General features: G+C 42.4%; 53 protein-coding genes, 2 tRNA genes and 4 pseudogenes (2 of these 59 cut by a window edge). 41 read left to right on the top strand and 18 right to left on the bottom strand.

Annotation, left to right across the window (positions count from 1 at the left end):
* The 4 genes from gcvP to ACDG22_RS12125 all read right to left on the bottom strand — a co-directional run.
* Positions 1–185 carry the start of an aminomethyl-transferring glycine dehydrogenase gene (gene gcvP, locus ACDG22_RS12140; protein ID WP_270243205.1) on the bottom strand. Its footprint begins 2,665 nt before the window's first position, so the window shows 185 of its 2,850 coding nt (coding positions 1–185); it begins with the start codon at positions 183–185; its stop codon lies beyond the left edge, outside the window.
* 102 nt (positions 186–287) lie between these two features.
* A complete protein-coding gene (locus ACDG22_RS12135; RefSeq protein ID WP_007570463.1) occupies positions 288–926 on the bottom strand; it encodes an MBL fold metallo-hydrolase in 639 nt (212 codons plus the stop codon).
* 17 nt (positions 927–943) lie between these two features.
* Complete coding sequence (gene rsmG / locus ACDG22_RS12130) at positions 944–1,570, bottom strand: 16S rRNA (guanine(527)-N(7))-methyltransferase RsmG (protein ID WP_007570461.1); 627 nt, start codon at positions 1,568–1,570, stop codon at positions 944–946.
* A gap of 12 nt (positions 1,571–1,582) precedes the next feature.
* Positions 1,583–2,431 (bottom strand): DUF3298 and DUF4163 domain-containing protein, encoded by an 849-nt coding sequence (locus ACDG22_RS12125; protein ID WP_022125674.1) that lies wholly within the window; start codon positions 2,429–2,431, stop codon positions 1,583–1,585.
* A 169-nt stretch (positions 2,432–2,600) separates the two neighbouring features.
* Between ACDG22_RS12125 and lipB the strand changes: the two genes are divergently transcribed.
* Positions 2,601–3,296 carry a lipoyl(octanoyl) transferase LipB gene (gene lipB / locus ACDG22_RS12120; protein ID WP_007570457.1) on the top strand — a complete coding sequence of 232 codons (696 nt, stop codon included), beginning with the start codon at positions 2,601–2,603 and terminating at the stop codon, positions 3,294–3,296.
* Between the two features lie 349 nt (positions 3,297–3,645).
* Positions 3,646–3,933, top strand: a pseudogene (locus tag ACDG22_RS12115) (site-specific integrase); the annotation flags it as partial.
* Between the two features lie 708 nt (positions 3,934–4,641).
* On the opposite strand, the gene ACDG22_RS12110 reads toward ACDG22_RS12115, so the two are convergent.
* From ACDG22_RS12110 to ACDG22_RS12095, 4 genes are read right to left on the bottom strand one after another with little or no spacing between them, the layout of a single operon-like run.
* A complete protein-coding gene (locus ACDG22_RS12110) occupies positions 4,642–5,202 on the bottom strand; it encodes a hypothetical protein (RefSeq protein WP_227994610.1) in 561 nt (186 codons plus the stop codon).
* A 46-nt stretch (positions 5,203–5,248) separates the two neighbouring features.
* Positions 5,249–5,836, bottom strand: a complete 588-nt coding sequence (locus ACDG22_RS12105; RefSeq protein ID WP_177591882.1) for a hypothetical protein — start codon at positions 5,834–5,836, stop codon at positions 5,249–5,251.
* A gap of 26 nt (positions 5,837–5,862) precedes the next feature.
* Entirely contained in the window at positions 5,863–6,426 is a 564-nt protein-coding gene (locus ACDG22_RS12100; protein ID WP_148315594.1) for a hypothetical protein, read from the bottom strand.
* Between the two features lie 48 nt (positions 6,427–6,474).
* Positions 6,475–6,657, bottom strand: a complete 183-nt coding sequence (locus ACDG22_RS12095; RefSeq protein WP_260401338.1) for a hypothetical protein — start codon at positions 6,655–6,657, stop codon at positions 6,475–6,477.
* An 86-nt stretch (positions 6,658–6,743) separates the two neighbouring features.
* On the opposite strand from ACDG22_RS12095, the gene ACDG22_RS12090 reads away from it, so the two are divergent.
* Together ACDG22_RS12090 and ACDG22_RS12085 are read left to right on the top strand one after the other, a co-directional pair.
* Complete coding sequence (locus ACDG22_RS12090; RefSeq protein WP_007570445.1) at positions 6,744–7,028, top strand: hypothetical protein; 285 nt, start codon at positions 6,744–6,746, stop codon at positions 7,026–7,028.
* A gap of 1,040 nt (positions 7,029–8,068) precedes the next feature.
* Positions 8,069–8,425 (top strand): hypothetical protein, encoded by a 357-nt coding sequence (locus ACDG22_RS12085; protein ID WP_370858893.1) that lies wholly within the window; start codon positions 8,069–8,071, stop codon positions 8,423–8,425.
* A 4-nt stretch (positions 8,426–8,429) separates the two neighbouring features.
* On the opposite strand, the gene ACDG22_RS12080 is transcribed toward ACDG22_RS12085, so the two are convergent.
* Together ACDG22_RS12080 and ACDG22_RS12075 are read right to left on the bottom strand one after the other, a co-directional pair.
* A complete protein-coding gene (locus ACDG22_RS12080) occupies positions 8,430–9,422 on the bottom strand; it encodes an ISAon1 family transposase (RefSeq protein ID WP_155162804.1) in 993 nt (330 codons plus the stop codon).
* Positions 9,388–9,774 carry an ISAon1 family transposase N-terminal region protein gene (locus ACDG22_RS12075; RefSeq protein WP_007565224.1) on the bottom strand — a complete coding sequence of 129 codons (387 nt, stop codon included), beginning with the start codon at positions 9,772–9,774 and terminating at the stop codon, positions 9,388–9,390. The genes ACDG22_RS12080 and ACDG22_RS12075 overlap by 35 nt, the downstream gene beginning before the upstream one ends.
* Positions 9,775–9,870: 96 nt before the next feature.
* Between ACDG22_RS12075 and ACDG22_RS12070 the strand changes: the two genes are divergently transcribed.
* The 18 genes from ACDG22_RS12070 (at position 9,871) to ACDG22_RS11985 (ending at position 27,822) form a co-directional block, all read left to right on the top strand.
* The gene (locus ACDG22_RS12070) at positions 9,871–11,508 is read left to right on the top strand and encodes an energy transducer TonB (RefSeq protein ID WP_370858892.1); all 1,638 of its coding nucleotides are present in this window, start codon (positions 9,871–9,873) and stop codon (positions 11,506–11,508) included.
* Positions 11,509–11,533: 25 nt separating this feature from the next.
* Positions 11,534–13,120, top strand: coding sequence for an energy transducer TonB (locus ACDG22_RS12065; protein WP_007570438.1), 1,587 nt, complete (start codon positions 11,534–11,536; stop codon positions 13,118–13,120).
* Between the two features lie 8 nt (positions 13,121–13,128).
* Positions 13,129–13,779 (top strand): hypothetical protein, encoded by a 651-nt coding sequence (locus tag ACDG22_RS12060; RefSeq protein ID WP_370858891.1) that lies wholly within the window; start codon positions 13,129–13,131, stop codon positions 13,777–13,779.
* Positions 13,776–15,026 (top strand): TPM domain-containing protein, encoded by a 1,251-nt coding sequence (locus ACDG22_RS12055; RefSeq protein ID WP_007570436.1) that lies wholly within the window; start codon positions 13,776–13,778, stop codon positions 15,024–15,026. The genes ACDG22_RS12060 and ACDG22_RS12055 overlap by 4 nt, the downstream gene beginning before the upstream one ends.
* 35 nt (positions 15,027–15,061) lie before the next feature.
* Positions 15,062–15,205 (top strand): hypothetical protein, encoded by a 144-nt coding sequence (locus tag ACDG22_RS12050; protein WP_227994609.1) that lies wholly within the window; start codon positions 15,062–15,064, stop codon positions 15,203–15,205.
* 12 nt (positions 15,206–15,217) lie between these two features.
* The gene (locus ACDG22_RS12045) at positions 15,218–16,087 is read left to right on the top strand and encodes a helix-turn-helix domain-containing protein (protein WP_007570434.1); all 870 of its coding nucleotides are present in this window, start codon (positions 15,218–15,220) and stop codon (positions 16,085–16,087) included.
* A 24-nt stretch (positions 16,088–16,111) separates the two neighbouring features.
* Positions 16,112–17,173, top strand: coding sequence for a hypothetical protein (locus tag ACDG22_RS12040; protein ID WP_007570433.1), 1,062 nt, complete (start codon positions 16,112–16,114; stop codon positions 17,171–17,173).
* Between the two features lie 84 nt (positions 17,174–17,257).
* On the top strand, positions 17,258–17,956 hold the full coding sequence (locus ACDG22_RS12035) for a hypothetical protein (RefSeq protein WP_007570431.1): 699 nt from the start codon (positions 17,258–17,260) through the stop codon (positions 17,954–17,956).
* 201 nt (positions 17,957–18,157) lie between these two features.
* Positions 18,158–18,820, top strand: a complete 663-nt coding sequence (locus ACDG22_RS12030; protein ID WP_227994608.1) for a hypothetical protein — start codon at positions 18,158–18,160, stop codon at positions 18,818–18,820.
* Positions 18,817–19,470 (top strand): hypothetical protein, encoded by a 654-nt coding sequence (locus ACDG22_RS12025; RefSeq protein WP_007570426.1) that lies wholly within the window; start codon positions 18,817–18,819, stop codon positions 19,468–19,470. Before ACDG22_RS12030 ends, ACDG22_RS12025 begins: the two co-directional genes overlap by 4 nt.
* 292 nt (positions 19,471–19,762) lie before the next feature.
* On the top strand, positions 19,763–20,704 hold the full coding sequence (locus ACDG22_RS12020; protein WP_227994607.1) for a hypothetical protein: 942 nt from the start codon (positions 19,763–19,765) through the stop codon (positions 20,702–20,704).
* A gap of 71 nt (positions 20,705–20,775) precedes the next feature.
* Positions 20,776–22,350 carry a hypothetical protein gene (locus ACDG22_RS12015; RefSeq protein ID WP_270230611.1) on the top strand — a complete coding sequence of 525 codons (1,575 nt, stop codon included), beginning with the start codon at positions 20,776–20,778 and terminating at the stop codon, positions 22,348–22,350.
* 65 nt (positions 22,351–22,415) lie between these two features.
* A complete protein-coding gene (locus ACDG22_RS12010; protein ID WP_007570420.1) occupies positions 22,416–23,489 on the top strand; it encodes an FmdB family zinc ribbon protein in 1,074 nt (357 codons plus the stop codon).
* 50 nt (positions 23,490–23,539) lie between these two features.
* A complete protein-coding gene (locus ACDG22_RS12005; RefSeq protein ID WP_227994605.1) occupies positions 23,540–24,376 on the top strand; it encodes a DUF7738 domain-containing protein in 837 nt (278 codons plus the stop codon).
* Positions 24,377–24,487: 111 nt separating this feature from the next.
* The gene (locus tag ACDG22_RS12000) at positions 24,488–25,069 is read left to right on the top strand and encodes a hypothetical protein (protein ID WP_007570416.1); all 582 of its coding nucleotides are present in this window, start codon (positions 24,488–24,490) and stop codon (positions 25,067–25,069) included.
* 334 nt (positions 25,070–25,403) lie between these two features.
* Positions 25,404–25,664, top strand: a complete 261-nt coding sequence (locus ACDG22_RS11995) for a hypothetical protein (protein WP_227994603.1) — start codon at positions 25,404–25,406, stop codon at positions 25,662–25,664.
* Between the two features lie 60 nt (positions 25,665–25,724).
* Complete coding sequence (locus ACDG22_RS11990) at positions 25,725–26,702, top strand: hypothetical protein (RefSeq protein WP_270230614.1); 978 nt, start codon at positions 25,725–25,727, stop codon at positions 26,700–26,702.
* Between the two features lie 145 nt (positions 26,703–26,847).
* Positions 26,848–27,822 (top strand): hypothetical protein, encoded by a 975-nt coding sequence (locus ACDG22_RS11985; protein ID WP_270669225.1) that lies wholly within the window; start codon positions 26,848–26,850, stop codon positions 27,820–27,822.
* Between the two features lie 89 nt (positions 27,823–27,911).
* On the opposite strand, the gene ACDG22_RS11980 is transcribed toward ACDG22_RS11985, so the two are convergent.
* A complete protein-coding gene (locus ACDG22_RS11980; protein ID WP_370858825.1) occupies positions 27,912–29,075 on the bottom strand; it encodes an IS4 family transposase in 1,164 nt (387 codons plus the stop codon).
* A 154-nt stretch (positions 29,076–29,229) separates the two neighbouring features.
* On the opposite strand from ACDG22_RS11980, the gene ACDG22_RS11975 reads away from it, so the two are divergent.
* The 8 genes and pseudogenes from ACDG22_RS11975 (at position 29,230) to ACDG22_RS11940 (ending at position 36,479) form a co-directional block, all read left to right on the top strand.
* Complete coding sequence (locus tag ACDG22_RS11975; RefSeq protein ID WP_085960434.1) at positions 29,230–30,066, top strand: DUF7738 domain-containing protein; 837 nt, start codon at positions 29,230–29,232, stop codon at positions 30,064–30,066.
* Positions 30,067–30,109: 43 nt separating this feature from the next.
* On the top strand, positions 30,110–31,060 hold the full coding sequence (locus ACDG22_RS11970) for a hypothetical protein (RefSeq protein WP_007570407.1): 951 nt from the start codon (positions 30,110–30,112) through the stop codon (positions 31,058–31,060).
* A gap of 60 nt (positions 31,061–31,120) precedes the next feature.
* Positions 31,121–31,954, top strand: a complete 834-nt coding sequence (locus ACDG22_RS11965) for a DUF7738 domain-containing protein (protein ID WP_148315593.1) — start codon at positions 31,121–31,123, stop codon at positions 31,952–31,954.
* Positions 31,955–31,966: 12 nt separating this feature from the next.
* Entirely contained in the window at positions 31,967–32,698 is a 732-nt protein-coding gene (locus tag ACDG22_RS11960; protein WP_178269923.1) for a DUF7738 domain-containing protein, read from the top strand.
* 221 nt (positions 32,699–32,919) lie between these two features.
* Positions 32,920–34,485, top strand: a complete 1,566-nt coding sequence (locus ACDG22_RS11955) for an ATP-binding protein (protein WP_007572042.1) — start codon at positions 32,920–32,922, stop codon at positions 34,483–34,485.
* Positions 34,486–34,787: 302 nt separating this feature from the next.
* Positions 34,788–35,657 carry a DUF7738 domain-containing protein gene (locus tag ACDG22_RS11950; RefSeq protein ID WP_007572046.1) on the top strand — a complete coding sequence of 290 codons (870 nt, stop codon included), beginning with the start codon at positions 34,788–34,790 and terminating at the stop codon, positions 35,655–35,657.
* A 349-nt stretch (positions 35,658–36,006) separates the two neighbouring features.
* Positions 36,007–36,177: pseudogene (locus tag ACDG22_RS11945) on the top strand (helix-turn-helix domain-containing protein); the annotation flags it as partial.
* Positions 36,177–36,479 carry a helix-turn-helix domain-containing protein gene (locus ACDG22_RS11940; RefSeq protein WP_007572051.1) on the top strand — a complete coding sequence of 101 codons (303 nt, stop codon included), beginning with the start codon at positions 36,177–36,179 and terminating at the stop codon, positions 36,477–36,479. The pseudogene ACDG22_RS11945 and the gene ACDG22_RS11940, both read left to right, overlap by 1 nt.
* A gap of 154 nt (positions 36,480–36,633) precedes the next feature.
* Here ACDG22_RS11940 and ACDG22_RS11935 read toward each other — a convergent pair.
* A pseudogene (locus tag ACDG22_RS11935) lies at positions 36,634–37,862 on the bottom strand (site-specific integrase).
* Positions 37,863–38,347: 485 nt separating this feature from the next.
* Positions 38,348–39,478: an ISAs1 family transposase gene (locus ACDG22_RS11930; RefSeq protein ID WP_007565353.1), complete on the bottom strand. Its 1,131-nt coding sequence runs from the start codon at positions 39,476–39,478 to the stop codon at positions 38,348–38,350.
* 369 nt (positions 39,479–39,847) lie between these two features.
* Between ACDG22_RS11930 and ndk the strand changes: the two genes are divergently transcribed.
* The 10 genes and pseudogenes from ndk (at position 39,848) to ACDG22_RS11880 (ending at position 51,056) form a co-directional block, all read left to right on the top strand.
* Positions 39,848–40,324, top strand: coding sequence for a nucleoside-diphosphate kinase (gene ndk / locus ACDG22_RS11925; protein ID WP_007572064.1), 477 nt, complete (start codon positions 39,848–39,850; stop codon positions 40,322–40,324).
* 116 nt (positions 40,325–40,440) lie between these two features.
* Positions 40,441–40,513 (top strand) — tRNA-Lys (locus ACDG22_RS11920).
* Positions 40,514–40,558: 45 nt separating this feature from the next.
* Positions 40,559–40,634, top strand: a tRNA-Lys gene (locus ACDG22_RS11915).
* A gap of 237 nt (positions 40,635–40,871) precedes the next feature.
* Positions 40,872–43,144: pseudogene (locus ACDG22_RS11910) on the top strand (TonB-dependent receptor domain-containing protein).
* Positions 43,145–43,383: 239 nt separating this feature from the next.
* Positions 43,384–45,705, top strand: coding sequence for an outer membrane beta-barrel family protein (locus ACDG22_RS11905; protein ID WP_178270135.1), 2,322 nt, complete (start codon positions 43,384–43,386; stop codon positions 45,703–45,705).
* Positions 45,706–45,736: 31 nt separating this feature from the next.
* Positions 45,737–46,243: a DUF4858 domain-containing protein gene (locus ACDG22_RS11900; RefSeq protein WP_178270134.1), complete on the top strand. Its 507-nt coding sequence runs from the start codon at positions 45,737–45,739 to the stop codon at positions 46,241–46,243.
* Positions 46,244–46,389: 146 nt separating this feature from the next.
* Complete coding sequence (locus ACDG22_RS11895; protein ID WP_007569511.1) at positions 46,390–47,217, top strand: hypothetical protein; 828 nt, start codon at positions 46,390–46,392, stop codon at positions 47,215–47,217.
* A gap of 48 nt (positions 47,218–47,265) precedes the next feature.
* Positions 47,266–48,231 carry a hypothetical protein gene (locus tag ACDG22_RS11890; RefSeq protein WP_178270133.1) on the top strand — a complete coding sequence of 322 codons (966 nt, stop codon included), beginning with the start codon at positions 47,266–47,268 and terminating at the stop codon, positions 48,229–48,231.
* A gap of 1 nt (position 48,232) precedes the next feature.
* Entirely contained in the window at positions 48,233–49,456 is a 1,224-nt protein-coding gene (locus ACDG22_RS11885; protein WP_007569513.1) for an acyloxyacyl hydrolase, read from the top strand.
* Between the two features lie 58 nt (positions 49,457–49,514).
* Entirely contained in the window at positions 49,515–51,056 is a 1,542-nt protein-coding gene (locus tag ACDG22_RS11880) for a sulfatase family protein (protein WP_007569514.1), read from the top strand.
* Between the two features lie 247 nt (positions 51,057–51,303).
* On the opposite strand, the gene ACDG22_RS11875 is transcribed toward ACDG22_RS11880, so the two are convergent.
* Both ACDG22_RS11875 and serB read right to left on the bottom strand, forming a co-directional pair.
* Positions 51,304–52,548, bottom strand: a complete 1,245-nt coding sequence (locus tag ACDG22_RS11875; protein ID WP_178270132.1) for a DEAD/DEAH box helicase — start codon at positions 52,546–52,548, stop codon at positions 51,304–51,306.
* 21 nt (positions 52,549–52,569) lie between these two features.
* Positions 52,570–53,805 (bottom strand): phosphoserine phosphatase SerB, encoded by a 1,236-nt coding sequence (serB, locus tag ACDG22_RS11870; RefSeq protein WP_007569522.1) that lies wholly within the window; start codon positions 53,803–53,805, stop codon positions 52,570–52,572.
* A 281-nt stretch (positions 53,806–54,086) separates the two neighbouring features.
* On the opposite strand from serB, the gene ACDG22_RS11865 reads away from it, so the two are divergent.
* On the top strand, positions 54,087–54,581 hold the full coding sequence (locus ACDG22_RS11865) for a thioredoxin family protein (protein WP_007569523.1): 495 nt from the start codon (positions 54,087–54,089) through the stop codon (positions 54,579–54,581).
* Between the two features lie 296 nt (positions 54,582–54,877).
* Here ACDG22_RS11865 and ACDG22_RS11860 read toward each other — a convergent pair whose 3' ends face one another.
* The 3 genes in view from ACDG22_RS11860 to lon are tightly spaced (at most 15 nt apart) and all read right to left on the bottom strand, a layout consistent with a single transcriptional unit that may run on beyond the window.
* The gene (locus ACDG22_RS11860; protein ID WP_178270131.1) at positions 54,878–56,014 is read right to left on the bottom strand and encodes an LptF/LptG family permease; all 1,137 of its coding nucleotides are present in this window, start codon (positions 56,012–56,014) and stop codon (positions 54,878–54,880) included.
* An 8-nt stretch (positions 56,015–56,022) separates the two neighbouring features.
* Positions 56,023–57,153: a tRNA guanosine(34) transglycosylase Tgt gene (gene tgt, locus ACDG22_RS11855; RefSeq protein WP_178270130.1), complete on the bottom strand. Its 1,131-nt coding sequence runs from the start codon at positions 57,151–57,153 to the stop codon at positions 56,023–56,025.
* A 15-nt stretch (positions 57,154–57,168) separates the two neighbouring features.
* Positions 57,169–57,671: the final stretch of an endopeptidase La gene (lon, locus tag ACDG22_RS11850; RefSeq protein ID WP_007569527.1), read on the bottom strand. It continues 1,978 nt past the right edge of the window; the window shows 503 of its 2,481 coding nt (coding positions 1,979–2,481); its start codon lies beyond the right edge, outside the window — the gene reads right to left on this strand; its stop codon occupies positions 57,169–57,171.

The following is a 57,671-nucleotide window of genomic DNA, read 5'->3' as shown; positions in this document are numbered from 1 at the left end:
TGTTCGGCAAACTTCCGTTCTGTCATGGCAGGAGGCAGATTCAACTGAGCTTTTAGCCGGATTTTCTCAGGAATGGTCTTATCAATCAATTCGTCTAATGTCTTTACTCCTATTCTTTCCAGCATTTTGGGAAGATCGTTCTCGGTAATGCCAATATGGCGATTGGCAAAAACATCTGTTTTCATGATTTTAAGGTATTAATAAAGGTAAAAGTATTCAGGTTCGAAAACGTACCGCATTTGTAGTAAAATGCCGGTACGTTTTTTATGTTATTCAGGATAATGTTTCTATTTGAAGAACGGATTTTCCATTTTTTCTTTTCCGATACTAGTCGGTTCTCCGTGTCCCGGATACACCAGTGTTTCATCCGGCAGAGTCAGCAACCGGCACGAAATCTGTTCTATCAGTTCGTTGAAATCTCCTCCTTCCAAATCGGCACGTCCTATGCTTCCCTGAAACAGTACGTCACCGCTGAACAGGCAAGCATCTGCCTTACAGTAATATACCATGCCTCCGGGTGAATGTCCCGGAACATGTATGGCTTGTAATTCCGTATGTCCGAAGCGTATTATTTCTCCGTCTTCGATGTAGTGTCCCAGTCCTACCGGGGCTTCATTCGGGCTGAAGCCGAACATGCGGCACTGGTCGGGCAATTTTGCCAGCAGAAACTCGTCGAGTTGGCACGCTTCGGCTTTCAATCCAAATTCACGCAGAATGAAAGGATTGCCAAAAACGTGGTCCAGATGCAGATGAGTATTCAGCAAATGCTTTACTGTCAACTTGTTGTCGGCAATATACTGTTTCAGCATCTGTTGCTCTTCCGGAAAAAAACAGCCGGCATCTATGATTGCAGCTTCCCCTGTTTCGTCGGAAATAACGTAACAGTTTACGGGAAACATATTAAATTCGAAGCGTTTTATTTTCATTTGTCCTTATGTGTTAATCAGTTGTTTACAGTGACATATACTACCTTCTTCGTTTCAAAAAACTCTTCCGAGAAGAAATCTTTCAGTTCGGTTACCATTGTCTGATGCTTTACCGGAAAAACCTCTTTTTCAAGTTCTCCTCCCTTCAGACAAACCAGTCCGTTGGGAAATGCGTTATGCTGTTCCTTGCTGATGTTCTTGCGGATAATCTTCAACAGATCGGTCAGTGGCATTACAGCACGGCTCACTACAAAGTCGAACATTTGTTTTTCCTCTTCAGCGCGGCAGTGGCGTGTCGTAACGTTTTTCAGTCCGATGGCATTGGCAATTTCGGTTGCAACCCTGACTTTCTTTCCGATGCTGTCTACCAGATGAAACGTTGAGTCGGGGAATAAAATGGCAAGCGGTATGCCCGGAAAACCACCTCCCGTGCCCAGGTCCATGATACGTGTTCCCGGCTTGAACTGGATAAACTTGGCAATGCCCAGCGAGTGAAGCACATGATGTTCGTACAAGTTTGTGATATCCTTGCGTGATATGACATTGATTTTGCTGTTCCAGTCAGTGTACAAGTCGTACAGCGCGCCAAACTGTTCTTTTTGCGTTTCGGTTAAATCAGGAAAATATTTCAGTATAATATCCATGTATGCAAATGGTTATTTTAAGTAAACATTAATGTCATCGTAGGGAACGGTCAGGCTGAAGTCACCTGCCGAATAAGGAGCTATTTCATAACGGTTATAATAGAATGTGACCCCGTCTTTGCCCAGCATAAAGTTCTCCGGAATATAAATATCCGTATCCAGCAATATTCCTACCGACTGAAGCCCTTCTATGCTAGAAATGGTATCGGTCTCCATTTTTTTGTTGACTTCCTTTATCAGTTCCTTCATGATCAGTGAGCAGATTTTTGCATTATCTTCCTTGCGGAATACATCATCGGCAGTAATAAGCTTACCGGTCTGAGCATTGATATTCATATATTTGGCAAGCGTATTGGGATGTGCTCCTCCGGTATACTGGAAGTTTACGACAGAATAATTCCATACGGTACTGTCTTTTCCGGCTTCCAGTGCAGTCTTTATCTGATATTCATAATTATACCATGCCGGAACATCTTCGGCCTTCATGCCGTTATGCATATCAGCTTCAAACAATTCTTTGACATCCGTATTATAATTCTTAATGAAATCATTAGCCAGTGCCGATACAAGTCCTTCAGGAGTCAGTTTGACATATTGTTTGCCGAAAGCTTCTTCCTGTATTTTTTCATTGATAAGCCGTGATATGGAGTCTTTCTCCGATGCCGGTTTCAGATAAGCATAACTGATGCTGATTTTGCATGACGGAGTTTCCTTTCCTTCCTGCAAGTACACTGTTGTGTCTTTTTGCAGCATGTCTGGTTCGGCAGCAGCTGTTTGTTTCTGTTCGATACATCCTGTAAGTGCAAACCCGCCCGCAATGCCGAATATGAGTGACGGCAGTAAAATTCTGGTTGATTTCATGATACTATTTTTTAGTCTGTTGATTTTTGCATTCTCATACGACAAATATAACACAAGTTCTCGAATAAAACATGAAAAAAGAACGTTCTTTCTGTCGTTTTGATAAAGATTTTCGGATAACCGGAAGGCAGGAAATAAAAAAATATGTAAGTTTGTCCGAAAAGGAACAATGTTCATTAACGAAGCAGCTATGAAAACAGAATATTGGGGAACGATTCCCTATCGTGAGGCATGGAGCCGACAGCAAGAATTATTCGATAAACTGGTGCATCAGCGTGGCAGTGGCGAAACCTGTGAAAACCGTCTGATATTTTGTGAGCATCCTCATGTCTATACTTTGGGCAGACATGGTAAAGAAACCAATATGCTTCTGCGTGAAGAGCAACTGAAGCAGATTGGGGCGGAACTATTCCATATAGACCGCGGAGGAGATATCACTTACCACGGTCCGGGACAGCTGGTCTGTTACCCGATACTGAATCTCGAAGATTTCCGGTTGGGACTGAAAGATTATATCCATGCATTGGAAGAAGCGGTCATCAGAGTTTGTGCGTCATACGGTATAGAGTCGGGCAGGGTAGCCGGGGCAACCGGTGTGTGGCTCGACACAGGAACAAAGAACGAACGCAAAATCTGTGCAATAGGTGTACGCAGCAGCCATTTTATTACGATGCACGGACTTGCACTTAACGTGAATACGGATTTACGCTATTTCAGTTATATTCATCCGTGCGGCTTTATAAATAAAGGTGTGACTTCCATTTCCAGAGAACTTGGTCATGAGGTCGCTATGGATGAGGTGCGGGAAAGATTGCAAAACGAACTTCACACCTGTCTGAATGTTCATATGACGCCCTTAAAATAATATCAGGTTGTCTTTTGAAAAAATTGCTGAAGAATTAGTAGAAACATCAGCAATTTTGCTTGAAAGTTCGTACAATTTTTTCAAAAAAATAGCGTAGTTTTCTTTAACCTTTTGATTGTCAAAAGGTAATCGGAGCTTAGAAAATAGGCAGGTAACGATTAGGTGACGAAAATCCATCGCTTACTTGCGCTTTTCTGCATAACCTCAAATAACTCTTCAGTTACAAAAGTAGTTGATATTCTTGACGTTAGCAAATTTCTACAGAAAAAATTTCCCCGATAAAGTTTCTTGGTTTAAATAGTTTTTATCTTGAATCCATTTTCTTTTTTCACGGAAACGGATTTTTTCAACGGTCAAAGAAAACCCCCGCCTTACCACCCTCCGTAACCGACAGGAAGAGGCATATGGGAACCTGCTGAGGAACCAGGGAGTGGTTACGGTCGAACTGCTCAAGACCACTGTATCAGATGCCAATTCCGTGTCGGAATACCTCTTGTAAGCCGAAGAGGTGGAACGCGAACGTCTTAGGAACTGCTCCAAGGAGATTAACTCCACCTACCGCCAGTCGAAAACCACACAGCTCAATCTCAGGCAGTTCATCGAATCCCGCAAAACGAAGGACATCACCTTTTCAGACTATAGTGTAGCCATATTGGTATATAGCCGTATGATGCGCTATCCTGATAATGCTATCACAGAATAGCAATATAGCCGGATATTAAAATAAGGATAGTCGGAGACGAAGGGAACACGCACCCTTTCGGATACAGATATATTAAATTCTCCATTTGCAGATGTGTATAAGTAGCAATCCGTTAATGGAAACGATGAAAAAACAAAAAGGCGTATACAGTTACATGTCCATTTCCCATTTGCAGAAGTGTAGAAATATCAATTCATCAATGGAGACAATGAAGAAAAACCATAAGTCGTACACGGCTATATGCCCGTTCTTCATTTGCAAATGTGTAGAAATAATAATCCATTAACGGAGAATAGGGTATGGAAAGGGCAGATTTCTCGTATATGCGTCCCCTTATTCCTGAACTATGGGCGTAAGTCACATGGTTATGGCAAGACATCCACCTTTTAATGGGGTGAGCTGCTGGTAAATATCTGATGGAAATGTCCCGTAAATCGCAGGAGAATAGCCATACAACGGGCTTGTACACAATAATTATTGGATAAACGTGGTCCGCTCCTGCGGACAGCAAGTTGTGTTTTCGTTAAACGAAAACCAAACGGTTTAACGGCTACCGCCGCCAAACCGTTTACCCCAAGATATGCTCCGGAGTCGCATCAATATATCAATTTGCTAATGAAATATTACAGACTTATATCTTTACTATTTTTCTTTGATAAGGAAATCCACCTTCAAGAGTACATCGTAAAATCTTTTGTGGTCGTGGAAATGCAGGTATATCGAGTCTCCGTCAAGATACTCCCTTATCAGCTCACCGTGCTTTTCCTTAAATATCTCCAGCGGTATGTGTATCGTATCCTTTTTCTCTTCAAGCATAGCCCGGCAATACTCTGATAAGGTTCTTTGCATTGTATCGTTTCCTTCAATTGTATATAATACGTTTCCCTCGAATTTTTTGTATTTATCAGTCAGATATTCGTCATTGTCATTTGCCTCGATTCTGCACTCACCGGTTCCGGGACACAGTTCATCATTCTTCGCAAAGTACGAACTATCAAAATAATATATTTTTCTGCGGACATTCTTTCTGAATTCAAAGGCAAGCGGATATTTCAGGCTGAATATATTTTTCCTTCCTTCTCCTGCCCTTAATACTATGAAGGCTTTGCTTTCCACCTGCCTTACCGACACTGTATCCCTTTCCGAAACACACCCGTACAACAGCAGGACTGCTGCCGCTATTGCATATCCCATATATTTCATGTGAGTTGTTTTCATCATTATTTTGTTATTGTTTTTTTGTATTCTATTATTCTGTCGATAGGAGTTTCTGTCTGAAGGAAACCTTCAGTGGAATATCATGCCACTCTTTACTTTTTCTGAAATGCAGGCACATTGAATCCCCTTCAAAAAAATTATCTATTATATTTCTAAAGTTGTTGTTGAAATATTTCAGTGAAACATGCATAGTATCTTTCTTTTCACTGACCATTCTGTTATAGTATCCTGACAAACATTTTTGTATGATATCATTTTTGTCAATGATATATAGTATAGAACCATCAAATGCTCTGTATGATGAAGTCAGATAATTGTCTTCATCATTTGGTACCAGGTAGCAGGCTGCTGTACCTGAACTAAGTTCCTTGTTACGAAATGAATAAGAGTTCTCTGCATAACAAATGTCTTTTCTGTCGTTCTTCTTGAACATAAAAGTTACAGGATATGATAGGCTGAAAACAGTAGTCTTGTCTTTTTTTATTCTCAATATTATAGGCCTTTCACTCACAACCTGTCTTACTGACACTGTATCCCTTTCCGAAACACACCCATACAACAGCAGGACTACTGCCGTTATTGCATATCCTATATATTTCATGTAAGTTGTCTTCATCATTATTTTGTTATTTTTTTTGTATTCTATTATTCTGTCGATAGGAGCTTCTGGCCGAAGGAGACCTTTAGTGGTATGTTATACAACTCTTTACTTTTTCTGAAATGCAGACATATCGAATCTCCGTCAAAGAAGTTCTTTATCACATCATTAAATTTGTCATCAAAATATTCCAGTGGTATATGGGCAGTATCTTTCCTTTCTGAAAGCATTTTCTTATAATATTTATCCAGCCGTTCCTTTATTGCACCGTTATCTTCTATAATGTATTTTATGACTCCGTCAAAGTTCTTGTACGATTGAGATAGATTCTTATTGCCGTCTTGAGGTGCCAGATAGCATCCTCCGGTTCCGGAACTGAGTCTTATGTCATGAAACATGAATGTATTGTCAAGATAACGAATGTCCATATCCTTGTTTTTTTTCATTTCATAGGACAACGGATACAGCAGGCTGTGGATAGCTGTTTTATCATCGCATAATCTGAGGATTACGGCTTTGTCTGGTCTTTTCACCTGTCGAACTGCTACAATGTCTTTTCCGGACATACAACCGGCAAGAAGCATCAATGTAGAAACATATAAGATTTTCATGCGAATTGATTTTTATACGATATAAGATTTTCCAGATTCATATCTCCATTATTTTCCCATTCCTTCAAATTCAAGGAATTCCATTTTCAAGGGTATATCGTAGAATCTTTTGTGGTCGTGGAAATGCAGGTATATCGAGTCTCCGTCAAGATACTCCCTTATCAGTTCACCGTGCTTTTCCTTAAATATCTCCAGCGGTATGTATATCGTATCCTTCTTCTCTTCGAGCATAACCCGGTAGTATTCCGACATAATATTTTTCAAGGTATCGTCCTTGTCAACGACATACTTTATGGTTCCGCAGAATTTTTTGTACGATGATTTCAGATTCTCGTCCCCGTCATACGGCTTCAGGTAACATCCTGCTGTTCCGGGGCACAGCTCATCATTCTTCGCAAAGTACGAGTTTTCACAATAAAATAGATTTTTTTGACATTCTTCCTGAATTCAAAAGATACCGGGTACAGTATGCTGTGGATGTGCGCTCTGTCATTACGCATTCTCAACACAACATAACTGTCGCTTTCCACCTGCCTGACAGACACTATGTTTCTGTCAGATACACAACCAAAACAGAATATGATTATGAAAAAAAGGAGTAATTTGTTCATATAAGCATAAATTGGTTAAAGAATCAATGGATTTATTCACTCGTCCGAAATTATTGAAGCAATATTGCCATATCCTACTAACGAACATTACAAATATAAAACGAAAAAAATATCTATCAGTATGTGAAAATAAAAAAAGACGAAAACATGTTTATTAACATTGTATTTGTATAAAAAGATACTTTACTGATACACAAGTACAAAAAACACGCACCGAAACTATGGCAACATATACATTTTTTGTACTATGCCTTATGGGAATGATATTCGGATGGAATAGATAATTTTTTTGAATGGGATTCAATATACCTGCATTTCTACGACCACAAAAGATTTTACGATGTACCCTTGAAGGTGGATTTCCTTATCAAAGAAAAATAGTAAAGAAATAAGTCTGTAATATTTCATTAGCAAATTGATATATTGATGCGACTCCGGAGCATATCTGTGTATCATAAATTAAAGAAAATTATTCATCAGGTAAAAAAAAACAGAAAGTGAACAGTTTTCCGATATTTAAATCAGAAATTGTATAGGATTTTTTATGCTTCACTTGTATTTTTGCAAAATAACAGTACCCCGATGCTGCTTATCCGAAAACATTTTCTATCTTTGTACAGTCGTGCAAGCGACTGACATATATAGCTGATGTGTTTCGCTAACACCTTGTATTAGAAATCTGGTAAATTTCAAAATGGAAGCAGGGCTGAGCAGTAACACTTGTCACATGTATCCGTATGCGAATGACATGCGATATAGGTGTGGGGTACTGTTTTCATTTATTTGCTTCCGGGTTTTACCAGAACCTCTAATACAAATAAGTAAACCGGCTCCACACTTTCTTGTCAGATAGTGTGGCATTCAAGTCCGATGGCGAAAATCGGAACAGTCCGAATGTCAATTTTCAATAAGGGAATCCATGTGTGTTGGATAATTGACGGATATGAACAGAAATCCGTAAAATTTATCAGCATTCATAACTCTCATATATAGAATATAGCTATTTTTACGCAGAAAAAACGGATAAGATTATGAAAAACGTAATTGCTATAATAAAAAACGCTTGGGGTGAGAGTCCTCCACCGAAAGTCAAAACCGGCTTTATCCCCAATCTCTGTGATTGGGAGAAGAAAAATTATCTGACGAATCCCGGCTCTTATTACCGGCAAAAGGCATCGGTCGGATATATAGCCATGAAAGGATGGCTTTTCACTATTTTGCGTTTGCCGAACTGTACCTTTGCTAACCAAGTGTTTTCCTACTTCTCTTTTCCATTCTCTATCCTGAATAATCAGATTCTCGCAATATATAAATTATACAATCACCTTTGGAATGATATCAAGGTGTCTTATCCTGTAAAATCTGCTATGAAAAAAACGGGTCAGTAGAAATTTAGTGGGGATACGCATATAGCTTCGCAATGCGGAATAAAAAGAACTTCTTATCAGCTACTCCTCTTAGATTTGCTCTGAACAGTTTAATTTTTGCATTGAACGATTCTGCCATCGCATTTGAAGAACGATGGTTGTAGAAATTCAGTATTTCATCATAGTGCTCATAGAAAGTAGCAGCAATGACATTAAAAGAATGCATCCCTGCTTCTTCTACTTTATTATACCATCGTGCCATAGCCAGACGTGCAGCGTCCTTTATGGTGTTCTTAGAGAAAATCATCCGCAGGGAATGGCACAAACCGTATGCCTTTTTGATGTCAGGGTATTCCTCAAATAGGATTGCTGCCCTTTGCTTCTGTTTTTCTGTCCATTTATCAGCTGACTTGAAAAGCAGATACCGGGAGCGTATAAGTAATTCCCTACGGGTATCGCCATTGGAATATCGGTATGGGACATAATCTTCGTTCTTCCGCTTAGCTTCTTCCATTTCCTCATTGGCCTGCTGTATGGCATCCCAACGGTGTTTGATGCGTAATTCCTGCACAGCATCACAAGCTAATCTCTGAATGTGAAAACGGTCTATCACACGGCTGGCTTCAGGAAATGCAGTCCGTACAATCTTGCGCATGGAGTCTGAAAGGTCAAGTGTCACTTCTTTAACGGCATAACGGCTTTCCTCGTCAATTCGTTGCAGTACAGCTATTACATCCTCTGATTTAGTTCCTGCCACGACAGCTACCAGGGAGCACTCTCTCGTACAGGCATCACGGTTGGTTACAAAGGTGTAAAGTTCACCGTTGGAGAGTGAGGTCTCGTCAATCGCCAGATACGGTCCCATATTTTCCGGAAACAGCATCCATTCACCGGCATGGGATAACTGTTCCCAATTACGATATCCGCTGAGAACCTCCTTGTACTGTTTTTCAAATGTATGACCATCTATATGATAGAATTCCTCAAGCGTACGGCAGGTCACTGGGGATGTCTCCATACGTTTCTTTTAAAAAAGCCCCAAATTCTTTGGAGTATCTGGTTCCCTTGGCTACAACATCGAGGTCGATGGGAATACTGAAACTTTTACCTGTGCGCAAGTCCGTCCAACGACGACGTCTGATCTTGAGGATTACCTTATGGTCCCGTATGGGAAAGTCTGTCACATTAACAGCTTCCATAAAACCTTTGGATTCAAAATGTTCGTCATTGCTTAACTTGGAATTCATCTTTTCATCCAGACTAATATGAATCTCTTGAGAGGTTTGTTCAACTCCAGAGATAAGAAAGTAATCTAATATCTGAGCCGGCAACACGAGGCTGGCTAGCATATTCAAATAATCGTTTTTCATAATGCGAAGTAAGCAATACTTTACGAGTATAAAAAATAATCCCCACTAAATTTCTACTGACCCAAAAAAACAGCATTCATAGCATTGTTCTCAGGCATGGTATTGTCAGCCGGAGCTCAGAATACGAACCGGATAACCGAAGAGGAGCCTGATATAAAGGTGACAAAGGATACGGTATGGAATATGGCGACTGAAAAGAAAGCGGCATCCAAGGTACAATTCCCACAACCGGGAGACAAAATTGATGTACTGGATCCTATCGTGTACAGTTTATGCTATATCACCGCCTATGATAGGCTCGCCCGAAAATCCGTCAAGGTGAAAACTTACAGGAAAGAGTACGCCCCGTATATCCACGCCGGCTATGACTTTGGCGTAAAGCATTGGAAAGAAATCGTTCTAAAAGACTATTCCTCTCTCCGGAAACAATTGCGGGGCATTGCAGAGAGTACCGGAATGGAAAGGATCTGCTTCCGCAACGGAGCCCTTATGGGAGCATACTCAACAAATCCTTATCCGGAACTGGATTATATCGATGCCGCAATTTCCGATGTGCTGAAACAGGTAAGGAAGCATATCGCTTCTGAAAATGAGATATCCCGGCACTATTACACCTTATCTGATAAATGGTTTTCTTTTTTCGATGGAGAGAAAGAACGCTATTACGACATCGCAAATCACAACAGACCTTATTTCCTGTGTCAAGAGCATGCCGACGATGCCCTTATTCTTCCAGAGTGGATAGATACCGCCACAGCAAGCAATGACATCACCCAATCAGAAGCCCTGGCTTCGGCAATTGCAAAATTTGATTCTCCTGCGGCCCCGGACGGCATCCACAAACTGAAAGACAACATGAAGCTTACACCCGACGAACGGAATGCCTTGCTGGCACCTAATGATATGATTTCGTATGCAGTGGGAGTAGCACAGGCTGGCTGGATTATGGAATATAAGTGGTTTATAGGAGAAACTCACAGAGAGGAGTTTGATGCAATGCTACTTTCCCGGGGTAACAGTCCTGCCATCATGGCCGCTTTTGGAGACGGACTGAGGAGTGCCATGGATATAACGGAACGTTTTAAAAATGCGATTCTGTGTCAGGACTGCGACTCGATATGTCTTATGAACAAAGCCATCAAAGCAGAATTGAACAAAGCATACAGACAAAATGTAGTTTATGGTTATGTCTTTATGAACGGAATGGATGCCGTTGAAATATACAGGGCCGGTGCCGAGTGGGATATTCCTGAAAAACAAACGGCCAGCGGATTGCGGCTTGATAAGGACCGGGTGCTTGAAGGTTTCAGGGATTATCTGGAGGGACATTTGAAAATGGGTGTCGAATATGCCCGGACACTGACCAAGGGGCGCAATGCCATTGACTGGCATTTATATGAAAAAGATACGGAGACAATAGACTTGTCCGAAACCGGATTCCAGCCTGCCATTCCGCTTAATATAGAAACTGGCTCTCAAAGTGAATTAAGTGCCGAACTGTCGCAGATGCTTACACTCCCACAAGAAGTTGCCGGGCAGAACATTACGGGTAAGGTGATGGCTACGGTGGTAATTGAGGCAGATGGTGCTGTCAGCAAAGTGGAAATTACAAGTTCGCCGCATCCGGCTTTGAGCGAAATTGTAACGGATTGCATCTACCGCATGCGGTTCATGCCGGCAAAATATGACGGAAAATGCGTCGCATCCGTTGCCATTATTCCTGTATTATTCTAATGAAAACACAATATCACCATTCACCATGAAAAGATTATTATCAACCGTCCTGCTAGCATGTTTCGTACTGGGAGCATGGGCACAAAACAAGACGAAAATGACAGAAGAAGAGAAAAAAAAGACCATGGAAGGACTTGAAGCGCTCTATCAGTTAGAGACAGGAGCGGCATTCGGCGAACTTGATTCATTGACAGAAAGCCAAGAGTTCAAACAGGATAGGCTCCCTTGGGAAAAATGGGCGGACAAATTCAAACACAAGAGCTTTAAAAAGAGCCTGTCAAGACTGTTCATGTGCTTTGACAAGGCATTCATAGAGCCGAACAAGGATTCTCCTATCTTTTTCAACCTTATGCTAAGGGGCAAAGACGAAGATGTATCTTCATATTTCGGTGGTCGACAAGGATCCGGCCTGTGGGAAAAGTATTATCACGAGGATGAGAACGGGAACTTCACGGGGTTCTGCAAAGAACTTTTCTTCGACCTGGAGACTGATTTGCAGCTTCATCTGGCGGATAAACAGGGCAAACCGGTCTATATACACCCGGATGAAGATATCTATCTGCTTGAGGGCGGCGACTATGCCCAAAACAAAGACATGTTGAATATATGGTTCGGATTGCAGATACCGCTGACTGTCCCTTATCAGGAAATTGCAGGCGGACACATCTCCTTGTCTTTCTATATGCCTGAGAAATACGACCGCATCACAGTACCCATAAAGGATTTTGGAGACAAACCGGTGCAGGTGACTTGGGGCAACAAGACTTTTTCCATAGAAAAGGTTGACAGCAACGGCTTCATCATCTCCGCAGACGCAGAGACTCTCGACAAACTGAAAGGCATGAAGCGCCTTTATCACAGGGACGGGAACTGGTACGAGCCGTCCTCTTCAACATCTACAACAGGAGATTTGGACAAGATTCTGAAAAATAGTACAAGGAAAATCACGTTTGAAGAGTGGTTGAAAGAAGAAGGCATCGACCTGAACAACCTGGAAGAGACCTTGAAACACTTTATGGAAGATGAAGCTTCAGAGGAAAATGACGATACAGACGCTGCCGGAATGATGGGAAAACACTACAGGACAGCCTTGCAGGGGGATAGTCTATTGCTCTACATGCCGGACGAAAAGAGACGGGAAATTGCCGAGATAACCGTATTTGCCCCATCGGAAGGCGAAGCATCGCGGTTAATAATCAACCGCGAGCGATGCAACGAACTTATCGAATGGTTGTGCACAGAAAAATCACCGGACAATACAAAGCAGACCGAACCGGAAGAAATGGAGGAAGTGGATTATTTCAGTCCTGATTTCCAGCCAGCCAAGCCCATCAACCCGCAGACAGGAATGCCGGACGAATGGAACATAATCTTGGCACAATTGCTCAGGAGGCCGGAAGAGGCAGTCGAGCAAGGAATTACAGGAAGAATGACGGCGGAAATAACCATCGGAACCGACGGAGTTGCCAGCAACGTAAAAATAAACGGAGACCCCCATCCGCTATTGGAAAAAGCGGTGTGCGACTGCCTCTACGGCATAAAGTATGTCCCGGCAAAATGGAAGGGAAAAGCGATCTCCTTTGTCACCACTCTCCCCGTCATTTTTAAGTGACCGAGCCTATGGAAGGATATATCCTGATTGTACTACAGATTCTGATAACCGGACTGATTATCTGGAGAAGGAAGCAGGACTCCAAAGAGCCGTCAGGCTGTCTGGCAGCGGGTTTTATTTTCATGATTGTATTTGCTCTGACCACCGTACTGTTCAGTCTGGGGCATCTTATCATCAATGAAGGACTGTTTGCCAATATCTTTGCAGAGAGCAGAGGGTTGCTCGCCGCCGCTTCTCCTGTGGAATGGCTGATGGCTGGATTTATCTGCCTGATAATGATACTAGTACCTGCCACCGCTTGCTCTTTAGTTGGCTATGCTGTCACAGGCCGTCACCCCAAATTCTGCAAACTGATATGGAAAACACTGGCAATAATCCTGCTGTTTCCCGTCATGGCATTGGGAATATTGGTTGCGGCATTTGGGTTTGCCTATATTATCTGCATGAGGTTTGCCTCACCCATGTTTGACGATATCGGCTGGGGCTGGATGCTTCTGCTCTTATTTTTCAGTGTGATGTGCCTGCTTGGATTTTCCGGATTCGTCGTTTACCTGTTGGAAATGAACAGCGAGAAATTAAAAAAATACGATGAAAAGGACAGCAGACGTTCTTTCAGACCGGTCGATATGAATAACCATGAGAAAGGAGGCACTATATGATACGAAAACTTATAATCTGCATAGCCGTTCTGGTGGGTTTCTGCCCGATGGCATGGGGAACGGTCGATGATGTACCTAATCCCAAGACATACGATGCGGACAATTGGGTATCCGACCCTGACCATATATTGGACAGTGAAACGAAGAATAAAATCAACGATATATTGCAACAACTGGAGGACTCACTGACCATAGAAGTGGCAGTTGTCGCCTTGAACAGCATCGGAGAAGAGGAACCGCATGAATTTGCCGTTACGCTGTTCAACCGGTGGGGTGTCGGCAAGGCGGAAGATGACAACGGACTGCTGATTCTGCTGACCCGGGATATACGGGATATCACCTTCAAGACCGGGTATGGCCTGGAAGAAGTATTGCCGGATGCCATTTGCAAAAGAATACAGATGGAAACCATGGTGCCGCATCTTCGGGAAAATGACTGGAATACAGGAATGCTTGAAGGTGTCAAGGCGGTGGCGGCAGTTCTGTACGGAAGTGACTATCAGGCAGCACCGCCGGAAGCATGGATAAAAAAGTTCCGGCGTACCACCCCTTCCCTGGTCTTTATCGTGTTTGCCCTGATGCTGATACTTATAAACTGGTTTGTCTGGAAATCGGCGGTACACAGGATGACGCCCAAAGACGAAGGGACGGAAGCCGCACTGACCTTGCTGGCGACCCGAAAACCCTTTACTGTACGCACCCTGCTCGGACTGTGCTGGCTAGTGCCGGTGTGGCCCGCCATGCTGGGTATTGCCTGCTGGTATTTCGGCAGACAGAAACAAAAGACCCTCAGGCGCAGCCGGACATGCCCGAAATGCAACCGGGAAACCCTCCGGGAGATTCCTTTGCACGAGTTGATACAGGATACGAAACGGCTGACTGAAAGCGAACGCAAAGAAACAGAACTGAAGACGGCATACATCCGCATCTACCGGTGCTCCGCTTGCAGCGAAGAGGTGAAAATCCGGATACCGCTTGAAAAGGACGGCTATGAATGCTGCCCCTCCTGCGGGCACATGACGCTGCACAAGGAAGAAAAATATCGGACTATTATTAAAGCCACCACTTCATCAGAAGGACTGATGGAGGCTCGCCATCGATGTATGCATTGCGATGCCGAATACATGGTAGGCTATACAATACCGAAAATCAACACCTCTTCCAGACGTTCGGGAGGCTCAGGCGGTGGCGGAGGCAGTTTCGGAGGAGGATCGTCCGGAGGCGGAGGTTCATCCAGCCGTTTCTAATACAGTATATCAATATTAACAAAAACATGCAAATCATGAAAACTATTTTTATCATGGGAATCTTGAGTTTCTTTTGCGACATCAGTGCCGCACAGCCTCAATACTGGGGTGAGGAAACATACGATTTGGAAAATGTGGCATTCCGCATGACGGTGGCCCTCAGGTTTGAAAACCGATAAATTTTCTCTGCTATGGACAAAGACTTTTCAATAAACGGTCATCTCCTTTCATGCCTGCAACCGGACGATTTCCGGGAAGCACGTCTGCGTATGCTTTGTGTGACCATATCCAAGGATATGCCGGAGGAGAGAAGAGAGCGGCAACTGCGTCCCTTTGCATCGGACATGGAATTCATGAATATGATTGCCGGATGGATGAACGGGCTTCCCGAAGCAATTAGCCATGAACAGCCGGACTTTGAGAGATGGCTGGAGCTGTTCATGACTGCCGGTGAAGCAGAATCCACCCGTTATGTCATGCGTTTGCAAATATGGTACACGCATTATTGCTGCGTAGAAGAGTTACTGACCTTATGCCGGTTGCTGCAAAGGCATCGTGAAGAACATCTGGAAGCCATCTACCACAGAATGCTCTACTACTTCCGCGAAGCGAGAATACAATGCGGAATGCCTTCCACTTCCGAGCCGGCAGAAGGCATTGAGGTATCATTCAAACTGCTCGATGCCTCCTACGAACATATCAACCGTAAAGTCGTTTTGCAAGCGGAAGAACTGCTCGGTATCCATACCGACCATTCTTTCATTCAGAAAGTGATGGAATGCCATACTGAAGCGAAGACAGCAGAAGAACTGGCGGAACTATGCGGAGCAAACAGTACCGTTACCTTCCGTCGGACATTCCTGAGATTGTTTAACTGTCCTGTAGCCCAGTGGCTTCGGCAAAAACGTGCCGAGCAGGTGCTGAAACTGTTGAGGACTACACACCTTCCCTTATCGGAGATTGCCGAACAATGCGGGTTTGCGAACCAGTCTTACCTGTCTGATTTCTGCAAGCGGAATCTCGGTGATACACCGGTTAATATCCGGAGAGACAGGAGCTGACCATTTATTATAAAATGAACGAATATGAAAATTAAAACACTTATCATTATGGGACTATTAAGTACAACAGGTTCAAATTTATCTGCACAAGACGAAAAATTGACAAAAGAAGAGATTCAAGAGTTGAAGGAATATTTCAATTGGGAACAATCCACATTTAAAAATCCGATCATAAATCCCCAATATAATAATTCCGAAAATCTTAAAGCGGTGGATAAAAAAAAGCCATGGGAAGAACAAGTTTCCGTTCCTTTGGATGTATATGACAAAATTTTAAGCACTGTTTCACTGTCAACTTCCTCCAATGAAGATGACAACCATGAAATCAAAGTAAACCTGCATTATGACTTCCCTTCGGCATGGACAAACCAAAACGACTTTACAGGCTACCAAAGCGGTTCATATAAATATGAGGAATGGCCTAAAAACAATGGTTTTGACCCTGCTATTGGTATCCAGGCAGAGCGAAACGATGGTGTAAAAATCAGATTCATCTCACGAATGACCGACAACGAAAACAAGCCCATGTTATTGGGAAACAGCCTCCACTATGACCGTAAACCGATAAGAGATGACCAAGGACGCCAAAAAGGTACTGATGAAACCTATACATTGCGCACAGAACAACCATTATCGCAAGTGAAAGGGGATTTATCGGTCTGTATCCTTCAAACAGAATGGAAAAAGGTCAAAATCACCGATGCAGACATAAACAAGGAATTTACTCTTGACGGAATACCTTTTGAACTGCTGTCTTTCAAAAACGGAGTCATAGTCATTGCGTTTGATTACAAGCATTATGACAAAGTACGTGATAAATGGAAATACATCGGAATGAAAGGCGGTGTGTGGTGGAAAAACAACAGGGCCGAGAGATCCATTACTTCTTATACAATATATAACAACATCATCAATAATCCCGATTATTCTTTCCAAGACTGGATGAAGCATATAGATAATGAGGATTCAGAACATAGGGCTGTATGCGCATTTGTTTCCTATGCTTCGATAGATGAAGTATATTTTTATATTGACCCGAAATATTGTGAAACGATTTTATTGGAAAAAGTTTTAAAAGTAAAGTAACTACAAAAAATATAAATTACCGGAGAGCATTTCCTATTAAGAATTGCGACCCAGTAATTTGCAGCAGTGGAAAATACAAGGAATATGAAAATTAAAACACTTATCATCATTGGATTGACAGCATTTTTATGCTTATTCGGCGCAACAGCCCATGCACAATCAGACAAACAGATTATCAACATGGATAACCCGGACTATGACATCGATGTGGAACGTTTTTGCTCTCCATATATTGATTTCGATAATCCCAAAGAGACCCGCAAAGAAGTAAACTATCGCTATGTGAAATACACAAAAGACATGTATGTTTCGCGGACTGAGAAATATCCGATTTTAGTATATTATATAAGTATGGACAGTCTTGCTACCAAGAAAACAACTTTTTGTGATACCGATTTTGGAAAACTGAATTTGATAACCAATGCACAAAGCAAATTAATATCGATGGCCTGCGAAACGAAGATGAATAAAACAGGCTTCGAAAAACTGGTAGAAACTGCCAGGCAGAAATATGGTAAACCTGCCCTGCAGAAAGCAGAAACAGGTAAAGACGAACTTAAAAAGATTCTGATAAACTCGATGGTATCAAAGGGCAAGGACATACCCGTGTATCTTTGGAAACCAGATGACGAATATATCGGACTGTTCATGGAAGGCGAGGATGTCGTAAAGCTCTTCCGGGCAAAAAAAGAATTTGAAGATTTACTCATCAAAGTAGATGGCCCTTACATTGAGGCAACAATGGAGTTGCAAAAATTGGAGAGAAAAATGTTCAAGAAATAAGAAACAGGCTATAATAAGCTAATTTTAAATCACATGAAAATGACAAAAATGTGGGATACGAGAACACCGCGAGAAAGCAAGTTCAAACATATTCTACAACACATTCCGGTGAAAATAAATCCATCTATAAGCATACTAAAGAATCATTCTCTATATTTGCCACATCACCAATCGGCAACAAGCCATTAAAAACACATGCCTATGGAACAACAAACAATGACCGGTTCGGGGCTCTATATCCTTATAGCTGTCCAGCTGCTGTTCTCCATGCTGATACTGTTGCGGATACGCCAGTACCGCAAAAAGCCGACAGGCTGCCTGCCGTCCGTTCTCGTCATCCTCTCCACAGCAGGCTTCATCTCTGTGCTGTATTACTTATGGCAAATCGTATGTGATGAAAACAACCGTTGGACAGACCTCGGCGGAATGCTTGCCGCAGGATCCTGGCAGGAGTGGGTGGCATGGGCATTTTTCGGACTGTTCGTTGTGCTGTTCACCGCTGCAGGCTGCTCCCTCTTCGGGTTTGCCCTCACCGGTCATCACCCCAAGTTCTGCAAAGAAATGTGGCGGAGCCTCATAGGAATGATGCTCATCCCATTCCTTACACTCGCCCTGCTGGCTGCATCCACCCTGTGCATCAGCCTTTCAGGGATGACACTTTTCACTTGGTTGTTTTCCGAAGCAGCGTTCAGCGACGTGGCGATGCTGGTACTGAGTGCTGCCCTGTTCACCTTCGGATATATGGGACTTCTGGCCTTCCTGTTCAAGTTCAACGGCAGTAAGCTGGACGCATACATTTTAGAAGACATAGAGCGTTCTTACAGACGCATCGAAGAAACCAACGAGAAAGGAGGCAAACAATGACCACACTACCTTTGCTTATATTGGGAAGCCTTTCCCTTCTTTCCCTTCTTCTCCTCAACTGGCTGACATGGAAAGGACTGAAAAATTACCTGCAACCCAAAGGCAAAACGGCATCCACTGCTTTGGAACAGCAACTCACGGAGCAGGCATTTGCCTGGCGCACCCTCATCGGTCTGCTGTGGCTGGTTCCCGTATGGCCTGCCATTGCAGCTGTGATGCTATGGTACAGACTGAGATTACGCAAACAGATACTCAGCCAGAGCCGCACTTGCCCGAAATGCGGAAAAGAGACCCTGCGCGAGATGTCGGCACAGGAGATAAAGAAAGATGCCCGGCTCTTCACCCCACAGGAACGAATGGAACTCAATCTGCAAACCGTCTGCATCCATGTGTACACCTGCACCGACTGCGGAGAAAAGGTGAAAGTGCGCATCCCTCTTGCAACAGGTCTCTATGAATATTGTCCGGATTGCCAAGGTATCACCTTACACCGGAAAGAAGCATACACTGTGGTGAAATCTCCTACTGAATTCTCCGAAGGACTGAAGGAAGCGCGTCATGAATGTAAATACTGCGGTGCTAAATACATCGTAGGGCATAAGATTCACCGTACACATACATCTTACCGCCACAACTCTTTTGATTTTTGAACAATTTGTACATAAATGTAGATGTAGAATGAAAACGGAAAGAGATATGGAACCAAAAACAGACATTAACAGACCCTCTACAATCAGAATTATAGCCGGAATCTTAGTTCTATTATGCACATTTCCAATTTCTGGAATATGTCTTTCCGGAATAGATTATCTTATCAAACATTACCCTGCCCGGAAATTCCTGTTTTTTGAATATTTATGGGGAAAACTATTAATAGTGTTTATATCAGGAACAATTTTTTTGGCACTATTGGGAGTTATAACTATATTCTTATTAATAGCAATGAGAATATGGAGTGGGAAAAGAGAAAAAGTAAAACATATCATATATCCGTTCCCAGCCGTATTGACAACTGAAATTGCCGATTTCTACAAGGTGGAAAGGGCAGATGACCAATTTCTTATTTTCACTACACCTTCTGAAATACGCGGATTTCTGATAGGTATCGGAGCAGCTATTTTATGCACTGGGCTATTCTTGTTCTGCAAAGAAATAGACAACCCGTACAGTGAAATTTACTGGCCTCCATTCAGTGGAGCATTTATTTTAGCTCCATTTATTCTGCTGGTCAGCCAAGTATTTGCACATAAGCGTAGATTTGTACTGGACAGGATGAACGGTACTGTAACATTTCCACGCCATCTGTTCTTTCCTCGTTGTACTGTTCCTTTCTCGGAGGTCATTCCGGGATATTCAAAAGGTACTATGAACCTTGCATTTAGGTTTTGTTTTTTACATCCGCGAACTAAAGCAGCCATACCTGTTCTTGCAGAATATGATTCCGATTGGTGGCCATTCTATGTACTCTATATGGACAAGAATCGCCCGCTGCCGCAAGGCGAAGCGTTCGACCCCTACCGCGAGAAAGACTTCCTGCGCAGAAAGGCGGCAGGTTTCCCAAAACCGATATATCCCAGTATATCCCTTGTAACAGACGCTTATATGGGATATATATACGGTACGGATGAATTTAAGCAAAGACTGACAAAAATGAAGCACGGAATAATACATTGTTACACAAGAGTATCATGGTATTGTCAGAAGAATGAAATAAAATATGAAAATCCAAACGATTTAGTATTAGTCGGTCTTTGGAAAAAACAGTTTGTGTTCAAACTCTTCGCTCCGGAAAACGTAGAATACATCGTAATCCCGGACAATACGGTATTGACCGACTGTTTCCTATGCGACAGTGAAACGGATGAGGTAAAATATATCAAATGAATTAAAGCTTCCCAAAATTAAAAAATGGGAAATTAGTAAAATAGAAACTACTCAAAAACATAACAAAATAGATGAAACTGAAAACACTTATCATTATGGCACTATTGAGCGTGTCCGCATTGGGAAGCTGCCAGACGGGGCGGAACTCCAACGTAACGGAACTTACCAAAGAACAGAAAGACAACTTGAAGTATTTGTACAAATGGTATCAAGCTTTCACCGACATAAAGCCCGGCATTCCGGAAGGCAAGGAGGCGAAAGAAAGAACCGAACCCCTGCCGTGGGAGGAAACCGGAGGCGAGTTCGACCCGGCTCCCCTGAAAGACTGGATGACCCATGCCCGGCTGGGGGAGGACGAGACTTATGCGGTTTCCGGCAGGCTGGCGCTTGACGGAGTATATGACCCGGATGAGAACTGGAACCAAGCAGACGAAATCCCGGACAACCTCTCCTCCGACAATCCCTACGAGCAGAAGATTGCCTCCATCAAGATGTTCGGAAACATGCGGTTCAACCTCTTGTCCCGCCTGCGGAACACGGAAGGAGATACGCTGAAATTGCTCGGCTCTGCCATGCTCTACATGTCCCCGCTAGAGAAGAAGTTCTCTCTGTCGTTCCGCACCAACAAATCGCGCTCTGCCGACATCGAAGGAAGCATCGAAGCGGAACTGCTTCCGCCCCTGCGCTGGAAGTACATCCGCATCCCGCTGCTGCCCGAAGGAAAGGAATACGAGTTCGATGGCGTGAAGTTCAAACTGTTCAAGTCTGCGCCCGGCGATGTGATACTCGAATACGACATGAAGTATAACAAGCAGATAGGCAAGCTGGAAATCATCCCGATAAAGGGACAAAAGCCGATGAGCTGGAGAGGGGGATATGCGTTCGGCGGCAAAGGACTGCTGCAATGGTACCGGAATCCGCACATGGGCTTCGGAGAATGGTGCATCACGTATAAGGAAGAGAACTGCGACTCGCTCGGCATCACGCCTCAAGCGCTGGAGCTTGCCGCCCGCCCGCACTACCAGCCTACGGAAGAAGAGCTGCGGCACTTCCACGAAACGGCAGGCGAGTTAGTGGGGCGCCGGCTGGAGGACGAACTGAAGGACGCCAACTCAAAGAACTACAAGGAGCTGTACCGCGAATGGGTGAAGAAGGGATACGAAGCTGCTGTAGAGTTCAAGGGCGATTATCTGGAAGCAATGACCTGCTTTCACGACCGCTACGGCGATGATGTCGTGTCGTATGTCGCTTTCCTGAGCGGCGCAGGAATCGGCAGCCTGTATGTCAAGGCAGACATGAAGCCCGATTGGGAGACAATAGACCGTTGCGCCACAGCCCTGATGGACCGCTACACCGACGCCGCCGCCGACTCCCTGAGCAACGAATTGGACAAGCACGTGGAGGAATACATCGACTCCCTCGTAGGGCGGCGGGAATTTCTGTCCTTCCTCACCGATGAAGACATCCGGCAGTTGTCGAAACCCGTAGAGCCGGACGACAGTCCCCTCATGTACCGCTGGTACAAGACCTACACGGAAGCCGACGCCCTGTACATCTACCTCCCCGACACCGCTGCCGACCGTCCGCTCCTCAAGGTGCGTTATCCGATGGGCGGCGGAAAACCCGAAGTACTCTTCTCCCGGTAGTCCGCCCCTTTGGTGGTCCGCTCTCCGTGAAACATCCGATGTGAAACCAAAAACTAAATCACCTCATGAAACAGAATACAGATATTCCATCCGCCCATTCAAGTCTGTGGAAACGGTGTTGGCGTTTCGTAAAAAACGCCCATCTGCCGGAGTTTTTTCTCTATGCAATCGTACTGCCTTGCTTTGCCCTGCAAGTGTCGGTAGTGGCAGGCATCTTTCTCCTTCTCGGCGATATGTCGGTTACGGGCATAGGTTGTACCTACGACCCGGCAGGGTTCGTGCTGCTCGCCTTGTTCGCCCTCATCGCCATAGCGGTCTTTTCGGCATTACTGCTCCTGCTGCTGAAGGTAAACAGCAGCAAGACGAGCCGTTATCGGGAAGATAACCCCCAACGCTCTTACCGCCGGATAGCGGGCGTACTTCTGTTTCTGTTGATGGCAGGTGTATCTCATTCTTCTACAACGGCACCGGAACATCGGGAAGGAATTATCCTTCCACAGAAATCGTGGCTGGAAGAGACTGCGATACCCGTTTACCTTTCCATCTTCGATTCACGGACAGGACGGATTACACTTTTATTGATAAACCTTGCTACCTTTGGAGTAATGCGTCGCAAACTATGTCTCAAATCCGATACTTCGGAAGCCGCCCTCGAACTGCTCGCCACCCGTCGTCCGTTTACGGTACGCACATTAGTGGCCATGCTATGGCTCTTCCCCGTATGGCCCGCCGTGCTGGCGGCAATACACTACCATCGTTTGCAGAAAATCAGACTGCTGCGCCGCCACTATCCCTGCCCCAACTGTATGGGAAGGAAAGTACACTCCATGCCCCTGCCTGTTGGAGAAGAGAATCTGCCGCTCCTCACCGACGGCGAGCGGCTCGAACTCAAACTGAAAACAGCCTATATCCTCGTCTGCGAGTGTCCGGACTGTGGCGAACGGTTCAAGCTGCGTATGCCTCTCACCAAAGAAGGCTACGAGCTTTGTCCCGAATGTCACCACCTCACTCTGCACCGCACAGAAGATTATCATATGGTAAAGCCGGCCACCGGCTCGGGCGAAGGCTTGCACGAGGCACGCCACCAGTGCCGCTTCTGTGGAGCAGAATACATGGTAGGTTACCAAATGCCGAGATGATAAACAATAGGCTTTGCGGGAATATATACAAAATTTTAAATCACAATAATATGAACAAGCATCCATTCCTCCCCGCTCCGACAGCCGTTGCCCTATTCTTCGGACTGCTTTGCCTGTCCGCGCTCAGCTCCTGTACAGGGTGCAGCTACAACCACGAAAAGGCGATGGGAAGCATAGATAACATTTTGGGAAAAGTAGATACACTGATGAAAAAAACAGACCGATTTTTGGAAGAACATCTGCCGGAAGAACCGCCTATAGACTACGAAAAAGAGGGGGTGAATAGGAAGCACCTGTTTGTATTTACAGATACGACAATGACCTACAACGGCAAGCCGTTCATGCCGGGAATGACAATAGGAGAACTGTGTGAGATATTCGGACATTACGAGCGTCTTGCGGAACCCGGAATATTTATATGGGATTCTATGGGAATCACTATGGTATCACACGATGAAAGCGGAAAAGACAGTGCCCCTGTAAGCAGGATGCTGATTGACTGGAATATAGATTTATACGGAGCTATAAGCGAGGACAATATAAAATGGCTAAAGAACCGTTGTCCACGCCAGTATTTTACTGGTAAAATAGTTGTCGGTGGAGCGGTTTTGGGCAGAGGTATGCACATGGATGATTTTCTGAAAAAAACAAATCTGAAATTCGATAACAATCCGTTCCCTCTGCTTTATTACTGTGACTTGTATGACTGGGACTACACCAAAGCGCCTATACACCGCAGAGAAGAATATTATACCTATAAAATCAAGAAGTCTGATGACGGTAATGATATATCACACTTTGATATTGCCATTAACTCACGAGGTTTTGGTGACCCACCGTACGAAGGTCCTGAATATGAAAAGTACATAAATATAGAAAACCAATAATACACATAATATGAAATCAATGATTCTTGTCCTGCTCGTTGCAATGTTAGGTTTCAACGGCTATGCACAAACAGATACGAAAAAAATAGAATAATAAAAACGAATTTGAGTATGAAACTGAAAACACTTTTAATTCTTGTATTAATAACTTTGCCAGGAATATTCAATAGTTTCAAAGCCCAATTTGTCTATTCAAATAAGTATAATAATTTTGTTATGGCTGCTTATAATGAAGAAATCTTCGACAGACAATACCGCGACTTGGAGAGCAGGATAATTACCTATGATTTGTCTGAAAAGCTGATGTTTTTATCTTCATTTTCGCCGTGTGCAGTCAGGAGTAAGATAGACACGTTGTATTATAAAAATGACACCATATCTCAAGAACTCATAATCAGAAAAATTGATGACAGAAGAATATATTTTGCCTTGTCCTCGCAAAAGATTCACCAAAAGCAAAAAGAAAAATGTGAAGGTTACGCTTCTATATCTGATTATATTGACCTTGCTTCAGAAACAGACTTCGCTGAGGATGGAGCGTTGTATCCAGTCATTGAATATTGGTGTGAAGATTTCCCTTTATCAATGTCAATAAGAATCAGTCATGATTATAGTATAGCGACAATTTCATTCGCAAAAGAACTGTCTTTACCGTTTATTTATCCTCTAAAGAAAGGAAAATATATAAGATGAAAAATATAGGATTATATTGCTATAATTCAATGTAATTTGATACCTTTATCCAGTAAATTATCAAGAAATAACACTAAATAACATAGCGTATGAACAACAAGATTTTAACATTAGGACTGTTATCGCTGACTTTCAAAGTGTCTGGATGTAAGAATACAAGCAGACAAGCCCTTCTGTTGTAAAATGTCAGATTTCCTGTTCATAGAATCCATCGTAATCCCGGACAATACGGTATTGACCGACTGTTTCCTATGCGACAGTGAAACGGATGAGGTAAAATATATCAAGTAAACTAAAAATCAACAGAAATGAAACAATGAAAATGAATTTTAATATGAAACTGAAAATACTGGTTATCATAGGACTTGTCTGTTTATCTTGCGGTTACCATGCGGAAGGCAGGGTGAATCCGGGTGTAACAGAACTTACCAGAGAACAGAAAGAAGACTTAAAGAAAATGTACGGAAGGTACCAGCTTTTCACCACGACTTCCGGTATTCCGGAATACTCCGTGGCTAAGGCAAGAACAGAACCTCTTCCGTGGGTAAAAGCGGAAAGGGAGTTTGACCCGACTCCGGAAGCACCGTCTGAGTAATGCATAGCTTTTTATAGAGAGAGTTAATTAAAAAATATTGCGAAAATTCAAATATCAAATATGAGAACAATTATGGATATTACAACACTTTTGATTATGGGATTACTTAGTTTTGGGCTTGGCGGATGCTCCAATGCTCAAAATAAGCAAGAGTACTCGAATGTCAAAGAGATTGGTAATGTACCCAAAGAAAATGTGGACTCTTATGTTTATAAAAATGAAGGTAGACCTGTATACTATGCCAAATATGGTAATCGGGGTTGCTTATTTGAATTGAGAGTAAATGATATACTGATTACAGAAATGACGAAGTCGACAAATATAGGTGAAGCATTGATAACAATTAATCCTACTATATTTAAATCAGGAAAGCAAACTATTGAAGTCCATTTGTCGCCCATAAAAGGAGAAGAAGTCATAAGTAATGCAAAGCCGTTTCGCTTGGAAATTGGTTATTATGATTCTACAGAAGAAGTAGATGAGTCGGGAGAAGCGACTTGGCATACAGTTTTTACTCTTCCAGATATTGAAATACCGGAAAAAGGGTTGCCATACATTGATATGAGGGGCGAATTCGAAGCAAATGTACCTTATCAATATACTTATTGGGATGATTGTGTTGATTTAAGAACAATACCTGATATTGAACAGAAAATCGTCAAAGAGTATGAATATGTCAGAAAATTAATAGCGCAGAAAAATTTAGAACAGTTAAAGAAATATTTTATGCCCTCCTATCGAGAATTTGCAATTACCATATATCAAACAAAAGAAGATATAGACTTGAGTTGGAACAACACCTGTAAACTTATAAAGAAATACTCAACAAGTGACCTTCAACCAATAGAAGAGTATCGCATCGTGTATTCCAGTAATGGTCGGAGCGTATCTTTACGGTCAAATAAATATGGTGGATTCCCAAGCGCATTAGTTTTTGTTAAAGAAGTAAATAGTGGGGCTGAGTTAGAATGTGGATATATTGAGTTACATCTCGGAATGAAAAAAGGAACTGATAAGCTGATTCCTCTTATGATATAAATTCTATTTTATGAGCACTCAAGGTTAAAAAACGGATGCTACTTTATTTCTACTTTGAACGGTTAGCAAAGAATAATCGGAAAACGAAAAAGGGAGTTTAGGGGTGGCGGTATAACTTTGAAGCAGCAACTAAAAAATTAAAGATATGAAAATGAAAAGCAGTATGAAACTAAAAGCGATAATGATTATAACGATGCTGGGCATGAACCTTGCAGGATGCGCTCAAGCACAAAAGAAAGACGGTACATTCGCTCCTGAATCAGGTATGGAAATACAGGTGGACTCTATGGTTTACAAAAATGAAAGTAGACCTGTTTATTATGCGAGATACGGAAACAGAGGGTGTCTGTTCGAACTAAGAATAAACGATAATATATCAGCAGAAGTTACAGAACCTGTAAATATCGGCGAAACATCCATAGCTATAAATCCGGTAATATTCAAATCCGGCAAGCAGAGTATATCAATCAGTCTGAAACCATTTCCGAGTAGGAAAACTATAGTTAATGATAAACCTTTCAGACTGGAAATTGGATATTATGATTTTACAGAGAAACTGGATAGTATGGGTAACAGAATATGGCATAAGGTATTTGAATTACCAGAAATAGAGATTCCCGAAGAAGGGTTACCGCAGATTGAAATAGAAAAAGAGTTTGATGCACAAGTGCCATACGAAATCACAACATGGGACGAGTATGTCGATTTGCGTGAAATACCCAATATAGAACAGAAAGTGGTAGAAGAATATAAGCGAGTAAGACAAATGATTGCCGAAAAAAAGATAAACGAATTGAAGGAATATTTTTGGCCTACTTACCAAGAAATAGGTGTTACTTTGTATCAATCTCAAAAAGACATAGAGAGAGACTGGAAAGGTAATGTTGATGTTATTAATAAGTACTCTGTAAATGAATTACAACCGATTGAAGAATATAGAATGGTATTCTCAACTGACGGAAAAAGTATTTCTTTAAAATCGAAAAAACATGGTGGCTTTCCCGCTGCTTTGCTATTTTTAAGAGATGAAAAAAATAGTTCATACATAAAATATGGATATATAGAACTTCATTTAAGCATGAAAAAAGGAACAAATAAATTGATTCCCGTTATGATTTAAAGTATATCAATAGATAAACGATGGTTTCTTTGTATTGAATAATCATTTCTTAACATTAGTGTCCCGTTAAAATCGGGACGAATTAAATATTAATCAAACAACCCCGGGAAAAGGGGATTTAATTGCTCTTTGACATCATTGAAATTAGTCTTATTGAACAACTCTTGTAAAGGTGTTTTATCCGTTAATGAAATGCTCAAAATCTGTAGGACCTCATAGGTCGAACGGCTTAAGTGCAAATCATGTTGGATAATAGCTACCAAACAATAAGTGATAATAGCCACACTTATCTGAATACGGACTGCGTTTTCTGTGGCGCCCCAGAACCTTTTGATTTTAAGGTGCTGCTTCAACCATTTGAAGAACAGTTCTACAAGCCATCTCTTTTTATAGAGATTAGCTACATCAAGTGCAGATATATGTTTGGCATTTGTCAGGAAGGTAAATTCACGATCATCTTCTTCATCATAGAACCTGATAATCCTGAATGATTCCGGATACTTCTTTTCAGAGGTATATCCTGATAATTTCACTTCAGCATCAGATAGTATATTCTTTGGTAGTCTGCGTTTCCATTTGCAGAACTTAAATTTAAGATTCGACTTGGCTCTTACGACAAAGAAAGAGCCAGTAAGATGAATCCGATATAGTTCCTTAAACGAATCATACGCTCTATCAAAAATATAGTATGCATTTGGTTCATAATGAATTGCAGACATTGCTGTTGAGTCATGTTTTGAAGCTGTGGTTACTGTAAAAAAAGCCGGAACCTGAGCCTCAATGTCATAAAGGACATGTGCCTTGACTCCACCTTTTTTACTTCGAAATTTAGCCCAAGGAAATGTTGCCAAACATAACGGAATGGTGGTTGAATCAAAAGCGTACTTCTTTCCTTCGATATCCAGAATATGAGTAGCTCGTTTATCACTGGCTTCTTTCATCATGAAGAATGCAAAATCTTCAAAGATTCTGTAATCCCTATTTTGGTTAGCTGATGCAAGTGTGGTTTTGGCCAAGGGTTCACGACCCAATCCCAAATGATAACACTTGGCTTGATGTGCTTCCAATGCAACAATCAGGTCGCGTAGGCTCTCACGATTGCTTAGCTGTCCGAACATCATAGCAAGAAGCTGGTTCCAGCAAGTGAAATGTTTGACGTAACGATTTCCATCGTATTTGTCCACGATTCTTCTGAATTTATTGTTGTTCAAAAACTCTACCAATTGAGCGAAAACATATTTGTCTTGATTCATTTGAAGCCATTTGATTTGGTTTCAAAGGTACAATTTCAAATCGTCGCGCTTTACAAATAGAGTATAATAAGCTATATTTCAGTTATTTCAAAGAACTATTTATCCACTTTTACGGGACAGTAATGATTTCTTAAACCAACGATCAAAGAATAATATGAACAAACATCCATTCCTCCCCGCTTCGGCAGCCGTTGCCCTATGCTTCGGGCTGCTTTGCCTGTCCGCACTCAGCTCGTGTACAGGGTGCAGCTACAACCACCAAAAGGCGATGGGAAGCATAGATAACATTTTGGGCAAAGTAGATACACTGATGAAAAAAACAGACCGGTTTTTGGAAGAACATCTGCCGGAAGAACCGCCTATAGACTACGAAAAAGAGGGGGTGAACAGGAAGCACCTGTTTGTATTTACAGATACGACAATGACCTACAACGGCAAGCCGTTCATGCCGGGAATGACAATAGGAGAACTGTGTGAGATATTCGGACATTACGAACGTCTTGCGGAACCCGGAATATTTATATGGGATTCTATGGGAATCATTATGGTATCAGACGATGAAAGCGGAAAAGACAGTGCCCCTGTAAGCAGAATAATGATTAACTGGAATATAGAATTAGATGATTTTCTATCCGAAGAAAACTTGAAATGGCTAAAGAACCGTTGCCCACGCCAGTATTTTGCGGGTAAAATGATTGTCGGTGGAGCGGTTTTGGGCAGAGGCATGCACATTGATGATTTTCTGGAAAAAACAAATCTGAAATTCAATAATAATCCGTTCCCCCTGCTTTACTATTGTCATCTGCATGACTGGGACTACACTAAAGCGCCTATACACCGCAGAGAAGAATATTATACCTATAGAATCAGGAAGTCTGAAGACGGTAATGATATTGAAAACTTTGATATTGCCATTAACTCACGAGGTTTTGGTGACCCACCGTACGAAGGTCCTGAATATGAAAAGTATATAAATGTAGATGTAGAATGAAAACGGAAAGAGATATGGGAAATCAACTAAAACAGATACAATCATGAAATCCGAAAATAATAAAAACTGGCAACATCGCAAGAATATAATAGGAGATACCGGGTGTCAGGAAGCCGAAATGAGAAAAGAGAAATGGCATAAAAGAAAGTGGCAGAGTGTTCTATTTGCATCAGCTTTCTCATGGTCTTTAATTACTTTTCTTATAGCATTCTTTAATTATCATCAAAAGGTTACTTTTATTAATCTGGCACTTGGATTGTTAGCCATTAATATGGTGTTTTGCTTTTGTGTATATATGATTTCAAAAGCTGTTTGGAATCTATATCCTAAGATTTCATTGAAAAATAACATAGAACTTAAATATATAACTATACCAGATTATTGGAAAGATTTAACAGGTAATAAATTTAAATTTGACAAAATTGATGATAAGCAAATTATAATTGATAATGATCATATATTAGAGAGAGTTTTTTCCTTAATAATCTCTCTCTTTATATTATTAATACTTATTTGGGGAGGGGATATTACTCCTTCAAAAGTTTTAACCGAAAATTATGTAATTGCATTATTACTTATTGAATTTGAGATAATTTTAATAACAGTAGGAGTAAATGCCATTTTACAGCCTTGGCAACGAATTGTTTTTAATCGCGAAACTAAAACAGTCACTATATCCAGTAAATTCATATTTCAAAAGAAGAAAATATATCCATATAATCAGCTTGTTGTCACACTCTGTGGGAACTATTATGCGAAGACTTTCAGCGGAAAAGGACAAGAAGAAATAGTAATAGCCAACCCTCAACGTACATTAGGCAGAATATCTTTGGGTATTGCAGGCGGTATAAACGCTGCCAGACAATTCGCCCGCTTCATTCAACTATATATGGAGGAGGAAGAATTGCAGAATATACCAAATTTTGAGAAATACAAGAACAATGACAAACAGGAAGCAGATCAGGACAGAATGGAAGATATCAATACTTGGTAAATTGGTCTAAAAATAAGAACTTTCAGAAATAATAAATGTAAAACTATAAATCACAATAATATGAACAAGCATCCATTCCTCCCCGCTTCGGCAGCCGTTACCCTATTCTTCGGACTGCTTTGCCTGTCCGCGCTCAGCTCCTGTACAGGGTGCAGCTACAACCACCAAAAGACGATGGGAAGCATAGATAACATTTTGGGCAAAGTAGATACGCTGATGGCCAAGACAAACAGTTTTTTGGAAGAACATCTGCCGGAAGAACCGCCTATAGACTACGAAAAAGAGGGGGTGAATATGAAGCACTTGTTTGTATTTACAGATACGACAATGACCTACAACGGCAAGCCGTTCACGCCGGGAATGACAATAGGAGAACTGTGTGAGATATTCGGACATTACGAACGTCTTGCGGAACCCGGAATATTTATATGGGATTCTATGGGAATCACTATGGTATCAGACGATGAAAGCGGAAAAAACAGTGCCCCTGTAAGCAGGATGCTGATTGACTGGAATATAGATTTATACGGAGCTATAAGCGAGGACAATATAAAATGGCTAAAGAACCGTTGTCCACGCCAGTATTTTACTGGTAAAATAGTTGTCGGTGGAGCGGTTTTGGGTAGAAGTATGCACATTGATGATTTTCTGAAAAAAACAAATCTGAAATTCAATAACAATCCGTTCCCTCTACTTTACTATTGTCATTTGCATGACTGGGACTACACCAAAGCGCCTATACACCGCAGAGAAAAATATTATACCTATAAAATCAAAAAGTCTGATGACGGAAATGATATATCACACTTTGATATTGCCATTAGTTCACGAGGTTTTGGTGACCCACCGTACGAAGGTCCTGAATATGAAAAGTACATAAGCCACCTTGATTAAAACATAGTTGTCATGAAAATACAAATCAACCTGTCAGTGTATCTTATAGTATTGTTCTTCACGCTAACAGCCTGTGGAGAAAGAACGGACGGTCTGTATGGCACTCGCTACAGCCGCTCGGAACTGGAAGAAATGGGGGTAAACACCGAGCATCTGTTTATTTTCGACGGCGATAAAATATCGTATAACGGCAAAGAGTTCTGGCCGGGAATGAATATTGAAGAGGTGACGGAGATCTTCGGTGAACCTTATACACGTACGTATAAAGGAAAGGCTTTCTTTCATGAGTATATAACTTACTTCTGGGATGACTGGGGAGTAATGGTCAGTACCCAATTGAGGGATGGCATTCAAACAGTGATGATGGTGGATATTCGTTGGAATTTGACAATTGGCAAAGCACTGGAACTTGCAAATGACGATGATTGGCGAGATTTAGTAAAAAGTATGAAAGAAGATAATCCCAAGACTTATTTTAAAGGCAATATTCTGGTTGGAGGTGTGCCATTGGGAAGGATGACAAATGTAAAGAAGGATTTTATGGAAGAAAATGAACTCCTTTTTTTTGAACGATTTGAAGGAGAAGGGATTGTAGAATATATGGTTATGGATTCTTATGATTATACCAAACTTAAAAATTTTAATATAGAGGATCGATATATATTTTACTATACTATCTTGATGTCTACGGATTATACAAAAACAGAGAGTTTTATGTGTATACTTAATAAGTACTACCTGTGATTATTGAAGCATCAATGATACAAATTTTATTTGATATATTACTAAAAAGTATTTAATATGAAGTCTATTATATTTATTTATGCAGAGCAAACATCAAATTATCATATATTAAGTTGTTAAAAACAGGTAAGCTGTTTTTTTTGAATGGTAGATAGCATGTTCTTTCCAAAAATCGCTAACTTTGTCTTAACTTCATGTTACGCTTTAAAAACAGATGAGTTATGATATATCCGATTGGCATACAAACTTTTGAAAAAATAGTCAAAGACGGTTTTGTTTATGTAGACAAGACAGATTTAATTTATTCTTTGGTAACCCAAGGACAGATTTATTTTCTGAGCCGTCCCCGACGTTTCGGCAAGAGCCTGCTGCTCTCTACGCTTCGTGCTTATTTCGAAGGGAAGAAGGAATTGTTTGCTGGCTTGAAAATCGATGCGTTGGAACACGACTGGCACGTGCACCGGGTGTTCCATTTTGATTTTAACGGAGTTGATTTTACAATGCCGGGTGCCTTGCACCTGAAAATAGAGGGATATCTGTATGATTGGGAAGAAGAATTTGGAATCAGTTCTGGAGTCGACACCAATCTGGGTTCCCGTTTCAATCGTATCTTGCAGGCTGCTGCCGAGCAGACAGGGCGAGGGGCAGTGGTCTTGGTGGACGAATACGACAAGCCTCTGCTGGATGTGCTGGAGAAAGACCCGGAGCTGCTGGAACAGAACCGTGAGATTCTGAAGGCTTTCTATTCGGTGTTTAAACTGGCTGACGCTTCGCTGCGTTTTGTCTTCCTGACGGGTGTCACCAAGTTCTCGCAAGTCAGTGTGTTCAGCGGTTTCAACCAGCCCAAAGACATCAGTATGTTCGATAAATACGAGGCTCTATGCGGCATCACGGAAGAAGAACTGCATACCCAATTTGCAGAACCTATCCGGGAAATGGCGGCATCGGAAGGCTGCACGGAAGAGGAAATGCGTCAGCGGTTAAAGCGGCATTACGACGGTTATCACTTCAGCAAAGAGATGACGGACATCTACAATCCGTTCAGTGTTTTGAATGCGTTCGACAGCCAGGACATCCGCGACTTTTGGTTTGCTTCGGGCACACCGACGTATCTCATTCGCCTGATGAACCATTTTCATGAAGGGATTGATCAGTTGTCGGGTATGTATTATTCACAGGATGAGTTTGTGAATTATAAGGCAGATACAGAATATCCGTTGCCGATGATTTACCAGAGCGGCTATCTCACCATCAAGGATTACGACAAACGCCGGAAGACCTTCCTGCTGGACTTCCCCAACAATGAGGTTAAAAACGGTTTTCTCACCCTGGTGGCTTCCAATTATCTGAAGATAAAGGAGAATGTCAGCAACTTGGCACAGGACTTGGCGTTTGCTTTGGAAGACGGTGAACTGGATTCCTTCCGCCAGATGCTGACCTCGTTCCTGGCCAGCATTCCCTATACCATGCGCCGCAAGGAAAGCGAGCCGGAAAGGGAACGCTATTTCCAGTATACTTTCTACCTGCTGCTCCGCCTGATGAGCGTCTATACGGTCCTGGTAGAAAAGGAGCAGAGTGAAGGTCGGGTGGATGGCATCGTGGAGACACCGCAGTGCGTGTATATCTTTGAATTCAAGCTGGATGGCACGGCTGCCGAAGCGCTGAAGCAGATTGAAGCGAAAGGGTATGCCCGTGAGTATGAAGCGGGTGCCCGTCAGGTGGTGAAAGTGGGTGTGAGCTTTTCTTCCCAGACGGGGACGATTGAGGAATGGGAAGTCCGGAAATGATATCTCATAATCTGGAAGTCCTTGGTTCAAGCCCAGGCTAGTCTACATTGAAAATCAGTCATTTGCAAGCAATCGCAGATGCCTGATTTCGTTTATGGTGACCTTCAGGTGACCTTTTTAAACACAAAGTACGCACAAATGGCAAAAATGTGGGATACGAGAACACCGCAAGAAAGCAAGTTTAAACATATTCTACAACACATTCCGGTGAAACACCCCCCATCCATAAGCATACTGAAAAAAACATTTTTCTATATTTGCCACATCACCAATCGGCAACAAGCCATTAAACACACATGCCTATGGAACAACAAACAATGACCGGTTCGGGACTCTATATCCGCAAGTATCCATTCCTCCCCGCACCGGCAGCCGTTGCCCTATGCTTCGGACTGCTTTGCCTGTCCGCACTCAGCTCGTGTACAGGGTGCAGCTACAACCACGAAAAGGCAATGGGAAGCATAGATAATATTTGGGGAAAAGTAGATACACTGATGGCCAAGACAGACCGATTTTTGGAAGAACATCTGCCGGAAGAACCGCCTATAGACTACGAAAAAGAGGGGGTGAATATGAAGCACTTGTTTGTATTTACAGATACGACAATGACCTACAACGGCAAGCCGTTCATGCCGGGAATGACAATAGGAGAACTGTGTGAGATATTCGGACATTACGAGCGTCTTGCGGAACCCGGAATATTTATATGGGATTCGATGGGAATCATTATGGTATCACACGATGAAAGCGGAAAAGACAGTGCCCCTGTAAGCAGAATAATGATTAACTGGAATATAGATTTATACGGAGCTATAAGCGAGGACAATATAAAATGGCTAAAGAACCGTTGTCCACGCCAGTATTTTACGGGTAAAATGATTGTCGGTGGAGCGGTTTTGGGCAGAGGTATGCACATGGATGATTTTCTGAAAAAAACAAATCTGAAATTCAATAACAATCCGTTCCCTCTGCTTTACTATTGTCATCTGCATGACTGGGACTACACCAAAGCGCCTATACACCGCAGAGAAAAATATTATACCTATAGAATCAGGAAGTCTGAAGACGGTAATGATATTGAAAACTTTGATATTGCCATTAACTCACGAGGTTTTGGTGACCCACCGTACGAAGGTCCTGAATATGAAAAGTACATAAACCACCTTGATTAAAACATAGTTATCATGAAAATACGAATCAACCTCTCAGTCTATCTTTAGGAAATTAATCCGATATTCCGGGCAAACAGGTTCGATTGATTCATTATGCCGCCCCCAAAAAGAAGGAGGGCGTGTTTTCCGACTCCCTGACTATTTCCGACTTTTCATGACTATGGCTGACGCGTTCCGTACACGCATGGAAAATTGCGTTATCTTGCACCCGAAATCATAAAAAAAGATTATGGAACTGACACTTATTGAAACGAACGCGTATCTGGAGCTAAAAAGAAAGCTCAGCACGCTGTCGGTACAGATGGCCGACTTCCAAAAGAAAATCGCTCCGTCCTCACCGGAAAAGTGACTTGACGCACAGGAGGTATGCCTGGCCCTCGGCATCTCCAAAAGAAGCCTGCAGAACCATCGGGACAGGGGACTGGTCCCTTATTCGAACATCGGAGGAAAATGCTTTTACAAGGAAGCGGATATCCGGCAAATATTGGAAGAAGGCCTCATTAAAAAAAGAAGGAAATAATGGCGGAAATCATTACAAAAGATTCGGAGGAGTTCAAGGAACTGACCGGATGGATGAAAAAGATCGGAAAATCGTTGGAGGCGGCGACGGCAAGGATACGTCCCGCCATCGCGGACGAACATTACCTGCAGGGGGAAGACGTGTGCGAAATGCTGCACATCTCAAAAAGGACCCTGCAGACGCTGCGTGATGAAGGAGCCATACCCTATACCACCATCGGAGGGAAAATACTGTATCCTGAGAGTGCCCTGTACGAGACCTTGCGGAAAAACTACCGGAACTACAGGCAATACGCCGGATAACCGGCCGTAAAGAAAAAGAAGAAGGGATGCTTATCCGGACTCGCCGGGTACAATCGCCCGTGATTGCGTATAACTTATAAAAAGATAGCCGCCCCAAAATATGGACGGCTATCTTTGCGTTTTTTTCCATCTGTCGGATAAGCATCCCTTCTTCTTAGTTGGCCAGGCGGAACATTCCGCCGATCTTCTCACGCATCCTGTCCGTGTCCTCACCGATTTTTGGATTGATCAGCTCGGCGTAGACCTGCGTGGAGATGATGGTCTTGTGCCCGAGGACTTTCTGCAGGGTTTCAAGCGGCATGCCCTTGCTCAGGGCCAGGGTCGCAAAAGTATGACGTCCGACATGCGGGCTGACGCGGACACTGCAGCCGACCTTCTCGCCGATACGTTTCAGACTGTCCTCCATACTCCCTATTTCCCCCACGGGGAACACCCTGTCCGAAGAGACCTTGAATTCGTTCACCCCCTGTATTTCTCGATCAGCTCGACGGCTATCGGGAGCAGCTTGACAACATAGGGTGCCTTGGTCTTCACACGGTTTCCAACCAGCCAGGTGTTCCCGTCCGAATCCGTGTGGACATTCCGGTAAGAAAGTTCCTTCAGGTCGGCATGGGCCAGGCCGCTGAAGCACATGAAAACAAACATGTCCCGGATGGCCTGCTGCCGCCTGTAGCTCAGCTTGACGCTGATAACGCGTTGCAGGTCCTCCTCCGAGAGGAAAGGACGTTTCTTGTATTCCGGCTTGCACACGAACTTCTTGAACGGGTGCTTGTGGATCCATCCCTCGTCCATTGCCAGATACATCAGCCATTTCAGTGTGTTGACGCGCTCGAAGGCCGTTGACTTGGCCAGCCCGCGCACGGAAAGCATCCAGTTGTAATAGTTCTTGATGAAATCCATGTCCAGCGACATCAGGGGGATATCCTCCGTACCCAACTTGTCCTTCAGGTAACAGGACAGACACTTGTACTCGTCCACCAACCCCCGATAGGTGCTTTGGGCTTTCGTCTTGCCGATCTGCCGTTTGTAATCCCGGATCTGGATATTGAAGATCTCCATCAACGAATGGATCTCCTCGCCAAAGCCGTTATAGCGGTCATAGACCTTCTTGACTGTCAGGAACGAATCGTGGTCCGAGAGATATTGATAGTGCTTGCCGATCTGTGCCTTGATGTTCTCCAGCTCCCGGTTCAGCCGTCTTGCCTCCTCGGATTTGCCTTTGGCACAGTTGCCTTTGGCATCCCAAAGGGCAAGGGGAACATCACGCTTGCAGCTGAAACTCGCCGTCGTTCCGTTGACGGTAATACGCCCCATGACAGGGACACGGCCATTTTTTATGGCCTGGTTCTTGGTGTAGAACAGAACTCGAAAGGTACTCCTCATAACTCGATTATTTTTGTTACAAAATTACTATTTATCGAGTTGTTTTAAGCTATGAAGAATAATGCAAACAATTGAAAAATAACCGCTTATATTGTCTGTTTTATAGACTTGGACAAGGTGACGATTAGGTAACGTAACTCATGCTCAAATGTGCTTTTTGTAGCGTCGTTTTTCAAATGGAAGTGAAAAACAATCCCATTAATTCGCTGAATTCAAGCGGTGTGTCGCCATTATGCAACTATTTCTAAAAATCTCCGACTTTTTTAAAAAACATCACGTTCTTTTGGAGCAAACTTGCCGGTCGGAGAAGGAGGCTTTGGCAGAGAACCAGTAAAAAATTAGCTAAAGTCAAGTCTGTGACACGGCTCTTTCATTTAAGCTTAGATAAAGGCACATAATTCCCCCACCCACTTCTTATGGGAAGTAGGGATTTTGTTATGATTGATACCCAAAACGTTACGAATCCTCTGAAATTACAAATTATCTCATTTTTGATCCAGCATATGTATCATTGCGGTAAAGTCCAAAGAAAGTTCTCTAATAAGTTCGGCCGTTCCCTTAGCCTTGTCGGAGAGCTTTTTCCTTTTACCTTTCCATATAGAAAGTATTGCCAGTACTATCCTCTGTATCGTGTCAAGGTTTCTGGCGGACCTTGCACTATTCCGCCTGATGAAGTCCTGCCTCAGGTTGCGGTCAAGGTCCCAGTGCATGCTTTCTATTGCCCAATGCATTCTGGCTATTGTACTCAGCCGCCTGGCACTTCCGTGAAAACTGGAGACATAGAACCTCCTCTCGGAAGATTTCTGACCATCAGATTTTCTCTCCGTTGCAGTCCGTATTTCGACAACCGTCAGATTTCCATTCCACTTTTTCCTGTCCGTAATCAGGTCATTTCCACGAAAGATACGGCATACTCTGGTCTCTATTCTGCCATGTTCAAGAAAAGGGCCTTCCGAATATACATCCACAGGCTCTGCAAGTTCGACATTGTCCTCAACCCCATATCGCAGAGTTCTCTGGTTTGCCTTCAGCTCGATAAGGAAATCACCGCCTTTTTCCCGGATTTTATCTATGATGGCTTTCTGGAAGGACATGGCGTCTGCCGTAACTATGCATCCTGACACATCCACCTTGTCCAACAGTTTGGGTACGGAAGTTATCTCGTTGCTTTTTTCTTCACACATGTCCGTGGCAAGGGTGAAACCTCCTTCAAGGGAATAGGCGGATACGATGTCGGGGGTGCGTCCGTTTTCAAGTACCGTCCCTCTCATTGCCTTGCCGTCAATACAGAGGATGTCTCCGGCACAACCGACAAGCTCATCATGGAAGGTGGAGGTAAATTCAGACATCCGCTCAGACATGGCTTCATCATCAATATGTTTGAATATACGGCAGAGCGTAGGTTCAGAAGGCACACCGTCCAACAAAATTCCTAAAGAGCGGAAGCGTTTCAGATTACGCTCGCCGAATCTGATTATATCCGGTCTTGTCATACACTTGCCCAGCCGTCCGAGTATTACAAGGAGAAGAATATCTTCCAGCTTGTATTTGTAGTTTCCCTTGTCTGTCCTGCGGTAATCCGGCACTGATTTCACAAATTCTTTCAGATGTTTCATTATGCTGCCACGACGGCAGAATGCATGTTTCTTTTTTATATATTAGATATGCAAAATGTTGCATATCAGCAAAATAAATCTTATTTTCGCATAGCGAAAATTAAGGCGGAAATCAAAAAACGACCTCTGTCGCATTTGATTTCCGCCTACAAAAATAATTTTATATGAACGATAAAAAGAAACACCGGAAGCGGTGCTTCCTGCATCGCTGTGCGCAAAAATAATGGTTTTTCGGAGAATAACAAGGATTATAGAGGTTGTTTTAAATGAAAGAGCCGTGAGTCTGTGAGGCTTTTTCTGCCTGAAACTTTTCTTTTTTGCAGGAAAGATTTATCTTTGGCACCGTTAAACTTAAAAAGGAAAAACACTATGAGTCTTGAAAAAACATTGGTTATATTGAAACCATCTGCCGTACAACGTGGCTTAATAGGAGAAGTTACCTCTCGTTTCGAACGTAAAGGCTTGCGTCTGGCAGGTATGAAAATGATGCAGCTTACAGACGAACTTTTGAATGAACATTATGCGCATCTGGCAGGAAAGCCTTTCTTTCAGCGCGTAAAAGAATCGATGATGGCATGTCCGGTAGTTGTTTGTTGCTACGAAGGAGTAGATGCCGTTCAGATCGTCCGTTCGATGACAGGAGCTACAAACGGCCGTGTTGCCATTCCGGGTACAATACGAGGTGATTATTGTGTAAGTTCTCAGGAAAACATTATCCATACATCCGACTCTCCCAAGACGGCTGCAGAAGAGGTAAACCGTTTCTTTAAGCCCGAAGAGCTGTTCGAATATAAACAATGTACACTACAACACCTTTATTACGAAGATGAGTATAAGCTTGTATAGCAGCTTGTTATAGAAAATAGAAAAATAAAATGCAGGAAATCGTTCAGATTTGCCTGCATTTTATTTGGTCAATTCAAATAAAGATTATATTTTTGCACCCGCAAACGAAAGGAAATGCACTCTTAGCTCAGTTGGTAGAGCAACTGACTCTTAATCAGTGGGTCCAGGGTTCGAATCCCTGAGGGTGTACTTTCAGATGAAGTTGCACGGGAAATTTGACAATTTATAGTGGATGCACTCTTAGCTCAGTTGGTAGAGCAACTGACTCTTAATCAGTGGGTCCAGGGTTCGAATCCCTGAGGGTGTACCAGGCCGTGAGGCAAAACATTGAGAAGTCCTGAAAACTTGACCGGTTTTCAGGACTTTTTTTATTATTCCTATACACTATCGTTTTTCAGTTAAAGTTTATTATGCCTTCTTTTAAAGAAGGGAAAAGAGGAAGCTTTTCTGATATAATCTTATACATTTGTAGCAGAAAACTGGTAAAGCAGGAAACTGCATAAGAAGAGAGGCAGTTTTTAGAAAACGATCGTAAGAAATAAATGTAATGAAATCAAAGCGATTGATAGGGCTATTGCTGTATACAGCATTGCCGGTTTGGGCCTTTAGTCAGATAAAAGGAACAATAGTAGACATCCATCAACAACCGGTAGAAGGTGCGACCATTGTCATGCAACTACTGGATTCAACTTATTTAGAGGCTACCATCTCTGCGGCCGACGGTACATTTATGCTTAAACCGGAGCCGGAGAGTTATCAGCTTATTGTCCAGCACTTACTTTATCAGACTAGACAAATAAAAGGTCGGGCTCATGATGTCGGCATCATTACATTGGAGCCGAAAGACTATAATCTGGAGGAAGTGGTAATTAAGGGTGAAAGACCATTGGTTAAAGTAGAAGACGGGCGGCTTGGATATGATCTTTCGGTACTTTCTGAGAAACGGGCTGTAAACAATGCATACGAGGCTATATCCAAACTACCGGGGGTACAGGAGAGTAACGGGACTCTTTCTCTTGCAGGAGCTAGTTCTCTTACAATTGTGATGAACGGCAAGCCTACGACTATGACAGCAGATCAGCTGGAAACATTGCTGCGTAATACACCGGTAGATCGTGTAGAGAAAGCAGAAGTCATATACAGTGCCCCTCCTGAACTCCATGTGCGTGGAGCTGTCATCAATGTGGTGATGAAACGCTCAAATGACTATTCATTTCAGGGAGAGTTGAGCACATACTATCAGAACAGATATTTCAGTAGTGGCGGTGCGAATGGTAATTTCCGATTATCTACGCCTAAAGTAACTCTGGATGTAATGTATGGGGCCGACAATGCCAAAATAATGGAATATACGGACTTGTTCTCCAGACATACATTAGGCGATAAGGTTTATGAAATAACTCAAAATGAGAAACTAAGTACCAAAAGCTGGATGCATAATGTAAGAACGGCTCTGGAATACAATATCAATGAAAAGAATCGTCTGAATATTGCTTATACCGGAAGTTTTACTCCCGACAGAAACGGTCGTAGTATAGCAGACGGAAGTTTTCAGCAATCCACTCTCGATAAATTTACAGAAAATAAGATGCATAACATAGCTGTACAATACAGTTCCGGTTTCGGACTCGAATTAGGCGGTGATTATACCCGATTCACTTCTGATAATAACCAGACAATGTTAACACAGCTTACAGATAATAGTGAAAACGCATATACCCTGACCGGCGGCAGCGTATTGACCGTTACTCTGTTTATGCAGACCAGAAACATAGTCTGCCCAATAATTGGGGTATAGGTTACGGTGTTTCCTATCTCTATACAAAAAACTACGATTTTCAGACTTATAATAATGTGACAGGTAATATAAAACCTGAAAATACTGATGCTAAGCTGGAAGAGCAGACAACTAATTTCTATTTCTCGCTGAGCAAGAATTGGGCAACAGGGACTTCGTTCACTGTTTCGGCTACTGGAGAATATTATACTATTGGCAATTATCACAAATGGGCGGTTTATCCGCAAGCCTCGTTGACATATCTGAAAAGTCCGCAACATATTTTCCAGCTATCCCTGTCAACAGACAAGACATATCCTGGTTACTGGGATATGCAGTCTTCAGTCACCTATCTGAATGGATATTCTGAAATTCAGGGAACGCCTGGTTTAAGACCTATGACGAACTATAATCTGAATGGAAACTATATATTGAAACAGAAGTATATCGTTGGCCTGTTCTATAAACATACATCCGATTACTTTGCCCAGTCTCCCTATCAGGCAACCGACCGGTTGGCATTGATATACAAGAACACTAACTGGAACTATATGCGTATGATAGGAGCCAATATCATTGTACCGTTCAGTATGGGGAACTGGTATGATGCAAGGCTTACACTTGTAGGTATGCAGGCACGACAGAAATGTGACCAATTTTTTGACATACCTTTTGATCGTAAGAAATGGATATTTGTCGGAACACTTGATAATACCTTCAAGGTTGGAAAGAACCTTTCGTTTGAACTGACAGGGAACATACAAACACCTTTCGTTCAGGGAACGTTGGATCTTGCAAGCACATTCAATCTTACAGCCGGAATGAAGTGGAACTTTGCCAAAGACAAATGTACACTTACGGCACGTTGCAGTGACATCTTTAATTCCGGCATGCCGGATATGAAGGTTCGCTTCAAAGGTCAGTATTTGGATATGAACAGTTCTTTCTACACCCGTACAGTATCTCTGAACTTTACATACCGTTTTGGCGGATATAAAAAACAGGAGGTAAAAGAAGTAGACACTTCACGGTTCGGGCATTAAAAAATAATCGACTTACTACATTAAAGACTTGTTATAGTCAAATATTAGGAACTAATTGATTAATTAAAGATGCTGAATATTTTCAGTATCCAAAGATTAAGAGTAAGTTTATTATCTATTTGTGTAGTTTAAGCTCGGATTGAAGTCAGACAATAGGAAAAATAATTAACATGAATGCTGGAAAGATAATACGCTTCTAGCTACAATTTTTGAATAAGATTATTGTGTAAATTTAGCCAATGAGAACAACGGTTTTAGGTATAATAGGCAGTTTCATCATAATGCCTGTCTATGGTCAGCATTTTGTTAAAGGAAAAATCATAGATTCAGAAAATGCAGTAATGCCGATGGTAAATGTGGCATTTCTGAATCAGTCAGACAGTACGCTTGTAACAGGTGCGGTATCAGACTCTTGCGGTATATATAGCACATCACTCGATGGTGGCTGCTATATTATCCGCTATTCCTATCTGGGCTATGAGACGCTGTATAAGAATATACTTGTTAATGCGGACATTACCCTGCCGATAGCTCGGATGGAGTTCTCACAAACTGAACTCGAAGGAGTGGAGATTACAGCGTACAGGAAACCTTTCAAACTGAACCGGGATGGAATTACTGCTGATGTGCCGAACACTATCCTTGCCAAACAAACCACTCTGAATGATCTGCTTTGTAAGATACCAGGTATACAGCAGCGGGGTGAAGCCATTGAAGTGATAGGAAAAGGTACACCTACGTATTATATCAATGGCAGGGAGGTTACAGATCAAACGGAACTGAATAATCTGGCTATTGACCAGATTCAGTCTGTCAGACTGATGACGAATCCTGACACACGTTATCATTCGGAGCAGCGTGCGGTAATTGAAATCAAGACCAAACGTCTGGGAGAAGGACTTGCCTTTAATGTCAGCGGTAATCTGTTGCAGGGCAATCATTTCAGCCAGAATTACCGGATGAATGGAAGCTACAACTATAAAGACTGGGATTTCTTTTTTTCTTGCAATTATGATCGTGGAAAGAAGGATTCGGATCTTGATATTTATCAGCAGACTCAAAGTGATACTATCTGGAATCTTACTAATTTGAGTCAAAAGCAGATTTTTAACGAAAGCCATGCTTATACGGGTGGTGTTTCTTATCATTTTTCACCAGAATCGGAGGTTGGATTGAAATATGAAGGCAAATACAGCGAAGGTAATACATTCTCAAATGAAACTCTTTCCATGATACCGGATAAGGGTGTTTCTACTTTTATTAAGAATCTCAGTGATGTGTCCGACAAGTCCGTCAGCAACCATTTTAATCTGTATTATATAAACGACTGGAAGAATGGCTGGAAAATGAACGTATTCGGTGATTATCTTCACAAGACTGATTGTAGCCGGGGGAATATTCGTGAATGGGAAAGCGACGATGCAGAAACGTCTATGGACTATCACCGTAAAGCAGACTGGGATTTGTTTGCTGCCAAATTCAGCTTGTCGTATGAAACCGAGAAAGCGGGAACTTTCAGCTTGGGATATGATTTTAGTCATACAAGCGGAACAGACTATATAGAATATATCCGTGCGTTGAATAATGGCCGTACTCGTAATACAGAGCTGAAGAATTCTCTCTACCTGTCATACGATTATGCATGGAATAATCTGTCGCTGGGAGCAGGCTTGCGTTACGAACACATACGAAGTGATCTGAGAGAAACCAATGATAGCAAAAGTCAGAACCAGACATATCACAATTTTCTGCCTTCTGTTTCGTTAAGTTATAATACGGAGAGTCTGCAACAGTCTCTTACTTACTCCATTCATACGGAGCGTCCTCCTTTTGGTGTAATGAATGATAATGCCGTGTATACAGACCGGTTTACCTATCAGAAAGGAAATCTTTACCTGAAACAGGCTCTGACTCATGACTTGAACTATATGCTGTTTTATAAGTTCCTGTTCTTTAACCTGAATTATACCTGTACGCACAATCCGCTGGTAACAGCATTTTACAGTATGCCGGGAAATTCGGCGGTTACGGTCAGCTACATGGATAATTTTGATAAACTGCATAATCTGACGGGTATGATAAACCTGCAATATCCGGTGAAGTGGTGGATACCTTCACTCACGCTTACCTGTATGAAAACATTCTTCAATTATCCTGGACCGGATGGAAGTATGCTGAAATCAGGTCGTCCTTTGATGATACTGAATTTCAACAATAGCTTCACTCTTCCTTCCGGATTCTTGTTATCTGCCGATTTTAATTATGGTTCCAGAGGTTATTATCAGCTGTACGAATCGAAGAGTTACACGTCTCTGAATCTGAGTCTGAAAAAATCATTTCTGGATGACAGGCTTCAGCTTTCGCTCGATGGGTATGACCTTTTCAATAAGAACAAAATACGCAGTGCAGCCCGTTTGAATGATATTATCATGAACAGTATCGGAAAGGAAGACACGCGGAAGGTTGGCTTTACTGTTACATACCGCTTCCGGACAGAACGTACAATGAATAACCGCAGTGCGGCTGAAAATGAAATGTCACGATTGAACATGAGTGAATAAAAAACGCAGAATGAACTGCATCCGGCGATATATGGTATTAAAATTTCTTTTGCTGATAATAATGCCTGTTATGGGGCAGCAGAAGGAAGATAAGGAAATTAAGCTGAATGAAGAAGCTGTAAAACTCATTCTGTTTGATTTCCTTCCGGGCGGCATGGATTATAATAAACCTCAGGAAGCTCCGCTTGAAAAGAAATGGATGGAGTTTAAGAATCCTTTTGACGAAGGAATACCTCGAAATCTGACGGATACTTTTATGGTAAAGAAGCCGAAGAAATATATCCGTATGTGTCCTTATTCTATTTGGACTAAACGAGGAGAAGATCCTGTTTATGATGTGACAATGGAAGGTCGTCCTCCTGAACTCATCATGAAAGAAGGACCAGATTTCAGTAAAAGGCTTCAGACAGACTACGGACGCACTCTTAAACCATCAGCGGGTAGAACGTATGATATGCTGAATAATTCAACTACCATTGAAGTGGGAAAAATTTTCAAGAAATATATTAAACCTATTTTCAAAAAGGATAAAAAGTAGAGCCTCAAATAATGGGATATGTATTCTAATGAGTTTTGAGATAAATGTCAGTCTATTTGATATATTGCTTTTCGGGTATTAAAATAGATTAAGATCTGGCTGTTATATGAATTATTTCATCTATATTTGAATCCATAACTCAAACTATGAAGAATATGAAGTGGAGAAACATCATGCTATTATCACTTCTTTGTTTGTCTTGTGCAGGACTTTATGCTCAGGAAAACATGAAAGTAAATAGTATTAAGCAAGAAAAAGACAGTCTGAAAATATTGTCTGAGGGTGCCGTCGTTTTTCCACAACCGGGTGGATATGCTGCCGATTTCAAGGAAAACACACTGAGTAATCCGGTAAATGAGATACCGGACGGACAGAAAATAGAGATTAAATTGCGCAAGCCTTTCTATATACCTCCTTATTATACAAATCCTTCTCCCAGATTTTATGGAGATTATGCGACGGGTGGACAAATCCTTCCTAATTTTTATGGCAGTGGTATGCAGGAAACATTGCCTGGTCTGGGAAGAGTAAATCAGGCCTCGTTCTTTTATCGTTATGACCTGAATGATTATTTTTCTATTCAGGCGGGAGTGGATGCGGTAAAGTATAATTTCCCGAAGAGTGTAGGACAGTCTTTGGGAGTTTCCGGTATCGTAACATACCGTCCTGCTGACAGACTCCATATAAATGTTTTCGGCTCATATTCTCCGGATAACCGTTATGGTTTTAACAGGAGCGCATTCGGAGCTACTATGGGCTATGATTTTACCGACCGGTTTGGTATGGAGGTAGGAGCACAGAGATATTACGATCCCCAACGGGGATGGCAGACTGTTCCGATTGTTACACCTTACTATAAATTCAATAAATTCGATTTAGGCATCGATGTTGGTGGAATTCTCTATGAAGTATTAAGAAGTGTCATGATTGACAAGCGGGGCGGATCACCGGTTATCATGCCTCCCGGGAGATAAGTTTGCAGGCTGTATGTAAGGTTGGAAATATTCATGTAGAGATAAAAAATGAAAAATATACAGAAAATATTGTGGTTGGGCTTATTGGTATCTGCCGTCGGATGCAATAGCGGAGTCTTTATAGACGATTATTTGCCTGAAGTTCCGGTGGTGCAGTTGTCGGAAACAGATTCTGTTGCCAGAATAAATTTTAAGTCGGATAACTGGGATATCCTGAATATATATGGAGCCTCTGAAAATGTGTGGGGAGTAGTTTGTGACCTTGAGGGAAAACCTGATGGAAGAAACCTGCCTTTGGAGAATGGAGCCAATGCCGTTATAAAGTTGGGTTATGAATATTGCAACTTCAGGGTAGAGAAGAGGAATGGCAGAGAACTTTGTATTTATGCGGGAGAAAACATGAACAGGTCGGCTCTTGACGTTGAAATAATTGTCGGCAATGAATATGAGATGAAATCTATTCCAGTGTCGTTGACCCAAACCTCAAAATACGAAGTAGACAGTATTGTATATGATTGGAAAAGCTTGTTATATTCTGACAATACGCTGGAACCTGACTATTCGCTGGTAGTGAATAACAGCAAATCCGATCAGCCGACAAGCTGGCACTTCACTCCGTTGGAAACATCTTTTTCGCGTGAAGTTTCTTTTAGAAATAAAGATGGAGTAAATGAAGAGGAACTGTATAAACGCTTTTTGGGTACTCCTTTGCCATTGGTAGTCATACCCGATTTCGTAGATAAACAACCGGTTCTGGGAAGTACAAAGGCAGAGGTCGGAGTCAATTCTCAGGAAATTAAAACTTCCATCGAATCCGATCTGGCAGGTAAGGAATATGTCATTCCTCCCGGTGAAAAATGGAAAATTTCAGTCTATTATATGATTGAGCAATATTGGATAGATTATAAACTGTACATTTCCATTCCTTCTACAGGAAGAAAGCGGACTTTTGAAGGGAAACTTTATAGTAAGGGGCTGTACGACTTTTGTATAATTCCTGAAAAAATAGAATGAGATGAGTGGAAAAACTAGCAGACTTATACTTCTGTGTCTGTTTCTGTGCCTGTCTGTTTGTGCGGTGGCAGGCGAAAAAGACAGTACAGACAGAAAGATGATTCATATGGTAGGAGTTGATTTTCGTCCTGCCTATACATTTCCTACAAACGGATTCTTTAAAGGCGTGAATGCAGCTCAGACTCCGGTCAGAAAGACCTTTTCCGGACATGTGAAGTATGGATTCAAGTTTTCGCCCGACACTTATTGGGGGAAAATATACCCGCATGCCATACAGGGAATCGGAGTGGGGTATAATACTTTCTTCAATTCTAAAGAAATAGGAAATCCTCTGGCTGTTTATGCATTCCAGACTTCCCGGATAATGAGTATAACCCCTCGTTTGTCTTTCGACTATGAGTGGAATTTTGGAGCGTCTTTCGGATGGAAGAAATATGATGAGGAAACGAATCCTATGAACAATGTAGTTGGTTCGAAAATAAATGCGTATATCAACTTTGGTCTGCTGCTTAACTGGCAGATTGATGCCCGTACGAATCTGCGGGCAGGAGTAGGTGTGACACATTACTCAAACGGCAATACGGGATATCCCAATTCCGGAGTCAATACGATAGGCGGAAGTATCGGATTGATACGTTATTTCGGCAGTAAGGAGAAACTTGAGTTGCATGACAAGGCTTATACTTCCTGCCGGAACAGGAAAACGTTTGATCCGTATATAAGTTATGACCTTATTGTGTACGGTGCGCTAAAGAAAAAGGGAGTATTCCCTACAGAAAGTTCTGCGGTGCTTGTTCCCGGTTCTTTTGCTGTTGGCGGATTGAATTTTAATCCGATGTATAATTTCAGTCATTACTTTCGTGCCGGTCTGTCGCTGGATGCGCAGTACGATGAGAGTGCTAACATAGCCGACCACATTGCCAATACGATAAGTGGTCCTGATGCAGAGAATATTCGCTTTCATCGTCCTCCTTTCAAAGAACAGTTTGCAGTGGGCGTTTCCCTCCGTGCTGAGATTGTAATGCCTGTCTTTTCCATTAATTTAGGTGTAGGGCGGAACGTCGTCTGCAAAGGAGCAGATACGGATTCGTTTTATCAGGTAGTAGCCTTGAAAACGGATATTACCAGAAATCTGTTTCTGCACGTAGGATACCAACTCTATAAATTTAAAGATCCTAATAACCTGATGCTGGGACTGGGGTTCAGATTTAATGCGAAAAGATAATCGACTTAGATATAATTGCTACTGATTTAAATCTCTGTTATACTATGAAAAAACTGTTTTGCCGATAGGTGCTTTGGCTTTGTATTCATCGGCTGTTGCACAGCAGCAGTCCGGTCGTCCGAATGTACTGCTTATTTATGCTGACGATATAGGTTATGGTGACTTGAGCTGTAACGGTACTTCAGCAGTGCGTACACCCAATGTTGAAAAACTGGCCTCTGAGGGAATCCGTTTTACAAATGCCCATTGTGCTGCGGCTACAAGTACTCCTTCGCGCTATGCCATGCTTACGGGAGAATATGCCTGGCGTAGAAAGGGAACCGGAATTGCAGCCGGCAATGCTGCCATGATCATTACTCCCGACCGTTATACCATGGCCGACATGTTTAAGGAAGCCGGCTACCAGACTGGAGTGGTAGGAAAATGGCATCTCGGGCTGGGAAATGAAACAGGAAAGCAAGATTGGAATGGAGTGGTAAAACCTAATCCAGCTGATATCGGTTTCGATTATTCTTATATTATGGCTGCTACGGCAGACCGTACTCCTTGTATCTTTATGGAAAATGGTAGAGGGGTAGGGCTCGATCCTGATGATCCTGTATATGTAAGCTATACCGAGAATTTCCCCGGTGAACCTACAGGAAAAGATAATCCGGAGCTTTTACGTATGCATCCGTCACACGGACACGATCAGTCTATCGTGAATGGTATTTCTCGTATCGGATACATGAAAGGTGGAAAGAGTGCTTTATGGCGAGATGAAGACATAGCTGATAGCATAACAACTCATGCTATCCGGTTTATAGAAAACAGCCAGAAGTCGGGAGAGCCTTTCTTCCTCTATCTGGCAACCAATGATATTCATGTACCTCGTGTACCTCATGAACGTTTTGCCGGAAAGAGTGGATTAGGACCTCGTGGAGATGCTTTGTTGTCTTTCGACTGGACTGTAGGACAGGTGATGGAAACATTGAAAAAACTGAATCTGGATGATAATACTATTATAATTCTGTCCAGTGACAACGGTGCTGTTATTGATGACGGATATAAAGATCAGGCAGTAGAGCTGCTGGGAAATCATAAGGCTACCGGGGTATACAGAGGTGGTAAGTATAGCAGTTATGAGGGAGGTACAAGAGTACCTTGCGTTATTCGCTGGAAGGGAAAGATTCCTGCTGGAGTATCAGACAATCTGGTAAGTCAGATCGACTGGCTTGCATCGTTTGCTTCGATGTGTGGAGTAAATTTACCGGAAGGTAGTGCGCCCGATAGTGAAAATCATCTGGATTCATGGCTTAAGGCTGATGTGAAAGGCCGCTCTTGGGCTGTGGAACAGAACTTGCATAACAATTTATCGATAACGGATGGTGTGTGGAAGTATATTCCTGCGGCAAACGGTCCTGCTGTCAATAAGCAGACCAATACAGAATTGGGGAATAATCCAAAGGCTGATCAGCTATATAATTTGTTATCCGATCCGGGAGAGCATTCTAATGTAGCAGAAGAAAATAAGGAGCTTGTTCAGAAAATGCGTGATGAGCTTATACGCATTGTAGAAAGCGGGTTGCATATTCAGCCGGGGTATTTCATTTCTAAATAAGTAAGTTCTCTTGTTTCCTACATTTCAGGTGAGGAGAGGAATGAGGATGTATTAAGAAGACTCCCGAAAGGTTACTGGTTTGGAGTAACTTTTCGGGAGTTTATGATTATGGAGGAAATATACTTTGTTTCTTGAAAATAGATTTGTCGGTCGTTGTGTCAGGCAAAGTAAAAACTTAGAAAACGTCTGTTATCAATGTTGTATAAAGTGAATATTTTGTATAAGAATATGGTTCTTATAATTGGATTCATACTTTTTCAGACTTATTTCTCGGACGTTTTTTGTAAGTGCGCCTTTTCCCTTTATCTTTTCCGGAAGGATTTTTCTTGCGTGCTTCCCGTGGTGCATATTCCGGAGCTTCTCCCAGTTCGTAAGGAACAGGAATCTTATAGATATCTTTTTCCAGGAAGTTCTCTATCTGCTTGAATTTGGACTGTTCTGTTTCACTGACAAAAGTAATGGCGCATCCGTCGTTATTGGCGCGTGCTGTACGTCCGATACGGTGTACATAATCTTCGCTATCATTAGGAACATCGTAATTAATAACCAGTCGGATATCATCTATATCGATACCGCGCGCTACAATGTCGGTTGCTACCAGCATACTGATACGTCCGTTGCGGAATTCATGCATAATGGCGTCTCGCTGATTCTGTTCCAGATCGGAATGCATTTCTCCTACGTTCAGATTCATGCGCTTCAGTGACTTGGCAACTTCCTTAACTTTCAGCTTGGAGGAAGCAAATATAATTACGCGTTCTGGCTTTTGCTGGCTGAAAAGGCTTTCTATTATACCCAGCTTTTGGGCTTCATAGCAAATATAGGCTGCCTGAATAATTTTTTCTGCTGGTTTTGATACGGCCAGCTTGACTTCTACTGGATTTTGCAGGATGGTTTTGGCCAGTTGCTGTATTTTAGCCGGCATGGTAGCCGAAAACATGATGGTCTGCCGTTTCTTGGGCAGATATTTTACTATCTGCATAATATCATCGGCAAATCCCATATCGAGCATACGGTCGGCTTCGTCGAGTATGAAGAACGAAACTTTCGACAGGTCTACATAGCCTAAGCTCAGGTGACTGATCAGGCGGCCTGGTGTAGCGATCACTACGTCTGCTCCAAGTGTGAGCCCTTTTTTCTCCTGCTCGAAGCGGATTCCATCGTTTCCACCATAGATAGCAACACTCGATACAGGCATGAAGTAGGAGAAGCCTTCCATCTGCTGGTCTATTTGCTGCGCCAGCTCACGGGTGGGTGACATGATTATGCAGTTGATTGCATCGGCAGGATATCCTCCTTTACTCAGTTCGTTTATAACCGGCAACAGGTAGGCTGCCGTTTTTCCTGTTCCGGTTTGTGCTACACCTATAAGGTCTTTTCCTTCCAGGATAACCGGAATGGTGTGTTCCTGAACGGGAGTGCACTCCCGGAAATTCATGGCATCGAGTGCTTGTAGTACACTGTCTTCTAAGTTCAGTTCTGAAAACTTCATATATATTGTTTCTTCAAAAAATCAACTGTTACCTCGTTCGTCGAGGTATGAATCCTTAAATCCTAAAAAGTATAATACTCCGTCCAGTCCGATGGTATTTATCGACTGTTTTGCATTGGCTTTTACCTTGGGTTTGGCATGAAAGGCAATGCCAAGTCCGGCTACAGAGAGCATAGGAAGATCGTTTGCTCCATCTCCCACGGCAATAGTCTGTGCGATATCTACATTTTCTACTTGTGCGATGAGTTGCAGTAATTCGGCCTTGCGCTTTCCGTCTACGATATCACCAACATAACGTCCGGTGAGTTTGCCGTCTACTATTTCCAGATTGTTGGCATATACATAGTCGATGCCGAAACGTTCTTTCAGGTAGTTGCCGAAATAAGTGAATCCTCCCGACAGGATAGCTATCTTGTAGCCGTAACGTTTCAGTACATACATCAGTCGCTCTACTCCTTCAGTGATAGGCAGATTCTCGGCAATGTCTTTCATTACACTTTCGTCCAGTCCTTTCAGCAAAGCTACGCGCTCTTTGAAGCTTTCGCGGAAGTCTATTTCTCCACGCATAGCACGTTCGGTGATTTCCTGTACCTGTTCACCCACACCAGCACGTTTCGCCAGTTCGTCTATTACTTCTGTTTCGATAAGCGTGGAATCCATATCAAAGCAAATCAGTCTTCGCATACGGCGGTACATAGTATCTTTCTGGAAAGAAAAGTCCATTTCGAGCGTACTGCTTAAACGCATCAGTTCTCCCTGAAGCTCGTCAATGTCACGAGGAGTTCCACGTACGGAGAATTCAATACATGCACGTACACTGGCTTTTTGTTCGTCCAAAGGAACACGACCTGTCAGACGACGGATGGCATCGATGTTCAATCCCTGGTTCGCCAGAATTTTGGTTGCGCCTGCTATTTGTTGGGCAGTCAGTTTTCTTCCCAACAAGGTGAGAATATATCTGTTTTTACCCTGCATACTTACCCATTCTTCGTATTCTTCGCGTGAAATAGGGTAGAACCGGATGTTTATTCCCAATTCGGAAGCCTTGAACAACAGGTTTTTCATGATGTTACCCGAATCTTGTTCGCTGCATTTAAAAAGAATACCCAGCGAAAGAGTGCTGTGAATGTCTGCCTGACCGATATCCATTATGTCTACATCATATCCTGAAAGGATATCTGTTATGGAGGCAGTAAGCCCCGGACGGTCCAGACCGCTGATACGTATTAATACGAGTTCGGTATTTGTCTTATCCATGTATATAATGCTGATATTAGTTGCAAATATACTGTTTTCTCATAAACTTGCATAGATATTTGTGAAGATTCTGGACAACCTGAAATATGAAAATATGTTGCAAAACATAAAATATAGCATTTTTATTAGGTCATAAAATAAAAAGTGCTTATCTTTGCGGCAGATTTCTCAAAAATATGATATGAATCTTCGTTAGTAAGATGCATTTCATCAAGCAATGTTCCGGGTAGAAATCACTGTGAAAGGGCAGTCCCGGATAGTATTAACTAAAATCAAATTACATGATTAAAAGTGTAAAATGGTTTTTTGTTGTATTAGTTATTGGTTCCCTAATCTCTCTTAGCTTTAGTAAAGAGAGTATCCCTGCAGAGAAACTGAAGTTGGGTGATGCAGCCCCTCAGTTGATGCTTTGCGATTCAGTGCAGCTGCTCGACCTGCACGATGCCCGTGAGGGTTATACGTTGTTGAGCTTCTGGGCAAGTTACGATGCGGCGTCCAGAGAAAAAAATGCTGCATTGGCGCATCTGGCAGATAAACATAGCCAGATAAAGATGATTTCTGTTTCTTTCGACCGTTATGTTTCGGTTTTCAACGCAACGGTAAAGCAAGACGGACTTTTGAAGAACGACTGCTATGTGGAAACAGATGGTTCCGATTCGGAAATATTCCGGGCATACGACCTGGAGCGCGGTTTTAAGAATTATCTGATAGATAGCCGCGGAATTATTGTGGCAAAAAATGTAACCGCAACCGAATTGGCTTCTTACCTGAATTAATGATAAGGTGGGAAGGTGGAGTAGATGAATTTTGAATACAACAAAAAGCAAAAAGTTGTCCTGATTTCAGATTTTTCTGAAGCGGGCAACTTATTTTTTTGTACATATTTTCAGAAAACATCGAGAATTATTGTATAAAAGATGCTGATGTTTTTCCCCTTATTACGTGTTGTTTTTTTTTATAGCCTTTTTGCCCTTTACGTATGGATCGTTTTTATCTGCTTCAGCAAACATCTTTTCGATGGAATGTAAAGGCAGCGTGGATGACGTAAAGGGCTAAAAGGTACAACTTTTCTTTATTTTGGAGCTTTGCGGTACAAATAAATGGCAATAAACAGATACAGTATGTTTGGAATCCATACGGCAATGGCAGGCATCATGTTTCCGTTTATGGCAAAGGTAGATGAAATGGTCTGGAACAGAATATACGAGAAACTGAGTCCCAGTCCGATACCTAAGTGCAAGCCCATTCCTCCTTTTACTTTTCGTGAAGACAGTGACAAGCCGATGGAAGTCAGAATAAATGCAGCAAACGACATGGCTATACGGCGGTGGTATTCTACCTCAAACTCCTTGATATTGGCAAAACCTCGCTGTTTCTGTTTACTGATGTATTCTTTAAGCTGAGGGCTAGTCATTGTTTCCTGCTGTCCGCGTGTGATAAGAAAATCCTGAGGTTCCATCTTTATGATAGAATCTAGGCGGTCGCCTCGCGTAATATATTCACGCATGCCTCTCATTTCACGTATCATGTAATCTCTGATAATCCAGCGGTGATACATAGTGGTGTCGTATGTAGCACGGCGTGCAGTAAGGTGTGATACCAGCTTATGGTCTTCAAACTTGTCAAGAGAGAAGTGGTAGCCGCTTTTACTGTAAGCATCGTATCGCTCCATGTAGGCAACTACTCCGCTGTCTACTTCAAGCTGAATGTTTCGTGCATAATCGGCTGATCTCTTTTTCTTGTAGCGCTCTTCGAATTTCAGACGGGTGACGCTTCCGGTAGGAATGACTTCCGTACCTAATACGAATGTTACGGCAGAAATGATTCCTGCCGAAATCATATAAGGGACCATAAGGCGCTTAAAACTCATTCCGGTAGAAAACATGGCAATGATTTCAGAGTTTTCCGCCAGTTTGGATGTGAAGAAGATAACCGCAATGAAGACGAACAACGGACTGAACAAGTTTGTATAATAAGGTATGAAGTTCAGGTAGTAGTCGAATACAATAGCCTTCAGCGGTGCCTTGTTATTGATGAAGTGGTCGATATTTTCGTTTACATCGAAAACTACGGCAATAGAAATAATCAAAGCAATGGCGAAAAAGTACGTTCCCAAAAACTTGACAATAATATAACGGTCAAGTCGTTTCAGCCATTTCTTCTTAAACAGTTCTTTCAGTTGGAATTTGCTTATCTGTTTCATTACCATGATTCTTTTTATAATCGTGTAGAAATGCGTTTCACCATAGCAGGCTTCCAGGTAGAGAAGTCGCCGGCGATGATGTGTTTGCGCGCTTCGCCTACCAGCCACAGGTAGAAAGCCAGATTATGTATGGAAGCAATCTGCAAGGCAAGCAACTCTTGAGCATGGAACAAATGACGCAGATAAGCTCGGCTATACATCGTATCTACATACGAAGCTCCGTCGGCTTCGATAGGAGAGAAGTCGTTTTCCCATTTCTTATTACGCATGTTCATGATGCCGTCTTTGGTGAAAAGCATACCGTTTCGTCCGTTACGGGTAGGCATTACACAGTCGAACATGTCGACTCCCCGTTCGATACCTTCCAGTATGTTTACCGGGGTTCCTACACCCATCAGATAACGTGGCTTGTCGGTAGGCAGTATTTCGTTGACTACCTCAATCATTTCGTACATCTTTTCAGTAGGTTCTCCTACTGCCAGTCCGCCGATAGCGTTTCCATCCGCATTTTTTGAAGCGATGTATTCAGCCGAACGCCGGCGCAGATCGGGATACACACATCCCTGTACAATCGGGAAGAGTGACTGCTGGTAACCATATTTAGGTTCGGTTTCATTAAAACGGGTAATGCAACGGTCCAGCCAGCGGTGAGTTAGTTCCATTGACTTCTTGGCATAATTGTAGTCAGCTGTACCTGGAGTACATTCATCGAAAGCCATCATGATGTCAGCTCCGATGGTACGTTCGATATCCATTACACGTTCGGGAGTAAACAGATGTTTAGAGCCATCGATGTGTGAACGAAATTCCACTCCTTCTTCTCTCATCTTACGGATGCCGGCAAGAGAAAATACCTGAAAACCTCCACTGTCTGTCAGCATCGGACGGTCGAAGCCGTTGAATTTATGTAGTCCACCGGCTTTTCCCAGTGTGTCAAGTCCGGGACGAAGGTACAAATGATAGGTATTTCCCAAAATAATTTGTGCCTTAATGTCTTCTTTCAGTTCGTGCAGATGAACGGCTTTCACACTGCCCAGTGTTCCCACAGGCATGAAGATAGGCGTTTCTATCTGCCCGTGGTCGGTTGTAATCAGTCCGGCACGGGCGTTGGAACGCGGGTCTGTATATTGTAATTCAAATTTCATGTTATAAGCGAGCTTTTACTTTTCTTCTTTTTTCTCGTCAGTCACGGTAAAATCTATGGCATCAGCTACTTTTTCGTCTGTCAGTGCCAGTGTAAGGACTTCTTTTATATCCTTTACATAGTGGAAGTTCAATCCTTTCAGGTACAATGGCTGAATCTCTTCTATGTCCTTGCGGTTTTCTTCGCAGAGAATAATATCAGTGATTCCGGCACGTTTGGCTGCCAGGATTTTTTCTCTGATTCCACCTACCGGCAATACTTTTCCACGAAGTGTAATCTCACCTGTCATAGCCAGGTTCGCTTTTACTTTCCGCTGGGTAAGTGCCGAAGCCAGCGAGGTAACCATCGTGATGCCGGCAGAAGGACCGTCTTTAGGAATTGCTCCTTCTGGTACGTGTATATGAATATTCCAGTTGTCGAAAATGCCTTCAGGCAGATCGAGCAGATGGGTATGTGCTTTCAGATACTCCAGAGCCAGCATAGCTGATTCTTTCATGACATCTCCTAAGTTACCAGTCA

Source organism: Phocaeicola coprocola (assembly GCF_041333015.1).
In the GTDB taxonomy this organism is placed as follows: domain Bacteria; phylum Bacteroidota; class Bacteroidia; order Bacteroidales; family Bacteroidaceae; genus Phocaeicola; species Phocaeicola coprocola.
Note: the sequence above shows the minus strand (reverse complement) of the source record. Positions and strands in the feature narration are given on the sequence as shown.

Coding starts and splice junctions, on each gene's coding strand:
- ndk (WP_007572064.1), top strand. CDS start 39,848: ATGAGTCTTGAAAAAACATTGGTTATATTGAAACCATCTGCCGTACAA.
- ACDG22_RS12045 (WP_007570434.1), top strand. CDS start 15,218: ATGGACAAAGACTTTTCAATAAACGGTCATCTCCTTTCATGCCTGCAA.
- ACDG22_RS11970 (WP_007570407.1), top strand. CDS start 30,110: ATGAAATCCGAAAATAATAAAAACTGGCAACATCGCAAGAATATAATA.
- ACDG22_RS11940 (WP_007572051.1), top strand. CDS start 36,177: ATGGCGGAAATCATTACAAAAGATTCGGAGGAGTTCAAGGAACTGACC.
- ACDG22_RS12035 (WP_007570431.1), top strand. CDS start 17,258: ATGAAAATTAAAACACTTATCATCATTGGATTGACAGCATTTTTATGC.
- ACDG22_RS12055 (WP_007570436.1), top strand. CDS start 13,776: ATGATACGAAAACTTATAATCTGCATAGCCGTTCTGGTGGGTTTCTGC.
- ACDG22_RS11885 (WP_007569513.1), top strand. CDS start 48,233: ATGAGTGGAAAAACTAGCAGACTTATACTTCTGTGTCTGTTTCTGTGC.
- ACDG22_RS12080 (WP_155162804.1), bottom strand. CDS start 9,422: ATGGAGACATCCCCAGTGACCTGCCGTACGCTTGAGGAATTCTATCAT.
- ACDG22_RS12030 (WP_227994608.1), top strand. CDS start 18,158: ATGGAACAACAAACAATGACCGGTTCGGGGCTCTATATCCTTATAGCT.
- ACDG22_RS11975 (WP_085960434.1), top strand. CDS start 29,230: ATGAACAAACATCCATTCCTCCCCGCTTCGGCAGCCGTTGCCCTATGC.
- ACDG22_RS12085 (WP_370858893.1), top strand. CDS start 8,069: ATGAAAAACGTAATTGCTATAATAAAAAACGCTTGGGGTGAGAGTCCT.
- ACDG22_RS12110 (WP_227994610.1), bottom strand. CDS start 5,202: ATGAAATATATGGGATATGCAATAGCGGCAGCAGTCCTGCTGTTGTAC.
- ACDG22_RS12010 (WP_007570420.1), top strand. CDS start 22,416: ATGAAACAGAATACAGATATTCCATCCGCCCATTCAAGTCTGTGGAAA.
- ACDG22_RS11875 (WP_178270132.1), bottom strand. CDS start 52,548: ATGAAGTTTTCAGAACTGAACTTAGAAGACAGTGTACTACAAGCACTC.
- ACDG22_RS12015 (WP_270230611.1), top strand. CDS start 20,776: ATGAAACTGAAAACACTTATCATTATGGCACTATTGAGCGTGTCCGCA.
- lipB (WP_007570457.1), top strand. CDS start 2,601: ATGTTCATTAACGAAGCAGCTATGAAAACAGAATATTGGGGAACGATT.
- serB (WP_007569522.1), bottom strand. CDS start 53,805: ATGGATAAGACAAATACCGAACTCGTATTAATACGTATCAGCGGTCTG.
- ACDG22_RS11905 (WP_178270135.1), top strand. CDS start 43,384: ATGAGAACAACGGTTTTAGGTATAATAGGCAGTTTCATCATAATGCCT.
- ACDG22_RS11990 (WP_270230614.1), top strand. CDS start 25,725: ATGAGAACAATTATGGATATTACAACACTTTTGATTATGGGATTACTT.
- ACDG22_RS12025 (WP_007570426.1), top strand. CDS start 18,817: ATGACCACACTACCTTTGCTTATATTGGGAAGCCTTTCCCTTCTTTCC.
- ACDG22_RS12105 (WP_177591882.1), bottom strand. CDS start 5,836: ATGATGAAGACAACTTACATGAAATATATAGGATATGCAATAACGGCA.
- ACDG22_RS12125 (WP_022125674.1), bottom strand. CDS start 2,431: ATGAAATCAACCAGAATTTTACTGCCGTCACTCATATTCGGCATTGCG.
- ACDG22_RS11980 (WP_370858825.1), bottom strand. CDS start 29,075: ATGAATCAAGACAAATATGTTTTCGCTCAATTGGTAGAGTTTTTGAAC.
- ACDG22_RS12135 (WP_007570463.1), bottom strand. CDS start 926: ATGAAAATAAAACGCTTCGAATTTAATATGTTTCCCGTAAACTGTTAC.
- ACDG22_RS12000 (WP_007570416.1), top strand. CDS start 24,488: ATGAAACTGAAAACACTTTTAATTCTTGTATTAATAACTTTGCCAGGA.
- tgt (WP_178270130.1), bottom strand. CDS start 57,153: ATGAAATTTGAATTACAATATACAGACCCGCGTTCCAACGCCCGTGCC.
- ACDG22_RS11965 (WP_148315593.1), top strand. CDS start 31,121: ATGAACAAGCATCCATTCCTCCCCGCTTCGGCAGCCGTTACCCTATTC.
- ACDG22_RS11955 (WP_007572042.1), top strand. CDS start 32,920: ATGATATATCCGATTGGCATACAAACTTTTGAAAAAATAGTCAAAGAC.
- ACDG22_RS12065 (WP_007570438.1), top strand. CDS start 11,534: ATGAAAAGATTATTATCAACCGTCCTGCTAGCATGTTTCGTACTGGGA.
- ACDG22_RS12095 (WP_260401338.1), bottom strand. CDS start 6,657: ATGCTCGAAGAGAAGAAGGATACGATATACATACCGCTGGAGATATTT.
- ACDG22_RS11890 (WP_178270133.1), top strand. CDS start 47,266: ATGAAAAATATACAGAAAATATTGTGGTTGGGCTTATTGGTATCTGCC.
- ACDG22_RS11900 (WP_178270134.1), top strand. CDS start 45,737: ATGGTATTAAAATTTCTTTTGCTGATAATAATGCCTGTTATGGGGCAG.
- ACDG22_RS11960 (WP_178269923.1), top strand. CDS start 31,967: ATGAAAATACAAATCAACCTGTCAGTGTATCTTATAGTATTGTTCTTC.
- ACDG22_RS11895 (WP_007569511.1), top strand. CDS start 46,390: ATGAAGAATATGAAGTGGAGAAACATCATGCTATTATCACTTCTTTGT.
- rsmG (WP_007570461.1), bottom strand. CDS start 1,570: ATGGATATTATACTGAAATATTTTCCTGATTTAACCGAAACGCAAAAA.
- ACDG22_RS12050 (WP_227994609.1), top strand. CDS start 15,062: ATGAAAACTATTTTTATCATGGGAATCTTGAGTTTCTTTTGCGACATC.
- ACDG22_RS12020 (WP_227994607.1), top strand. CDS start 19,763: ATGAGAATATGGAGTGGGAAAAGAGAAAAAGTAAAACATATCATATAT.
- ACDG22_RS11950 (WP_007572046.1), top strand. CDS start 34,788: ATGGAACAACAAACAATGACCGGTTCGGGACTCTATATCCGCAAGTAT.
- ACDG22_RS12005 (WP_227994605.1), top strand. CDS start 23,540: ATGAACAAGCATCCATTCCTCCCCGCTCCGACAGCCGTTGCCCTATTC.
- ACDG22_RS12060 (WP_370858891.1), top strand. CDS start 13,129: ATGGAAGGATATATCCTGATTGTACTACAGATTCTGATAACCGGACTG.
- ACDG22_RS12070 (WP_370858892.1), top strand. CDS start 9,871: ATGGTATTGTCAGCCGGAGCTCAGAATACGAACCGGATAACCGAAGAG.
- ACDG22_RS11865 (WP_007569523.1), top strand. CDS start 54,087: ATGATTAAAAGTGTAAAATGGTTTTTTGTTGTATTAGTTATTGGTTCC.
- ACDG22_RS12100 (WP_148315594.1), bottom strand. CDS start 6,426: ATGAAAATCTTATATGTTTCTACATTGATGCTTCTTGCCGGTTGTATG.
- ACDG22_RS11930 (WP_007565353.1), bottom strand. CDS start 39,478: ATGAAACATCTGAAAGAATTTGTGAAATCAGTGCCGGATTACCGCAGG.
- ACDG22_RS11860 (WP_178270131.1), bottom strand. CDS start 56,014: ATGGTAATGAAACAGATAAGCAAATTCCAACTGAAAGAACTGTTTAAG.
- ACDG22_RS12075 (WP_007565224.1), bottom strand. CDS start 9,774: ATGAAAAACGATTATTTGAATATGCTAGCCAGCCTCGTGTTGCCGGCT.
- ACDG22_RS12090 (WP_007570445.1), top strand. CDS start 6,744: ATGATTTCAGATTCTCGTCCCCGTCATACGGCTTCAGGTAACATCCTG.
- ACDG22_RS11985 (WP_270669225.1), top strand. CDS start 26,848: ATGAAAATGAAAAGCAGTATGAAACTAAAAGCGATAATGATTATAACG.
- ACDG22_RS11995 (WP_227994603.1), top strand. CDS start 25,404: ATGAAACTGAAAATACTGGTTATCATAGGACTTGTCTGTTTATCTTGC.
- ACDG22_RS12040 (WP_007570433.1), top strand. CDS start 16,112: ATGAAAATTAAAACACTTATCATTATGGGACTATTAAGTACAACAGGT.